Genomic DNA, 57,671 nt, shown 5'->3' on the forward strand with positions numbered 1-57,671 from the left:
TCGGGGCAGGCCTCGTGGAACGGTGTCGCCATCCTGTCGCGCGGCGAAGACCCTGTCGAGAGCCGGCGCAGCCTGCCGGGCGACGACAAAGACGTGCATAGCCGATATATCGAAGCCCTGGCCCATGGCGTGCTGGTTGGCTGCCTGTACTTGCCCAACGGAAACCCGCGACCCGGTCCCAAGTTCGACTACAAGCTGGCGTGGTTCGAGCGCTTGATCGCTTACGCGAAACCGCTTTTCGACACCGGCTACCCGATCGTGCTGGCGGGCGACTACAACGTGGTGCCAACCGACGAAGACATCTACGACCCTAAGCACTGGCGCCGCGATGCGCTGCTTCAACCCGAGTCAAGGGACGCCTATGCGCGCCTGCTCGCCCAGGGCTGGACCGACGCCTTACGCGCCATGCATCCGGACGCGCACATCTACACCTTCTGGGATTACTTTCGCCAGCACTGGCCGCGCGATCGCGGCCTGCGTATCGATCATCTCCTGCTCTCCGCGGACCTTGCGAAGCGCCTGAAGAATGCCGGTGTCGATCGATGGGTCCGCGATCTCACCAAGGCCAGCGACCATGCGCCCACCTGGATCGAACTGCGTGATCCGCCAAGGATCCGGGCCCGTAGATAGGACGGCGCCGCCCGCCGTCACAAAACGGCCAAAAAAGCGAAGCACGCGGGCGGCGGGTTTGCTAGATTCGCGATAACGCCGCCACCACCACCTCCATGCCCCAAGAGCGCCACGCACGGCTCACCCGCCTAGTCGATCGCAGCAGCAAGGCCAGCGTGGCCCTGGTGGTCCTCCTGACCCTCGCGGGCGTGGCGACCGCACTCGGCCTGATGGCCACGCAGCGCGTGGTCGGCAAGCGCTACGAGATCCTGATCGCCACCCAGACGATTGCCCAGGATGTCCACGACATGCGCGCGGCGGTCGGAGGCTGGGTCCTCCGTGACGATGCCAACGCAGGAAACAGCTGGCGCCAGGCCGTGGCATCCGCCCATGGTCACGTAGCGCTGCTCGAGGCTAGTCTCGGCACGGACGGGCGCGAGCGGACCCTCGTGGCCAGCCTCGAGCGCAGCGTGCAGGCGCGCATAGACACCGCAGCGCCGCTGCTGGCGCGTCCGGCGGCCGCCGAACGATCCCGTCGTATCGAAGAGCTGATGGGTCCCGAATACCAGTCGCGCAATGAGGCGGTCGCTCGCGATGTCGCGGCACTCGCCGCGTATGAGCGCATGCGCCTGGAGCGCGGCCAGTTCCGCCAGGACCTGGTGTTGTCCATCGCCGGCCTGGCCCTGGTCGCCCTGGTTGCTGGGGCCGTACTGACCCTGCGGCGATCCCGGCACACCGTGCGCAGTCTGCTCGATGGCTGGCGTGATTCACTGGACGCCACCCAGCGCAGCCGCGCCGAACTCCACGCCTTCACCGACGCAGCGCCGCTGGCCGTGTTCCATGTCGATGCGATGGGCATCCCACAGTGGCAGAACGCCCAGGCCAACGCGTGGGTGGGAACACGGGCGGGCGCGGATGTCGCCAGCTTCCTGCGCGAAAACATCGAAGAAGCCGACCGATCCAGGGTCATCGAGGCCTGGCGCCGGCTGGTCGGCACGGGTGAACGTTTCGAGCAGGTGTTCCGTTTTCGCGGCACCGATGGACTGATCGTCTGGGCCCACGCCCACGCGACCCGGGTGATCGTCGACGGTGTGACCACCGGCTTCGTCGCCGTGCTCCAGGACATCACCGGCGCACGCATGCTGCAGGAGGAGCTGGACCAATCGCGCAAGCGCCTGCGCCGCCTCACCGATTCGATCCCGGCGCTGATCGGCCGGCTCGACGACGCCGAGACCTACCGCTTCGTCAACGACACCTACCGCCACTGGTTCGGTGATGCGGCTCCGCGCATTGGCCTGTCGCTGCGCGAATTCGTTGGCGATGTGAACTACCAGCGCCTCGCCCCGATGCTCGCGCGCGTGCGCAACGGCCAGACCGTTCGCTTCGAAATGAACCAGATGAAGCTGCACGGCAAGTACTTCACGGGGGATGTGACTTACACCCCTGAATTCGATGACGCGGGCGTCTTCCGTGGCTTCTACGTCATGGTGACCGACATAAGCGAGCGCAAGAAGCTCGAAGAAAGCCTGTTTGCCGCGAAGGAGCTGGCCCAGGTGACCCTGGACTCGATCGGCGATGCCGTCCTGACCACCGATACCACCGGGACGATCACCTTCCTCAACCAGCGTGCGGAGGCGCTGCTGCTACGGCCGGCCATGCGTGCCCGCGGCCTGCCGATCGAGTCGGTGGTGCAACTGCGCGACACCCATGACCAGCCCAGCGACAGCTCCCTGCTCCGCGCCATCGCGGAAGAGCGCACGGTGGACATGTTGCAGCCCCGCCAGCTACTGCTCGCCGATGGCAGCCGGCTCGATATCGAAGACGTCGCCGCGCCGATCCGCGATCGTGAAGGCCACGTCGTGGGTGGCGTACTCGTCTTGCGTGACGTATCGGTGGCGCGTTCCGTTGCCGACCGGATGCGCCAGCTAGCCGAATCCGACACCTTGACCGGCCTGCCCAACCGCCTGGTCTTTGAAGAACGCCTGAAGGCGGCGCTGGCGCACCTGAAGGCAGGCGATAGCCTCGCCGTGCTCTACATGGATCTGGATGGGTTCAAAGCCGTGAACGATGTGCACGGGCATGCCGCGGGCGACGAGTTACTGCGCCAGTTCGCCGAACGCTTGCTGCGACGGACGCGCAAAGCCGATACGGTGTGCCGCCTGGGCGGCGACGAGTTCGTCGCCCTGCTGGCCCCGCCCATCTCGTTGCGCGAAGCCATGGTGCGTGCGGAGGACTTCGTGGATGCCGCCAGCCAACCGTTCTTCTGGAATGGCTTGCCCTTACACGTAACGCTTAGCGTAGGCATCGCGACAGCGCCACAGCATGGCGTCGATGCGCTGGCCCTGGTCCGCCGCGCGGACGATGCCCTCTACGAAGCCAAAGCCACCGGCAAAAACAAGGTCGCGATCCTGTAGGAGCGCGCTTGCGCGCGATGGGTGCTTGCCGCAGCCTCGGCCATTGTAGGAGCGCGCTTGCGCGCGATGGGTGCTTGCCGCACCGCCGGTCGCGCGCGAGCGCGCTCCTACAGGAGTGCTAGCGCGGCCTTCTTGCCGGCTCCAAGGATCTCTTCGGACAGGGCGTTGTCTTTCGTCGCGCGCGCCATCTGCAACGCACCGTTGATCAGCGCGTAGAGGGCGATGGCCTTGCCACGTGCCTCGTCCGCCGGCAGAGCCGGCCACTCTTCAGCCAGGCGGCTGACCAGGCTATCCATACCCTCGGCGAACGCCTCTCGCACCGGCTCCGAACGACGCGAAACATCGGCCACCAGGGTGGCGATCGGGCAACCCTGCTGGGGATTGTCACGATGCCGGGTCGACAGGTAGGACTCAATATAGGCCTGCGTGTTACCACCCGAGGCAATGCGCTCGTTGAGGAAGTCCAGCCGCTCGGCCATGGCATACGCCACGACCTCCCGCGCCAGGTCTTCCTTCGAGGTGAAGTGGTTGAAGAACGCGCCGTTGGTCAACCCGGCGCTTTGCATCACCGAGGCAATACCCTCGCCTTCAAAGCCCCGTTCGCGAAAATTCTGCGCCGCGACCTCGATGATCCGCTGGCGGGTCTTTTCCTTGTGGTCTTTCGCATATCGCATGGTTCACCTCGAAACATCAGCTACCTTATCGGCCGGTACATCCCAGCCACCACCCAGGGCACGGAACGCACCCACTGCGGCGCGCGCATCATCCGTGCGAACACGCGCGAGCAAGTCGCGCGAGGCTAGCAGTTGGCGGTCTTCATCCAGCACTTCCAGCAAGCTCACCGCACCGCCTTTGTAGGCGTCCTGCGCTGCATCGCGTGCCCGGACATGCGCCGCCACCTCTTTTTCCAGCACGCCGTGCTGCGCCTCGAGCTGGGTAAGCGAAACGATGGCGTTCTCCACGTCTTCGGTCGCCTTCAACATCGAGCCACGGTAGGTCGCCAGAGCCTCGGCATTCGCCCCACGCGCCTGCTTCACTTCCGCATCCACGCGGCCGAAATCGAACAGGCGCCAATGCAGGCCCAGCGCGCCCTGCGACTGCAACGCCGAGCCCGTGAACAACTTGCCGCTATCCAGCGTGGCGAAGCCAAGCAAGCCCGACAACGATACCTGGGGATAGTACTGCGAGAGCGCCACGCCAATCTGTGCGTTACTCGCCGCCAGTTCACGTTCAGCAGCGATCACGTCGGGGCGGCGACGCAGCAGCGAGGCCGGACCACCGGCGCCCTGCACGGTCGGGATGTGGAACGGTTGGCTGGTGGCCGCGATGTCTTTGGCGTACGTGCCCGGCGCCGCACCCATGAGCACGTCCAGGCGATTCAGCTGGGTATCGAGCTCCGCCTGCAGCGGCGGCACGGTACCCTGGGCCTGCAGCACCACGGCCTCGGCCTGGGCGACTTCGCGCTCGGTACCCAGGCCGTGTTGCAGGCGCAGCCGGACCAGATCGAGCAAGCCCTGCTGGGTCTGGATCTGTTCGTTGGCTATGGCAATCCGTGCCTGCGCGCCGCGCACGCGGAAATACGCGTCAGCGGCTTCGGCCACCAAGGTGATACGCACGCCCGCATGGGTAGCCTCGGCCGCCTGCCACGAGGCATTCGCCGCCTCGTCACCACGACGCAGGCCACCTGCCAGATCGAGCTCCCAACTGGCGCCCACACCAGCGTCTTCATAGGTCTGGTTGCGCTCATAGCCCGGCGTCGGACTGGCCAGCTTGCCCAGCGGGCTACGCTCGGACTGACGCAACCGCGCCGCACTCGCATCCAGGCTGCCTTGCGGCATGCGATCAGCGTGGGCGTGTTGCGCGGCAGCACTGGCTTGCTCGACACGTGCGGCCGACGCAGCCAGGTCAAGGTTCTGGGCCAGCACGCGCGCCACGATCGTGGTCAGTTCAGGATCGTCGAAACCGTTCCACCAACTGTCGAGCGCCGGTGCCGGCGCTTCGGCGGCGCGCTGGTCGAGCGCGGCCTGCTGGTTCCACGTCGTGGCCACCGGCAGGTTCGGTTTCACGTAGTCGGGGCCAACCGTGCATCCGGCCAGCGTCATGGAGAAAATGAGGGGGAGCAGTTTAATGCGCATCGGCGGAAGGACCTTTCGGGGGCTGCACCTTGCGCATGAGCGGCACCATGACCGTCGCAAGCACAAAGCACAACATGATGGAGAAAAATGCATCGCTGTAAGTCATCGTCTGCGCTTCGCGGAAGGTGAGCTGCCACAACTCGCGAAGCGCGACACTGGAGGTCTGTGCCGCGCCATCCACGCTCGCGAGGAAGCTGTTCATCGCTTCGTTCGCCGGCGTGAGGTGTTCGGCGAGGCGCTGGAAATGCAGGTTGGTGCGATCGTTGAGGATCGTGGCGCACGCGGCGATACCGATCGCGCCGCCCAGGTTACGCATGGTGTTGAACAGGCCCGAGGCATGCCGCAACCGTGCCGGCGCCAGCCCACCCAGGGTCAACGTCACCACCGGCGGAACCGCCAGCTGCTGGGCTGCGCCACGCAGTGCCTGCGGCAGGAGCAGTTCGGTCGCGCTCCAGTCGTGCGTGATCGGCGTGAACTCGAACATGGAGATCGCGAACAACGCCATGCCCACCATCATCAGCCAACGCAGGTCGACGCGGTTGGCGAGGAAGGTATAGACCGGGATGGTGAGGATCTGGAATATGCCCGTCGAGAACACCGCCTTGCCGATCTGGAACGCGCTATAGCCCTCGACGCGGCCGAGGAACAGCGGGGTCAGGTAAATCGTCGCGAACAGGCCGATGCCGGTAACGAACGAGAAGAACGAACCCAGCGCGAAGTTGCGATCCTTCAACGCGCGCAGATCCACCACCGGGTGTTCGGCGGTGAGTTCGCGCCAGATGAACAGGCCACCCGCGATCATCGTCGTCCACGCCGTCGTGCGGATGACGTTATCTTCCATCCAGTTCCAGCGCGGACCTTCTTCCAGCGTGTATTCCAGGCAACCCAGGAACACCGCCATGAGGACGATGCCGGCCCAGTCGCCGAGCTTCAGCAAGCCCAGGTCGGCCTCGTCGATCTTCACCAGCATGGGCACGGCGATCGTGACGAAGATGCCCGGCACCAGGTTGATGAAGAAGAGCCAGTGCCACGAGAAGTTATCGGTGATCCAGCCACCCAGGGTGGGTCCGAGCGTCGGCGCCAGCGAGGCCAGCGCACCGATGGTCGCGGCGGCGATCACGCGCTGCTTGCCTTCGAAGAAGATGAAGGCCGTGGTGAACACCATCGGGATCATCGAGCCGCCGATAAAACCCTGCGCGGCGCGGAACACGATCATGCTCTGGATATCCCACGCGATGCCACACAGCAGGCTGGTCAGCGTGAAGCCCGCGGCGGATACGGCGAACAGCCAACGCGTCGAGAACACCCGCGATAGCCAGCCGGAGAGCGGGATGACAATAATCTCGGCGATCAGGTAACTGGTCTGTACCCAGGCCGTGTCATCGGCACCAGCCGACAGGCCGCCGCCGATGTCGCGCAGCGAGGCCGAGACGATCTGGATATCGAGCAGCGCGATGAACATGCCGACGCACATGCTGGCGAAGGCAAAGATCTTCTGGCCCGGGGTCAGGTGGGCGACCGGGCTCATGGCGCTTTGGTATCGATCGTGGCGGTGACCGAGAGACCAGGCCGCAGCAAGCCGAGGTCACCGTCCGTGCCATCCAGCGCGACGCGCACGGGCACGCGCTGCACGATCTTTGTGAAGTTACCGGTCGCATTCTCCGGTGGCAGCACGCTGAACTGGGCGCCCGTCGCCGGGGCCAGGGATGCGATGTGGCCGTGGAACGGGTGGCCCGGGAGCACATCAGCGCGGACTTCGACCGCCTGCCCCACCTTCATGTTGGCAAGCTGGTCTTCCTTGAAATTTGCATCCACCCACAAGCCGTGCGCCGGCACGACCGCAAGCATCGGGCTGCCCGCGCCAACAAAGGCGCCGACGCGTGCCCGGCGGTTGCCGATGGTGCCATCCACGGGGGCGCGCACTTCGGTATAGGAGAGATCGAGGCGGGCGCTATCCGCCTGGGCACGGGCCTGGGCCAGCGCGGCATCGGCCTGATGCTTCTGGGTTTCGATCACATCGAGCTGGCGGCGTGCGGCTTCCACGGCGGCATTGGCCTTCTGTCCGTCCGCGGCAGCCGTCTGCGCAGCGGCGCGGGCCCGCTGTGCCGCTTCGACCGACACGGCGGAGCGGCTCACGAGGTCGCCGTAACGCGCGTCGTCGAGGCGGGCGCGGTTCGCTTCCGCGTCCGCGGCGGCTTTGCCGGCCTCCGCCTGGTGGATCACGCTCTGCTGAAGGGCGGCAACCGCGTCGAGGTTACGCAGGGCGGCCTCCTCCGCGGCAACGGCAGCATCGGCCTTGGCGGCAGCGGCGCGGAAATCGCGATCGTCGATGCGGATAAGCAGGTCGCCCTTGTGGACGGCCTGGTTATCACTGACCGCGACGGTCTGGATATAGCCCGGGACCTTGGAGCCAATCACCGTGACATCGCCGCCGACGTAGGCGTCATCGGTGTCCTGGATGAAGCGGCCGGCGGTCCACCAGTGGGCGCCGTAGGCGAGGACCCCCACCAGCACAACGGCACCGGCGGCGTACTTGAGCGGTTTGCTACGCCGGGCCGGGATGGCGGGCGAATCGATGACAGCGGACACGGGGCTACCCTTCAGCAGTTGAATTATGCTCATACTTCTATGAGCGACCCAAAGCGGATTCAAGGGGGCTGGTTGAAAAATAGATTTACCCGGCTGAAATAAAAAAGCGCCGTTCCGGCTGATGGACCGGACGGCGCCAGGCCTGGCGATGGGGGATTCCGGGGGACGCCAGGCAGATCCATCCTGACTTCGGAAGGCGCTGCGAAGCGTGACGGCGTTCTCGCTTTGCCAGCACTACCGTTTCTACATAGCGGTAGGCGGTGCCATGAGTCATGCCAACCATAAACCCGGCTCGCGCATCCCACCCGCTTCCAACACCAAAGTAAGGACGCTTCATGACGCACCGCTGGATCCTGCTATCGCTGATGACACTCTTGCCGTTCGGCACCACCATCGCCCAGGAGAAGCCGAAGCTGTTCTTCCTCGGCTCGGCGCATCTGGCCAACCACAACCGCGATATCGCTAACGTCCAGGTTGAAAACGTGCTGAGCCCCGAACGCCAGGCTCAGTTCGAGAGTCTCGTCGACCAGCTCGCCGCATGGAAACCCACCCATATCGCCGTCGAGGTCCTGCACACGAAGCAAGCCGAGCTGGATGCGCATTACGCGGCGTACCGCGCAGGTACGTACAAGCTCACCGCGGAAGAATACGAACAGATCGGCTTCCGGCTCGCCAAAAAACTGGGCCTGCCTCGCGTGGATGCGGTGAACTGGAACGACGATGCGCCCGGCACGGATGCGGATTACGACTGGATGGCATGGGCGAAAGCCAACGGCAAGGGCGCCATGCTCGACAAGACGATCAACGAACTGAAAGCAGACGCGGCCCGTGAAACCCTTTTCCTGAAGGACCACACGGTGCTGCAGTGGTATCAGCTCTGGAACGACCCGGAACGGATGCATAAAGACGAAGCGGGCTACTTCGATATGGCCTTCTACGGCAACGATGCGAAAAACCCCGGCGCCGCCTGGGTCGGGCAGTGGTATGCGCGCAACCTGCGGATCTTCACCCACATCCGCGAACTCGTGGCCCGACCCAGCGATCGCATCCTGGTGGTCTACGGTGCCGGTCACGGCCCGCACCTGCGCAAGGACGCCACCGAGTCGGGTGTTTTTGAACTGGTGGACACCTATGAGTCCTTGAAAGCCCTGCATCCGTGACCACCAGGCAAAGGTGCTTTTCCTCGCGGCGTATCACAACGCTCCGTGGCTGGCCCCAGTGATAGATGCAGGCGGCTCATGTCGGGCCGACCATGCCATCCAGGGAACCACCATGAGCAAGTTGAAAGACAAAGTCGCCATCGTCACGGGCGCATCCAAGGGCATCGGCGCGGGTATTGCGAGGTCGCTGGCGGCCGAAGGGGCCAGCGTCATCGTGAACTATGCCTCCAGCAAAGACGGCGCCGAGAAAGTCGTGGCGGAGATCAAGGCGGCCGGCGGCAAGGCGGTCGCGGTGGGTGCCGATGTCACCCGCGAAGCGGACGCCGGCAAGCTGGTCGCCGCGGCTATCGAGAACTTCGGCCGCCTCGACATCGTCGTGAACAACTCCGGCGTCTACGAGTTCGCGGCAGTGGAGAGCACGACCGAGGCGCTGTTCCGCCGCATGTTCGACACCAACGTCCTTGGCCCGCTGCTGGTGACCCGTGCCGCCTCACCGCACCTTGGCAAGGGTGGCAGCGTCATCAACATCGGCTCGGCCGTGACCCGCCTCGTGCCTGCAGAAAGTGCCATCTACAGCGGCACCAAGGGCGCGCTGGATTCGATCACCGGCGTGCTCTCGCGCGAACTTGGCCCGCGTGGCATTCGCGTCAACTCGGTGAACCCGGGCATGGTGGAAACGGAAGGCACCCACACGGCGGGCTTCATCGGCTCCGATTTCCAGGGCTGGGCCGAAGGCCAGACACCGCTGGGCCGGATCGGTCAGGTCACCGACATCGCGCCGGTCGTGACCTTCCTCGCATCGGATGATGCCGGTTGGGTGACGGGTGAGCTGATTCTTGCCACCGGTGGCATGCGCTAAGTTTCAGCGGTGATCGCGCGCAAGCGCGCTCCTACAAGACGGCGTTTTCTGTAGGAGCGCGCTTGCGCGCGATCCAGCCCCGCGATGCCCAACGGCTATCGCGATGGCATGCTACTCAACTCAGCTGCCGGCCTCGCACTTATCGTTCTCGCAGGCAAAATCGACCTGCAGGCCGCGGCCCACGACCACACTGATGTTTTTGCGCGTGTCGACGGTCTTGCCGTCCTTGTCGAGGGTCACGGTGTACGTGCCCATCGGTAACGGTGACAGGCTATAACGCCCCCGCCCGTTGATCTCAGCGTGGCGCTGCGCGCCCGTGCTGCTAACGGCGGTAACGGAACCGCCGGCCGGGCCGTGCCCGAAGATGCTACCCGCCGTGCCCTGGGCGCCGGCCATGGATGCTGCCATGGCAAGCAGGCTTACAAAAATAAAGCGCACTTTCACTTCAACTCCCCTTCTTGTTGGTCACTCATGCATGCTACCTAGCGGGCCCGTACCGCAGGGTTGCGTTTCGAACACCACATTGTTGCGTCAGGAACACACTACGGCGATTGCAACACCGGCGTGGTCTTTTCAAGGATCTTCATCGACTCGGCGTTCTGCCGCTCCCATGTCTTGAGTTCTTCGGGTGTACGCGGCGTGTTTCCTCGCGCTACGGGATGGCCCGCTGCATCGGTGACCGGTGCAGGTCTCGTCGGGGCACGCGTCGCGACAACGGATGCGCGCCATGGATTGGCAGGCACTTGCTGGCTCACCGGATCGGCCTGTCGCGAAGGAATCGCGGCCTTGCGAATCAGGTGCGTATAGATGACCAGGCTGCCCACCGTGGCGACGAGGGCGATGGCGAACATCGCGACATCTTTGGGTTTCGTACTGCGTAGCGCACGCTGTCGCGGTGCTTCGCCGCTGGCCGACGGCGATACGGTGACAAGGCCGGTCGATTGAAGCATGACGTCATCAATAGCACCGATCATCTCGCGGGCTGCCGCGCCATCTACCAGAGTGATGCCGGGGAAGCGCGCCGCCGAATCGATCGCCGCACGGGTGAATTCGCCCGATGTCACGAGGATGGCACCGGTCGCGCCTGCTGTGTGCATCACACCGATTAGTTCATGCACGGGATTGTGTGGTACCTGCAGCACGTTCCAGTGTTTGCACTGCACCACGATGAAGGCGTCGTCCTTGTACAACTTCAGGTCGATGCCACCATCGGTGCGGCCGGATCCACTGCCGGTACCGCTGTGCTCGACGCGAAAGCCCTGCTCCGCGTAATACGCGCCGACACGTCTTTCGAAATCATCCCAACCGACCCGGCTGAGCGCGTCGGTCCAACGCTCGCTGACGCGTTTCGCGTAGCGGCTCATGCGGCGCACCCGGCGCACGCGACATCCCTCTGGCGCCTTCCGGCACCGTGGCGACATTCCATGCTGGCTCCCCTTGCCGGGTGGCGGCCCCCTTGGCCGGCTGCCGGACGGACCGATGGTATGCGGGTCTCACGTCCTTGGAAAGGGGTGTCATATCCCAGGCGGCGGGTCAGGAAAGAGCGAGGCGCCCAGGTGGTCGATAAAGCGCCGTGGCGCACGTGCCAGCGCGAGGCTACATTCCGAGCGGCCGGCGCCCAGGTCGTAAGTGCCCAAGGGCTCGCCCGCGGCGACGTGTAGGCGATTGACTTGACGCATGTCCCACGTCTTGAACCTGTGCACGAAACTGCGAGCATCGGTGCATTCAAAACGTCTTGGAGATGGCACATGCCGGAAGGCTGGGCAGGTTGGATTTTCGGAAATATCTTACTTCCGGTTGCCGCGCCTGTTGTGCTCGTCAGCTTGGTTCGAACTTTTGCAGACGCTGCGCGACAACGCGATCTTTCGCCACTCCTTCTTGTGAAAGATGGCCAAATCTCGTGGGCTGCGCTGCTATTCGCGTCCTCCGCGGTGTACGAGCGAGAGGTCGCGCTAACACAGTTCGGAAGCCACAGCTCTGGCATCGTCCTCGCGCTTGCGGTACTCATGGTCGTCACCAACGCCATCGTGCCTTTGTGCGGTTTGATCTTTCCTGTCGACGCTCCGTCGATTGGCCTTGAGCTTCGCGCATGGATGGCGCACTACAAGTTGCTTCTGAGTTCTGTCGTTTTCGCAGCGATCAGTGCCGCCTGCTACACCGTCGTCCATTTCGGACTGTTCCAATAGGAGTTACCAAGCATGTCCAACCCTGCCACGACTGCCCCCGCTGCCCGCGAGATGCCCGGCTGGCTCTTCGGATTTTTCATGGGCATTTCGCTCACGTCCGCCGTCGTCCTCGTGGGCCTCGCCATCGGGCACGTGTAGAAGCGAGAACCGCCACTTAACAATTTGTTATCGTCACGACAGGCGCGTTTTGTGCAGGAAACCCCTCACCGGGCTTTGTAGGATCGTGGTAAGTTCATGAAAGGTTGGGCGGTGCCTACGGCCCAACCCGAAAGGAACACAAGCCAGTGCCCGCCCTCCTCACCGGGGGCGGTGGTCCAGCCAGGTTTCCTACGGAGCTCTTGCGATGGCACTTACCCGCCGCGAGTTCATAAAACTGACAGGCATGGGGCTCGCTGCATCTAGCCTCGGCATGATCGGGTTCGGGGCATCCGGCGTGGCGCAAGCCGCCGCCGTTCGCCCCTTCAAGCTCACCCACGCCAGCGAGACACGCAACACGTGCACCTATTGTTCGGTGGCGTGCGGCATCCTCATCTACAGCATGGGTGACAAGGCGAAAAACGCCCGGTCCAACATCATCCACATCGAGGGCGACCCGGATCATCCGGTGAACCGCGGCACGCTGTGCCCGAAGGGTTCCGCCCTGCTCGACATCGTCCACGCGCCCACCCGCCTCAAGGTGCCGCGTTACCGCAAGCCGGGAGGCACCGACTTCGAGGAAGTCTCCTGGGACTTCGCGCTCGACCGTATCGCGCGCCTGATGAAGGACGACCGCGACAAAAACTTCATCGCGAAGAACGCCGACGGCACCACCGTGAACCGGTGGACCAGTGTCGGCATGCTCGCCGCGTCCGCATCTTCCAGTGAAACCTCCTTCCTTACATGGAAGGTTGCCCGCTCCCTCGGCATGGTGGTGTTCGACAACCAGGCGCGCGTTTGACACGGACCGACGGTGGCCAGTCTGGCCCCATCATTCGGTCGAGGCGCGATGACCAACACCTGGGGCGACATCCGCAATGCCGATGTCGTGATCGTCATGGGTGGCAATGCCGCCGAGGCCCACCCGTGCGGATTCAAATGGGTGATCGAAGCGAAGATCGAGAACGGTGCCAAGCTCATCGTCGTCGACCCGCGCTTTACCCGAACGGCCTCCGTGGCCGATTACTACGCGCCAATCCGGCCGGGAACCGACATCGCGTTTCTCAGCGGCCTGATGCACTACCTGCTGACCCACGACAAGATCCAGCACACGTACGTCAAGAACTACACCAACGCCAGCCTGCTGGTGAAGGAGGAGTTCAGCTTCCAGGACGGCCTGTTCAGCGGGTTCAACGAAGACAACCATAGTTACGACAAGTCGAGCTGGGACTATGAGCTCGGCGAGGATGGTTTCGCGAAAGCGGATGACACGTGGCAGAACCCACGCTGCGTCATCAACCTGCTGAAGGAGCACGTCTCCCGGTACACACCTGAGATGGTCTCGCGCATCTGCGGCACACCGCAGGACAAGTTCCTGCACATCTGCGAACTGATCGCGAGCACCTGTGTGCCCGATCGCGCCATGACCAGCCTGTTCGCACTCGGCTGGACCCAGCACACCGTAGGCGTGCAGAACATCCGCGCCATGGCCATGGTGCAGTTGCTCCTCGGCAACATCGGCGTGGCCGGCGGTGGCATGAACGCCCTTCGCGGGCATTCGAACATCCAGGGCCTTACCGACGTCGGCCTGCTGTCGAACCAGCTGCCGGGCTACATGAATCTGCCTACGGATAAGGAAACCAGCTACGACGAGTACATGAAGACGCGGCTGTTCAAGCCGCTGCGCCCAGGCCAGACCAGCTTCTACCAGAATACCCGGAAGCTCTTCGTCAGCCTGCAGAAAGCCTTGTTCGGCGACGCCGCCACGGCCGAGACGAACTGGGCCTACGACCTCCTGCCCAAGCTGGACATCCCGCTCTACGACATCATCAAGGCGTTTGAGATGATGAACAACGGGCAGATGGGCGGCTACATCTGCCAGGGCTTCAACCCGCTCCAGGCGTTCCCCGACCGCGGCAAGATCCGCGCAGGCCTGAGCAAGCTGAAGTTCCTTGTCACCATGGATCCACTGGATACGGAAACGTCGCGCTTCTGGCAGGATTTCGGCCCACAAAACCCGGCTAAATCGCATGAAATCCAGACGGAAGTGTTCCAGCTGCCGGTCAGCTGCTTCGCCGAGGAAAACGGCTCGCTGGTGAACTCCGCGCGCTGGCTGCAATGGCACTGGAAGGCAGCCGATCCGCCGGGCATCGCGAAGTCCGACCTGTGGATCATGGCCGGCCTGTTCCAGCGCCTTCGCGCGCTGTACCAGAAGGAAGGCGGCGCGTTCCCCGATTCGCTCATGGCGATGACGTGGAACTACATGAATCCCTGGGAGCCGGAACCCGAAGAGTTGGCGAAGGAGATGAACGGCCGCTTCCTCGCGGACGTGACTGACCCGGTGACCAACGTGACCTCTAAGGGTGGCACCTTGCTCGATGGCTTCAGCCAGTTGCGCGATGATGGCAGCACTGCGTCGGGCTGCTGGATTTTCGCGGGTAGCTTCACCGAGAAAGGTAACCAGATGGCGCGGCGCGATGCCACCGATCCGCGTGAGCAAGGCCTCTCGCCGAACTGGGCGTGGGCATGGCCGGCCAATCGCCGCATCCTGTACAACCGCGCCAGCGCGGATCCCGATGGCAAGCCCTGGAATCCGCGCAAGCCGGTGATCGAGTGGAACGGCAGCAAGTGGGTCGGTATCGATGTGCCCGACTATCCTGTGGCGCAGAAGCCCTCGGCAAACGACGGCCCGTTCATCATGACCGTGGAAGGCCAGGCCCGCCTGTTCGGCCGTAACCTCCTCGTGGAGGGACCGTTCCCTGAGCACTACGAACCCATGGAATCACCCGTGGAAAACGTGCTCCACCCGAAGGTGCGGTCCAATCCCATGGCGCGTGTGTTCGAGCATGACCGCAATAACTTCGGCAAGCCTTCGGACTTCCCGTTCGTCGCGACGACCTACCGCCTCACCGAGCATTTCCACTTCTGGACCAAGCACGCGCTGATCAATGCCGTGCTGCAGCCGGAGGAATTCGTGGAGATCGGCGAGGTCCTCGCCAAGGAAAAGGGTATTGCCCAGGGTGGCTGGGTCAAGGTGTCGTCTAAGCGTGGCGAGGTGATCTGCAAGGCGTATGTCACCAAGCGCATCAAGCCACTGCTGGTCGATGGCAAGGCGACCCATGTCATCGGTGTGCCATTGCACTGGGGTTTCACCGGCCAGGCCAGGAAGGGGTACGGCGCCAACACGCTGACCCCGTCCGTGGGCGACGCCAATACGCAGACGCCAGAGTTTAAGGCGTTCCTGGTCAACGTCGAAACGACGTCGGCACCCACGGCCTGAGGCGGACGACATGTCGGACTTGCAATCACAAGACTACATCCGCCGTTCCGCGTCGACCATGACGCCGCCGGCGACACGCAGCCACGAAGAACAGGTGGCGAAGCTGATCGATGTCAGTCGTTGCATCGGCTGCAAGGCGTGCCAGGCCGCATGCATGGAATGGAACGACCTGCGCCCGGAAATCGGCTACTTCGAAGGTTCATACGAAAACCCGAACGACCTCGGGCCGAGCGTATGGACCCTGATGAAGTTCAACGAGTACGAAAACGAACAGGGCAACCTCGAGTGGCTGATCCGCAAGGATGGCTGCATGCACTGCGAGGACCCGGGCTGCCTGAAGGCCTGCCCTGCGCCCGGTGCGATCGTGCAGTACGCCAACGGCATCGTCGATTTCATCAGCGATAAATGCATCGGTTGCGGCTATTGCATCAAGGGTTGCCCGTTCAATATCCCGCGGGTCAGCAAGACCGATCACAAGTCGTACAAGTGCACGCTGTGCTCGGATCGCGTCACGGTGGGCCTCGAACCTGCCTGCGTAAAGGCCTGCCCGACGGGCGCGATCATGTTCGGGTCGAAGACCGACATGCAGCACCAGGCAGCCGATCGCATCGTTGACCTGAAATCGCGCGGGTTCGCTAAGGCCGGGCTGTACGATCCACCCGAAGTGGGCGGGACACACGTGATGTATGTGCTGCACCACGCCGACAAGCCGTCCCTTTATTCGGGCCTGCCGGACAAGCCGCACATCAGCTATATCGTCCAGGCCTGGAAGGGGCTGTACAAGCCACTGGCGGTCGCGGGCATCGCCCTGGCGGCGCTGGCGGGATTCTTCCATTGGATCACCGTGGGCCCCAACGACACGATGCGGGAAGACGAAGACGAGGCCGCCCGCGAAATCCGTGAAACCAAGGAGGAACAGGTGCCATGACCCGTCCCGCCAACGCGATCACGCGGTACACCACGGTGAACCGTATCAACCACTGGATCAATGCGGGGCTTTTCCTGCTGCTGGTGATCTCCGGGCTATCGATGTTCCACCCGATCCTGTTCTGGATGTCCGGCCTATTTGGCGGCGGCCAGTGGGCGCGCGCCGCGCATCCCTGGTTCGGTTGCTGCCTGGTCATCAGCTGGATCGGCATGTTCATCCAGTTCTGGCGGAATAACCTCTTCAACCGCGATGACGTGGAATGGTCGAAGTCCATCGTCGACGTGGTCACGAACGACGATGAAAAGGTTCCCCCGGTCGGCCACAACAACGCGGGCCAGAAGGCCGTTTTCTGGGCGATGGCCGCACTGATCCCGGTGCTGTTCATCACCGGCCTGCTGATCTGGGAAGTCTACTTTGGCAAGGCCACATCCATCGAGACGCAGCGGATCGCCGTACTGATCCACAGTCTCTCCGCGTTCGCGGCCATCCTTGTACTGGTCGCACACATCTACGCCGGTATCTGGATCCGCCATTCGGTACGCAGCATGACCCAGGGCTGGGTTACACCCGGCTGGGCATGGCACCATCACCGCAAGTGGTTCCACCAGATCATTGGCTACCGCCGCCGTGGCGATGCACCCGGGAAGCACCTGTGAAGCAAGCTGAGCTACCGCCCAATGCAAAATGGACTGGCCCATCGCACGCCGGCGTCAAGGCTCCCGATCCTATCCTCCTCCCGGATCGCCTGCGCCGCTTCGGGGTGACGGCCGGCCGCCTGGAAAACCTGGCCGGCGGACACCCACTGGAAGCGTGGCTGCGCTTTCTCGCCTCGCTGTCATGGTCCCAGCACGCCGTGGCCACCACGCTTGCGCCCTCAGGCACGCCCGGGGCCGAGGTCGTAGCCCGCGCGGTCGGGGCCCGCCTGCCTCCGCTCGCCGCGGATGGCCATCCCCGTGACCCGGCATGGCGCGAAGGCTTGCGCCTGATGCTCGCCGAGATCGAGTCTGCCGAGTTGCCGCCGCCCGCGGTCGAGGCGATCGAGCAGTTACGGGACATGGACGACGATGCCATTGAGCGGCTGGCCGACCAGTTCCTGCGGGGCGCCGTGCCGGCCACGGAAGCTGCCGCGGCCGTTTATATCGCCGCGGCCCTGCAGGTCTACTTCACCGTCTCCGCGTCACGGCTGGTGGTCACGGAACTCCGCCTGCTGGAGGAACGCTCGCTTTGCCCGTGCTGTGGTTCCCCCAGCGTCGTGGGCCTGATCACCGCCAGCGGCATCACGCCCGGTACGCGCTTCTTGCAGTGCTCGCTATGCTCATCGGCCTGGAACCATGTACGCGCGTCGTGCATCACCTGCGGCGGCACCGGCAAACTCCAGGTTCAGGCGATCGAAGGCGATAACGGGCTGGTCAAGGTCGAGACCTGTGGCGATTGCCACACCTACAGCAAGCTGCTGTACCAGGTGAAGGATATGCAGGTGGACCCGGTGGCCGATGACCTCGCCTCGCTGGGCCTCGACCTGTTGGTGGCCGAAGCCGGGTTTTCCCGACACGCGCCGAACCCTTTCCTGCTGATGGGCGATACCGCCGAGACCGACTAGAAAATCGCCGCGTGTTGGGGCTACGCTGCCCCGCATGGATATCGCTGAGTCCGAACGCGGCGCCCTGCGCCGCCTGCCCGCCGTCGCCACGGTCCTGGCCACGGTCGAGGCGACGCCGCTGCTTGAGGCGCACGGGCGTGCCGCCACGACCGAAGCTATCCGCCGGGCGCTCGATGACGCGCGCACACGGGTACTCGCCGGTGGCACGGCGCCAGCCGATATCAGCATGATCATCAGCGCTGCACGCGAGCGGCTCGAGGCACGACGGCCCCGCCTGCGCCCACTGTTCAACCTGACCGGCACCGTCTTGCATACCAACCTGGGCCGCGCCCTGCTGGCCGAAGCCGCCATTGAGGCGGCAACCGAAGCGATGCGCCACCCGGTCGCCCTGGAGTATGACCTCGACGAAGGCAGCCGTGGCGAGCGCGATGACCACGTCCGCGCCCTGCTCTGCGAACTCACCGGTGCCGAAGATGCGACGCTGGTGAACAACAACGCGGCGGCCGTCTTGCTCTGCCTGAACACACTGGCCCTGGGCCAGGGGGCCATCGTCTCGCGCGGCGAACTCATCGAGATCGGCGGCGCGTTCCGCATGCCCGACATCATGGCGCGCGCCGGGGCCGTGATGGTGGAGGTGGGTACCACCAACCGCACCCACGTCGCGGACTACCGTAACGCGATCGACGAACGCACCGGCGTCATCCTCAAGGTGCACACCTCGAACTACCGCATCCAGGGTTTCACGGCGGAGGTGGATGCGCGCGAGTTGGCGGCCATAGCGCATGCCGCCGGTGTACCGCTGCTCAATGACCTGGGCTCGGGCAGCCTGGTGGACCTCTCGGCCTATGGCGTGGCCCGCGAAGCCACCGTGCGCGAGGCGGTCATGGAAGGCGCGCACCTCGTTACCTTCTCCGGTGACAAGCTACTCGGTGGACCGCAAGCCGGGTTCATCGTAGGAAGCCGCGAACTGATCGCCGCGATCAACCGCAATCCGCTGAAGCGCGCCTTACGCGTCGACAAGATCCGGCTGGCCGCCATCGAGGCGACGCTGCATCTGTATCGTGACTCGGATCGCCTCGCCGAGCGTTTGCCCACCCTGCGCTTCCTCGCCCGCTCCCGCGACGACATCGCCATGCAAGCCGAACGGCTACGCGCGGTTGTGGCGGCACAGATCGGCGACGGCTTCCATGTCGAGGTCGGCGATTGCACCAGCCAGGTCGGCTCGGGCGCCCTGCCCCTCGATACCTTGCCCAGCGCCGCGCTACGCATCCGCTCCGTAGGGAGCCAGCGCGCCCTCGATACACTTGCAACGGCCTGGCGCGCACTGCCGCGCCCCGTCATCGGCCGCATCACCGAGGGCGCGCTCCAGCTCGACCTCCGTTGCCTGGATGAAGCCGACGAAGCGTCCTTCCTCGCGAACCTCGCCGCGCGCGCATGATCGTTGGCACCGCGGGCCACATCGACCACGGCAAGACATCGCTGGTCCGCGCGCTGACCGGTATCGCCGGTGACCGGCTCAAGGAAGAGAAAGCCCGCGGCATCACCATCGACCTCGGGTTTGCATACCTGCCGCTCACCGATGGCCTCACGATCGGCTTCATCGACGTTCCCGGCCACGAGAAGTTCGTTCGCACCATGGTCGCCGGAGCGAGCGGCATCGATATGGCCTTGCTGGTCGTGGCCGCCGACGATGGGGTCATGCCGCAGACGCGCGAACACCTGGCTATCCTCGACCTGCTGGGAATCCGCCACGGCATCATCGCCCTGACCAAGGCCGATGTCGCGTCACCCGAACGGCTGTTCGCCGTAGAAGCCGAAGTACGCGAGGCGCTCGCCGGGACGACGCTGGCGACCGCGGAAGTACTTCCCGTCTCGGTTCTGACCGGTGAAGGGCTCGATGCACTACGGGCACGGCTTGCGGCAGAGGCATGGTCGCGCCAGGCGCATAGTGACGACGCCCGTTTCCGCCTGGCCATCGATCGCGTATTCACCCTTCCTGGCATCGGCGTCGTCGTGACGGGTACCGTGCTTTCCGGCACCGTGCAGATGAAGGACCCCGTGATGATCAGCCCGTTGGGCCTGGCTGCGCGCGTACGTTCCATCCACGCACAGAACCAGGAGGCCGAAAAAGGTCACGCAGGCGACCGCGTCGCGCTGAATCTCGCGGGCACAGGCGTGACCAAGGACGCGATCCGCCGCGGTGACATGGTCCTCGACCCCCTGCTCCACGCGCCAACCGACCGCATCGATGCGCGCCTGCACCTCCTTGCGGGCGAGCCCCGCGCGATCGCCTCATGGTTTCCGGCACGCCTGCACCACGCTTCGGTCGAAACCGGCGTACGCGTCGTGTTGCTTGAAGGCGAACAGTTACGACCGGGCGAGACCGCCGACGTCCAACTGGTACTCGATCGCCCGATCGCCGCCAGCTCCCTGGATCGCTTCGTGCTGCGCGATACCACGGCCCAGCGAACGGTCGGTGGCGGCTTCTTCATGGATCTGCGCGCACCGGCGCGGCAACGGCGCACACCCGCACGCGCGACCGAACGCGCCGCGTGGTCCGAGGCGGATCCACGGGTGAGCTTCGCAGGCCTGCTCGATACTCCGCCTTATGCACGCGACGTGGTGGCATTCGCCCGTGACCGTGCACTTTCTCCAGCCGCCGTGGCGCGCGTGATCGATGGGCTGTCGCCCTTGGTCTTCGACGCGGGTGGCACGCAGGTCGCGCTAAGCCCTACGCACTGGCGACGTGGGATCGACGCCATGGCGAAGCATCTGGCGGTGTTCCACGCAGAACACCCTGACTTGCAAGGTATGCCGCGCGAAACCTTGCGCCGTGCGGTCCAGCCACGCCTGCCGGCCACCGCCTTCGCCCAGGCGTTGCTGCACCCTGAGCTGGCCGCACGGATGGTCCGCGACGGCGCGTTCGTCCGCCTTATCGATCACGTGCCACAGGCCAGCCCCGAGGATGCAGCGGCATGGATGACGATCGCGCCACTGCTAGGTGGTACCGAGCGCTTCCGGCCGCCACGTGTGCGCGACATCGCCAGCTCACTCCGCCGCCCGGAAGGCGACATTCGCCAGCGGCTGAAGTCAGCGGCACGGCGTGGACTGGTCGACGAGGTCGCGCATGATCATTTCTTCCTACGCGAGGTGGTCGACGAGATGCTGCGTATCGCCGCCGATATCGCGGCGCACGCACCCGATGGCCGTTTCACCGCCGCGCAGTTCCGCGACCGGCTCGATAACGGTCGCAAGGTGGCGATTCAGATCCTGGAGTTCTTCGACAGACAGGGTGTTATGCTCAATCGCGGCACGCTCCGCAGTATCCGCGCCGATTACCTCGATTTGTTCGCAGCACCTTCGCCGTAACGCCGTTCCATGGAAGAGCAACGTCCCCGGTGGGGCGTCCGGACTTCAAATCCGGGTGAGGCAGCCAGACTGTTTCGGGTGGGTTCGACTCCCATGCTCTTCCGCCACCCCGTAGGAGCACGCTCGCGCGCGATGGGTGCTTGCGGCGGACCCGGTCGCGCGCAAGCGCGCTCCTACAGAAAGTGCCGTGTTAACCGAGCTCGATGCCGGGTGCGCCTGCGATGGACTCGCCCACGATGCTCGCCCGCGGATAGCCTGCCGCCTCGATCATCGCGCGGATCGATTCCGCTCGTTCGGGCGCGCATGCGACGAGCAAGCCGCCCGAGGTTTGCGGATCGGTAAGCAGGTCGCGGCGCCAGTCGGGTAAGCCATCCGGCAACGCGACCCCATCGCCGTAGCTGGCCCAGTTGCGTTTGGAAGCGCCGGTGACAAAGCCCGCCTGGACCAGTGCCTGGGCCTCGGCAAGGAATGGCACGCGCGCTTCGTCAATGCGCAAGCGAGCGCCGCTGGCCCGTGCCATTTCCATGCTGTGGCCGAGCAAGCCAAAGCCGGTCACATCGGTGATCGCATGGACGTCGCTATCCTGGGCAAGGTCGTGGCCGATACGGTTGAGTAGCGTGGTCGAGGCGATCATTTCGTTATATGCCGCGGGTGATAGCGCTTCTTTCTTGAACGCCGCCGAATAGATGCCGACGCCGATACCCTTCGTGAGAATCAGCACATCGCCCAGCCGGGCGCCCGCGTTCCGCCGTACCTCGGAGGGTTGGCAAAGGCCGACCGCAGCAAGGCCGTAGATTGGCTCCGCCGAATCGATGGAGTGGCCGCCCGCGACAGGAATGCCAGCCTCGGCGCAGATCGATTCACCGCCGGCCAGGATCGCGCGCACCGCTTCGATATCCAGCTTGCCGAGCGGCATGCCAAGGATAGCCAGGGCCATGATCGGCTTGCCGCCCATGGCGTACACATCGGAAAGGGCGTTGGCCGCGGCGATCCGGCCGAACTGGTAAGGATCATCCACGATGGGCATGAAGAAATCGGTGGTGGCGATCACGCAGGTGCGGTCGTCGACCTGCCACACCGCGGCGTCATCGCTGGATTCGTTGCCCACGAGCAGCTGCGCAAATGGCATGCCCGGGGCCTTGTTGGCCAGCAGCTCCTGCAGCACCGAAGGCGCCAGCTTGCAGCCGCAACCACCGCCATGGGCAAGTTCCGTCAAACGAATGGAATTCATGGGCAGATCCATACAAATACGCGATAGCGCGGCCGGTGCCTGTGGGTGCAGCATAGCGACGGTCGAGGCAGAGGGGAAAGCCATGCACGCGATATCGCAAAAAGGCAACGGCATTCGCTGGGCGGTCTTCGCCCTGCTCGTGATCGCTGGCCTGTTTTACGTGAAGTGGTATCCCTATTACGGCCGCGCTTTTGACGCCGCGGCGAGCCATTCCATCGGTCACTCGATTCTGATGGGCGATGCCGCTTCGGCACCCTCGCCATCGTGGAGCGCCGCCGTCGACTACGCGCTGGCGTACGGAAAGGCGATCTGGAAGGCCATGCTGCTGGGCCTGCTGCTCGGCTCCGCCATCCAGGCGCTGATCCCGGCCCATGCGATCCAGCGCATGCTCGGCAGCAACGGCTTCGGCAGTACGGTCGCCGGCGGCCTGCTTGGCGTGCCAGGCATGATGTGCACCTGCTGCGCGGCACCGGTGGTCGCCGGACTGCGCAAGCAGCAAGCCGCGCCAGGTGCCTCGGTGGCCTTCTGGCTCAGCAACACCATGCTCAATCCGGCTACGCTGATCTTCACCGGCTTTGTCCTGGGCTGGCAGTGGGTGGGCCTGCGCATCGCGCTCGCCATTCCGATGGTGTTTGGCCTTGGCTGGCTCGCTAACCGCATGGGGGGTCCGGCCACCCCGGTTCCCATGGATAAGCCATTTGAAGCGGAATCCCGTGCAGCTGGCGATATCGCACGGCGCTGGGCAGAGATCTTCGTGCGCATGACCGTGCGCCTGATTCCCGAATATGTCGTGATCGTGCTCGCCCTGGGCGCCGCTCGTGCCTGGCTGTTTCCGCATATCGGTGCCGACATCGGTAACGAGTGGTACTGGATCGCCGGCCTCGCGATCGCCGGCACATTGTTCGTTATTCCCACAGCGGGCGAAGTACCCATCGTGCAGGCCATGCTGTCGCTGGGCCTGGGCGTTGGTCCGGCGGCGGCGTTGCTGCTGACGCTACCGCCGGTGAGCTTGCCGTCACTAGCCATGCTCGGACGCTCGCTGCCTTGGCGCCTGCTCGTCATGCTGGCGCTGGCGGTCGTGGCCTTCGGCATCGCCGCAGGGTACATCGCGGCAGCCTTGTCACTGTAGGAGAGCGCTTGCGCGCGATCGCGCGCAAGCGCTCTCCTACAACGGCTGGGATGTGATTTGACAATCCGTTGGCGGGGGAGCCTGCTAAACAACGCGCTTTCCCACCGCTGTAGCCACGGAGAGACACCATGTCAGACACCGAACTCGACCCCGCCTTCATCGCACGCCAGAAAGAGCGGCTCCTCGAGCTTCGCCGCCAGCTCATCGCCGTAGGTAACGCGGCCGGCCGGGATGAGCAAGCCTGGCAGGGCGCAGCTGGCGGTGAGCCGCAGGATGAAGGCGACGATGGCGACCGCCTCGCCCAGCAGGCCAACGACGAAGCTGTCCTCGCGCATAGCGAAGGCCGGCTGCCTGCGATCGACCGCGCGCTGGAAAAGATCGCCGAGGGCACTTATGGCCTCTCCGATGAGAGCGATGAGCCGATCCCCCGCGCCCGCCTTGAAGCGGTTCCCGAGACGATTTACACGATTGACGAATCCGAAGCCCGCGAGCGCAATGCTCGCCGCGGCCTCTAAGGCTTTGCCGGGTTAACTCCCCACCATAGGCCGAAATACGGCCTATGGGAACCCCTTTTTCGCGTTCAGTGTTCGCCACGGGAAACGCTATGTTTCCTTCGTGACGAACACTTCACGTATGTACGTCTAGACATATAGACGTCTATTCGATATTCCTTGGTGGCGCCTCCCGCATTGCAACATGTGCATTGCCCGCCACCGCGCCTCATTCCGGATATCAAGGGGAAGTTGTTTTGAAGCAGAACGCCGTTCTTTCCGCCCGTAGCCGCCTGTTCGTCGCGGTGGTGGCCATTCTTGGCGCGGCCCATGCGAACGCGCAGTCCACCACGGGCTCGATCACAGGCCAGGCCCCGGTCGATGCCGGTGAAACCGTGCTGGTCCAGGGGGATTCCGGCCTCAGCCGTGAAGTGTCCGTCGATGAAAAAGGCCGTTATGTGGCGGGCCAGCTCCCGCTCGGCACCTACACGGTGACGTTGAAGAAAGCGGGCACCGACATTCAGAAACGCGGCGGGGTGACGCTTCGCGTCGGCGCCTCGGTCGACGTATCCTTCGTTACGCGGGCCACCCAGAACCTCGATTCGGTCACAGTGACCGACAACGTGCTGCCGCGGATCGACGTGGCGGCGGTTGATTCACGCAGTGTGATCACCGCGGACCAGCTGGCCAAGCTGCCGTTGGCCCGCAATGCCGACGAAGTGGCGCGCCTTGCACCCGGTGTGGTGGGTAACGGCGGGGGTTACACCGGTCCGACAGGCCAGCGCCTCAACAGCTTTGGCGGTTCCGCGGCCAGTGAAAACGCCTACTACATCAACGGCTACAACGTCACCGATCCCCAGCGCGGCCTCGGCGGCATATCCCTGCCCTACGGCGCGATCGACCAGCAGGAAGTCTATACAGGCGGCTACAGTGCGCAGTACGGGCGTTCCGACGGCGGCGTGATCAACCAGGTGGGCAAGCGCGGCACCAACGACTGGCACTACGGCGCACAGATCCTCTGGGAGCCGGACTTCGCCCGCGCCGACACCGTCAACACCTTCTACACCAATGGCCTGCCCGCTTCACCGGTGGCCGGCTCGCTATACAAGCCCAACCGGCAGAACCGCGACTGGGTCACCACCGTGAGCAGCTACGTGGGCGGCCCGCTCATCAAGGACAAGCTGTTCTTCTTCATCGCGGGCGAATTCGAGCGCGAGCAGGCCGACACGCATAACGCCGTGGATAGCGTGAGTCCCGACAACCACTACCGATACGATTCGCCGCGCTGGTACGGCAAGGTCGACTGGAACATCACCGATAACAACATCCTTGAACTGACCGGCGCCTCCAGCAAGCGCGAGACCCAGGGCACGATCTACGATTACGACTACACCGCGCTCCAGCGCGGTGAGCGCATCGGCAGCGCGGACAATATCAAGACCGGCGGTGACCTGTGGAGCGCGAAGTACACGGGATACATCACCGATAACCTCACGATTTCCGCCCTGTACGGCAAGATGAAGCTGGACCAGTACGATCAACCCGGCGCCTATGATGGCTCGCTCACGTATGCGGATGGACTGATCAACCAGAATCCCGCCCTTAACGGTGGTTCGCCCATCGGCAACAACCAGACCGTGCAAACGGTGATCGCCCCCGGTCGAAGCACGCGCAGCAACAACACGCGCTTCGATATCACGTATACGCTGGGCGACCACACGCTGAGCGCGGGCATCGACAACCAGGTGACCCGGGCGATCGACCAGGGCTCGACCGCCTCGGCCGATGGTTACTACTGGTCCTACGGCAAGGCTGATCCCAACGTGCCGATCTCCACCGGCCTGGGTGTGCCGGCGACCGGCGGTATTCCCAACGGCCAGCAGGGCTACTACGTGGTACGCCATGTCGTGAGTTCACTGGCCAGCGTGCGCGCCACGCAGCGCGCCCAGTATGTCGAGGACAAGTGGCAGGTCAGTGACCAATGGCTCGTGTCGCTCGGCCTGCGCAACGACCAGTTCGAGAACTTTAATCGCGACGGCGATTCCTATGTCAGCCAGCATCGACCGCAATGGGCTCCCCGCCTGGGCTTCAGTTGGGATGTGAACGGCGATGCCAGCTTCAAGGTCTACGGCAATGCCGGACGTTACTACCTGGGCCTGCCGCTCAATCCCGGCCTGAACGCCGCCGGTGCGGCACTCAGTACCTCGCAGTACTTCACCTACGGTGGCATCGATGGTCAGGGCCTGCCCACCAACCTGACGGCGTTCTCCGCACCGGTGTCGTCGAATAACTACTACGGCGTCCTGCCCGATGCGCGTACCGTCACCGCGAACCAGCTGAAATCGGAGTACCAGGACGAGTTCATCCTTGGCTTCCAGAAGACCGCGGGCGCTAACTGGGTTTACGGTGCCAAGGCCACGCAGCGCATCCTGCGCAGCGCCATCGACGATTATTGCGATGTGGACCGGATCACCGCGAAGGCCGCCGCGCTCGGCTACGATGTCGCATCCACGAACAGCTGCTACCTGTTCAATCCCGGCCGGGCGAATACCTTCAACCTGATCGATACCGACGGCAACGTGGTAAACGTGCCGCTCAGCAACAAGGAGCTGGGCTTCCAGGGTCTCAAGCGCCGTTACTATTCGCTTGAGGGATTCTTCGAGCATCCGTTCGATGGCACCTGGTACGGCAAGCTCGACTACGTGTTTTCGCGTAGCTACGGCAATACCGAAGGGCAGCTCCGTTCGGACCTTCAGCAGACAGCGGCCTCCACCAGTGAAGACTGGGACAACAGCTACATCATGGAGAACGCCAACGGGCCCACCAACAACGACCATCGCCACCAGCTCAAGCTGTATGGGTATTACCAGATCACACCGGAATGGCTGGTCTCCGCAAACTTCAGCCTGGTCTCCGGCGCACCGAAGACCTGCCTCGGCTTCTACGGTCCCGACCTGACCGATCCCTCCGGTTACGGCAACGCGTATCGCTACTGCGACGGTAAGCCTTCGCCGCCCGGATCGCACGGACGCCTGCCGTGGGTTCGCCAGCTGGATGTCGGGACGACCTACCGTCCGGCCTTCGCAGACGGCAAGCTGGCCTTCACCGCGAGCATCTTCAATCTCGCCAATGAGCAGCGGCCGCTCAACATCTATCCGTATTCACAGACCGACCCGGGCGTGGCTGATCCACAGTACGGCCAGGCACAGGTCCGGCAGCTGCCGCGTTATGCGCGATTCGGCGTGAGCTACGACTTCTGAGTCAAAGGTCATGGTTGACTACATCTGTCGTCAGTCGTTAGATTGACGACACGTGTAGTCAATCATGCAGGGTCGCCGATGCCAAGCCGTATGGTCGTGTTTATCGTTTCCGCGTTCGCGGCGTTATCGGCCCAGGCGGGGGAATCCTGGATCATTCGCACCGACCTATGGGGCTCTCCCGCGTTCTCCACGCTTAACGCAAACGTGGCCGGCAGCACGATCACCGGCGATATCGATGGCGACCGCATGGAAGGCACACAGACGTCCGGAGCCTGGCAGGTGACGACCACCGACGCGGAAGGTCATGCATCGCACTACACGCTGCGCGTGTCTGGCACGCGGCTCACGGGCAACGCCGATCTGCCTGATACGAATGATCCCTCCGCACGCGCTGCACACGAGGTAACGGGATGGCGCGTTCCCGAACGGCCGCGCGGTCCACGCGTCGTCGACTTCGTGCCCTCCGACTACTCCAACACGTGGAATGCCGATCGCGCATCGGTGTTGGTGGTCTGGCCGGGTGACACGATCCACACCACCACGATCGACTCCGGCGGCGTCGACGAACATGGCAAAACGCGTGCCTTGTTCGGCAACCCGCAGACAGGGCCGTTCTTCATCGCCGGGGCAACACCAGGCGATACGCTGGTCGTGCATATCCGTCGCCTCGCGCTGAACCGCGACTATGCCGACAGCCTCGACACGATCGTGGGTCGCGCGCTCGCCACCCCGCTCGTCGCCAAGGCGGGCGATCTCGGCAAACCCGTACGCTGGATCCTCGATCGCCAGGCCAACCGCGCCCGACCCGACGGCGCGACGGGCGCCCTTGCCCACTACAGCGTTCCGCTAAAGCCGATGTTGGGCGGCCTGGCCGTCGCGCCCGGCTTCGGCATGCCGGCGTTATCGACCGGTGACACGGGTCGTAACGGAGGCAACATGGATTTCAACGAGGTGGTCGCAGGCAACACCGTCTATCTTCCGGTGCAGCAACCTGGCGCCCTGCTCTACTTCGGCGATGCGCATGCCCTGCAAGGCGACGGGGAAACCTCGCAGTACGCGCTGGAAACATCGATGGATGTCACGGTAACCGTGGACCTCATCAAGGGACGAAGCGTATCGATGCCGCGCGTCGAGTCACCGGACGAGATCATGGTGCTTGGCCAGGCGGGCTCGCTCGATGAAGCGTTGAAAGCCGCCAGTGGCGGCATGGTCCAGTGGCTGCAACAGGACTACGGCCTCACGCTCTCTCAAGCCGCGCAAGTCCTGGGCACGGCGATGCGCTACAGCGTGCCGAACCTGGCCGGCCGTAGCGTCGGCGTAGCAGCTCGCATCAGCAAGTCCGTGTTACCTGCTCACAAAGACGAACGCGCCGCACCGCAATGAAAGCGGCTATCACCCCTTCGGCTTGTCGCGAATCATCAGCCATGCAATGAGCGCTGACAGCGCCGCCAGCGCGGTGGACAGCAGCATGACCTGGCGGAAGCCGGTCACAAAGGCTTCATCCACCAGGCGCCTCGCCACTTCCGCACCGGCGGGGAGTTCGATGCCAGCCAGTCTCGCGCGCTGGGCGAGGATGGTCGCCACCGTCTCGCGGGGTAGATGCATCCTGGCAAGACCGCCTTGCAAGGTCGCGTCGAACCCATGCGTAAGCACCACGCCGAACACGGCGATCGCGATAAGGCCTGCCACGCGCGACACCGCGTTGTTGACGCCCGAGGCGGTGCCGGCGAGCGAGGGATCCAGCGCATTCATCACTGTCGTGGTGAGCGGCGCGATGGTGATGCTCATGCCAAGGCCAAGCACAACCGACGCTGGGAAGAAGGTGGTCCAATAGGAATCGCCGACGCCAGGCAAGGCATACAGCGCGAATCCCACCGCCGCCACGCTGGGCCCTACCACCAGCGGCAGGCGCGCGCCGACCACGTCGACCAGCCGCCCCGAGATACGCGACAGGGCAAACATGATGGCGATGAACGGCAACAGCGACGCGCCCGCCGCCGTGGCGCCATAGCCCTGTACCTGGATGAGGTTGAGCGGCACGAAGAACATGCTCCCGCCCAGCGAGGCGTACAACAGCAGGGTTAGCAGGTTCGCGCCTGAAAAATTGCGGTCACGGAAATGCGCAAGGGGGAGCATGGGCGAAGAAGACCGCCGCTCGACCACCACAAACGCGATGAGGGCGATCGCGCCCACGGCGCCCGCCACCACGACCGCGGTGGCTGACCACCCTAGCATAGGCGCCTCGATCAGCGCATAGATGACACCGGCAAGGCCCAGCGTGGCGAGCCCGGCGCCCGCGATGTCGATACGCCCGGCGTCCGCACCGCGACTCTCGGGCACGCGCCACTGGCAAATGGCCACCAGCGCAACGCCCAGCGGCAGGTTGATAAGGAACGCCCAGTGCCATGAGAGGTGTTCGACGAGGAAGCCGCCGAGTACTGGCCCGATGGCCGCGGTCACCGCGCTGAACGCTGACCATGTACCGATCGCGCGACCGCGCCGCTCTTTGGGGTATGCCGACGTGATCAGCGCGAGACTCCCCGGCACGAGCAAAGCGGCGCCGAGGCCTTGCGCCCCACGTGCGACGACCAGGGCCGTGACGTCCGATGCGGCGGCGCACGCCAGCGACGCTAGCGTGAATACGATCGTGCCGATGACAAAGACCCGGCGACGTCCAAAGCGGTCGCCGAGCACGCCGCCCACCAGCAGGAGTGCCGATAGCAGCAGCGCGTAGGATTCCATGACCCATTGGGCATCAGCGGTCGTCCCCTGCATGGCGCGCTGGATCGCCGGCAAGGCCACATTGACGATGGTGCCGTCGACGAAAGCCATGCCCGATCCGAGGATCGCCGCGACGAGAGTCCAGCGCCGCTCGCTTTCGGTACAGGCCACCGCGGTGGCCTGGGGGGTGTCGGCAGATGCGCTCTCGGTCATGCTCGGAGCTTAGTGCCTCCCGGCCCGGACGCCTTGTACAGTACGAACGCTCACGTGCAGGGATTGAAGGAGTTAAGTCGGTGACCCATATACATATCAGTCACCGTTTGCCCTTCAACCCGTCCTCAGGTATAGGTGGGAGATGAATTACGCTCCAGTTCCCGATACACCGTCGCCAGGCATTCGCGACCAGATTATCGATGCGGCCGATGCCCATTTCAGCCGCTACGGTTATGCCAAGACGACGATGGCCGACCTGGCGGGCGCGATCGGCTTCTCCAAAGCGTATATCTACAAGTTTTTCGATTCAAAACAAGCGATTGGCGAAGCTATTTGCAGTAAAACCCTGGCTATCCAGTTCGCTGCGATCAGCGCGGCGGTGGCGGCGGCGTCGGGCCCTCACGAGAAGGTCCGTGCGCTGCTCCGCACGGCCGTGGAGCAATGCCTGACGCAGTTCTTCAACGACCGGAAGCTCTACGATATCGCCGCACATTCGCGCGCCGAAGGTTGGGCAAGTTCCGAGACGCATGTTGCGCAAATAAATGATCTTCTTGCAAATATTGTCCAGGAAGGCCGCGCGATCGGCGCCTTTGAACGGAAGACGCCCCTCGATGAAGTCTGCCGGGGCATCATGCTGGCCGCGCTGCCGCTCGCCGATCCCCTGCTCCTGCAACACAACCTCGATCAGGTCGAGGAAGGCTTGCCGGCCATTACCGGCCTGATCCTGCGCAGCCTCGCCCCGTAAACCCCCTGTAGGAGCGCGCTTGCGCGCGATGCGTGCTCGCGGCAAGACCCATCGCGCGCACGCGCGCTCCTACAGGTCGAAAAATAATTCTTGGTGACCACTTGCCATTTTGGTCACTCGACACCAAGAAGTGGTTTTCCCCGTCCCGGAAAGCCACCATGCACGCCCGCTACCTCAACCTCAGCCTTACCTTCCTGGGCAGCACGGCACTCGCCCTCGCTCTCAGTGCCTGCTCCCGCACCGAAGCGGATCCCCGCCTGGCCGCGCCTCTGGTCCGCACCGCCACCCTGGAAGCGACTCGTGCGAACGAGGCAGCCTTCTCCGGCGTAGTCTCGGCCCGCGTCCAGAGCAACCTGGGCTTCCGCGTTCCGGGCAAGATCATCGAGCGGCTGGTCGATGCAGGGCAAAGCGTTACGAAGGGCCAGCCGCTCATGCGGATCGATCGCACTGACCTCGCACTGGCCGACACCGCGTCGACCAGCCAGCTCGAGGCCGCCCGCGCACAAGCGATCCAGACCGCCGCGGATGAAAAGCGCTTCCGCGGCCTGGTCGGTCGTGGCGCGGTATCCGCATCCTCGTATGACCAGGCCAAGGCCGCCGCCGATGCTGCGGCGGCACGGTTGCGGGCGGCGCAAGCACAGGCCGCGGTCACGGCAAACGAAGCCGGTTATTCGGTACTGCTCGCAGACGCCGATGGCACCGTGGTCGAAACCCTGGCGGAACCCGGCCAGGTCGTCACCGCAGGCCAGGTCGTGGTGCGCCTCGCCCACGCGGGCCCACGCGAGGCGCTGGTTTCGCTCCCAGAGACGATGCGCCCTGCGATCGGGTCGCCGGCACGCGGCACGCTCTACGGCGGCGAGGGTGCAAGTGTCGGCGCTCACCTCCGCCTGCTGTCCGATGCGGCTGATCCGCTCACGCGTACCTTCGAAGCGCGCTACGTGCTAGACGGCACCGCCGCCGATGCGCCGCTCGGCGCCACCATCGTGATCCACCTTTCTACGCCAGGCGCCGCGTCCTCGGCCATTCCCCTCGCGGCGGTCTTCGATCGTGGCAACGGCCCAGGTGTGTGGGTGCTACAGGAGAAGACGTCCACCGTGGCATGGCGCGCAGTGACGCTCGGGGCTGTCGGTGACGAGACGGTTGCCGTGACGGCCGGCCTCCAGCCGGGCGAGCGGTTTATCGCGCTAGGCGCACACCAGCTGCACGACGGTGAGCAAGTGCGCACGAACCTCAGCGCGGGTACGCAGCCATGAGTGGTTTCAACCTTTCGGCGCTCGCCGTACGCGAACGTGCGGTGACCCTGTTCCTGATCATCGCCGTCTCGGTCGCGGGTCTGTTTGCCTTTGTCCACCTGGGCCGGGCCGAAGATCCCGCGTTCACCGTCAAGGTGATGACCATCGTCAGTGTATGGCCAGGCGCCACCGCACAGGAAATGCAGGACCAGGTCGCCGAGCCACTGGAGAAGCGGCTGCAGGAACTGAAATGGTACGACCGTAGCGAGACGTTTACCCGACCCGGCGTGGCCTGGACCACGCTGACGCTGCGCGACGACACGCCGCCCGCTGACGTACCCGATGAGTTTTACCAGGCACGCAAGAAACTCGGCGACGAAACGGCGAAGCTCCCGCCGGGGGTGATCGGCCCGTTGATCAACGATGAATATGCCGACGTTACGTTCGCCCTGTACGCGCTGAAGGCCCGTGGCGAGCCGCAACGGCTGCTCGTTCGCGAGGCGGAAACACTCCGCCAGCAGTTGCTGCACGTGCCTGGGGTGAAGAAAGTGAACATCATCGGCGAGCGCCCGGAGAAGGTCTTCGTCGAATTCTCGCACGAGCGCCTCGCCACGCTGGGCATCGCGCCCACCGCGATCTTCGATGCGTTGAACAAGCAGAACGTGCTTACCGCTGCCGGATCGATCGATACCGCCGGACCGCAGGTGATGATCCGTCTCGATGGCGCGTTCGATGACCTGAAGGCGATTGAGCAGACCCCCGTGGTCGCGAACGGCAAGACGTTGCGGCTCGCCGACATCGCCACCGTACGCCGCGGCTACGAAGACCCCGCCAGTTTCCTTGTCCGCAACGATGGCGAGCCGTCACTCATCCTCGGCGTCGTGATGCGCGAGCGTTATAACGGCCTCGCGTTGGGTAAGGCGTTGGAGAAGGAAGCTGCCACAATCTCGCAGAACCTGCCGCTAGGCCTTTCCTTCAGCAAGGTCACCGACCAGGCGGTGAACATCGCCGAGGCCTACGACGAGTTCATGCTGAAGTTCTTCGTGGCCCTGGCCGTGGTGATCGCCGTGAGCTTGATCAGCCTCGGCTTCCGCGTCGGCCTGGTGGTCGCGGCCGCCGTGCCGCTCACGCTCGCCGGTGTCTTCATCATCATGCTGGTGACCGGCCGTGACTTCGACCGCATCACTCTCGGCGCCCTGATCCTCTCACTGGGTCTGCTCGTCGATGACGCGATCATCGTGATCGAAACCATCGTGGTGAAGATGGAAGAAGGCAAGGATCGCGTCGCTGCAGCCACTTATTCCTGGGGCCATACGGCGGCGCCCATGCTGGCCGGCACCCTGGTGACCGCGATCGGCCTTATGCCGGTCGGCTTTGCCCAATCCACCGCGGGCGAGTACGCCGGCAATATTTTCTGGGTGGTGATGTTCTCACTGCTGACATCGTGGCTCGTGGCCGTGGTCTTCACGCCGTACCTTGGCGTGAAAATGCTGCCGAACATCGCGCCGGTACCGGGTGGGCATGCAGCCATTTACGGCACACCGCGCTATCGAGCTTTCCGCCGGCTTATCGCCTTTGTCGTGCGCCGCAAGGTGATCGTGGCGCTGGGCGTGGTCGGCCTGTTCGTCGTCGCCGTCTTCGGCATGGGCTTCGTACGCCAGCAGTTCTTCCCGATCTCGGATCGCCCCGAGGTCCTGGTAGAGGTCCAGATGCCGGAAGGCAGCAGCATTGACGCCACCACCCGTGCAACCACCCAGGTCGAGGACTGGCTGCGTAAGCAGCCCGAAGCGAAGATCGTCACCAGCTATATCGGCCAGGGCGCGCCGCGCTTCTTCCTTGGCATGTCGCCGGAACTCCCGGATCCTTCGTTTGCGAAGATCGTCGTGCTTACCCCGGATGAAAAAGCTCGTGAAGCGCTGAAGCTGCGCGTGCGTGATGCCGTACAGCAAGGTCTCGCACCAGAAGCGCGCGTGCGTGCCACGCAGATCGTGTTCGGGCCGCCGTCGCCGTTCCCGGTCGCCTTCCGCGTCTCCGGCCCGGACGAGGGCAAGGTGCGCGCCATCGCCGCGCAGGTGCGCGATGTCATGCAGAAGAACCCGTCGATGCGCACGGTCAATACCGACTGGGACGAGCGCGTGCCAACGGTGCATTTCGTGCTGGACCAGGATCGCCTGCAGGCGATTGGCCTGAGCACGCACGATGCCGCGCAGCAGATGCAGTTCCTCCTCACTGGTATTCCGGTGACCAGCGTGCGCGAGGATATCCGTTCGGTAGATGTGGTGGCACGTAGCGCGGGGCCGACCCGACTCGACCCCGCGCAACTGGGTGCCTTCAGCCTGGTCGGCAGCGCGGGCCAGCGCGTGTCGCTCGCCCAGCTGGGCCACGAAGAAACCCGCATGGAAGATCCGATCCTGCGTCGGCGTGACCGCGTGACGACGATCACCGTGCGCGGCGACATCGATGAGAAGGTCCAGCCGCCTGACGTATCGACGCAACTTATCGGTCAGCTGAAGCCGGTGATAGATGCACTACCGCCCGGCTATGCGATCGACACCGCGGGTGCACTCGAAGAGGCCGGCAAGGCTAACAAGGCACTCGCCGCGGTCTTCCCGCTGATGATCCTGTTGATGATGATCGTGATCGTCTTCGAGGTACGCTCGATCTCGGGGATGTTGATGATCCTGGCCACCGCGCCGCTCGCGCTCGTTGGCGTGGTGCCCACCCTGCTTCTCTTCCACCAGCCGTTCGGCTTCAACGCCATCCTGGGCCTGATCGGCCTGGCAGGGATCATCATGCGCAACACGTTGATCCTCATCGGCCAGATCCGCACCAATCAGGAGCAAGGACTGGATACTTACCACGCGGTGGTCGAGGCTACCGTCCAGCGCTCACGGCCGGTCATCCTCACGGCACTCGCGGCCGTACTGGCCTTCATCCCACTGACGTTCTCGGTGTTCTGGGGCTCGCTGGCCTTCACACTGATCGGCGGCACGATCGGCGGCACGGTGCTTACGCTGCTGTTCCTGCCGGCGTTGTACGCCATCTGGTACCGGATCAAGCCGTTGTAGGGGCGTGCTTGCGTGCGATGGGGCTTGCCCCGAGCACCCATCGCGCGCAAGCGCGCTCCTACAAACAGCCGGGGATAGCGTGCGTGGTAGTGGTAAGCCGGGGATACGGCGGGCGTGAAAGCAATCAGCCCGCGAGCAGGTCGACGGATGCTTCGCTGGTGAGTGCGAGGAAGGTGAAGGTCTCCTGCAGGTACAAGGTCACGGTTTTCGCATCGTGCGAGTCGTAGCCGATGGATACATCCTGGCCGAGGTGCAGCTCGTAATCACCACCACGGCCGGTCAGGAGCAAGCCACCCTCGATGGCCGGCGCCCAGACGATCGCGCCGTTGAGCATGCCGTGCAGCTCGCGATAGACCGGGTAGCCTTCATCCGTGGCGCCGTTCATCGCCGCATACGCCTTGGCACCCAGCGCGAGACGGTAGGGTCCGTTCACGCCGGAAAGACGCAGTTCGCTCAAGGCCTTTGCCACCGCGCGCGGATAGGCGGCGATATCGGCAGGTAACGCGACCTTTTTGTTGTTGGTGACCTGGCGGATACCGGTGATACCCGCGGCGTCGTAACCATCGAACACGGCACGGTCCTCGGCAAACGCCAGCGTGCGCGCTGCGTCCTTCAATGGCTGCAGGTCCGGATCGTTCGAACCGCGCGCCACGCCATCGATCTCATCGCGCGAAAGCACGAAGGGCACACGCAGTTCGACGAGGGGCGCCATCTGGCGCTGTAAAGCACGGATACCCGGTTCCGGTGCCTTGATCTCGCGGACATGGCCGGTGGCCACACCGCCGACATCGTAGCCCCGGGGCCCGACCACATCGACAAGGCGCCGCGCCGCCATGTGTTCCTTCAGCGTGCGCGTCGCCTCTTCCTCAATCTGCTTCCATGCGCCGCCGCTGACGGGGGCCAGTTCACGAAACAGGTTACCCATGGGTGTTCTCCATCTTGATCGAGCCGATACCCAGTGAGCCGTCACTCGAAGGCGCACCGTCATCGGATTCAGAAACAGGCCTTGCGCCGGTGGCACCGGGCGCATCGGGAATGGCGCCGAGAAAACTGGCCGCCGGTACGAAGAACAGACCACCGGTCGTGGCCACGCTGAAATCGAGCAGGCGATCGTAGTTGCCAGGCGGCAGGCCGACGAACATGTTATTCAACATGCGCTCCGTGCGAGCCGGCGAACGCGCGTAGCCGATGAAGTAAGTACCAAATTCGCCCTTGCCCACGTCGCCAAAGGGCATGTTATCGCGGACGATATCCAGCTCCTGTCCATCCTCCTCGATGCTGGTCAGCACGTTGTGCGCATACGAGGGCTTTTCCGAATCCTCGAGCTCGATGTCGGAGAGCTTGTGCCGGCCAATGATTTTCTCCTGCGCCTCGACCGGAACCTGGTTCCAGCGCTTCAGGTCATGCAGGTACTTCTGCACGATGACATAACTGCCACCGGTGAAGTCAGGATCCTCATCAGCGATGACCGCCGCTTCGATCGCTTCGAAGCCGGTGGGGTTTTCGGTGCCGTCGACGAAGCCGATCAGGTCGCGGTCGTCGAAGTACTTGAAGCCGTGCACCTCGTCAACCACCTCGACCGCGCCGTCCAGCCTTGCCAGGACCTGGGTCGCGAACTCGAAGCAGAGATCCATGCGCTTCGCGCGGATATGCAGCAGCACGTCGCCTGGCGTCGAGGGTGCACGGTGCACACCGTTGATCTCCTTGAACGGATGCAGTTCGGCCGGGCGTGGGCCAGCGAAGAGGCGATCCCACACGGTCGAGCCAAAACCCATGACGCAGGACAGTTGGCCATCCAGGTCGCGGAAACCGACAGCGCGCAACAGCCCTGCCAGGTCACCGCACAGGCGGCGCACGGCATCGGCCGGGGCCGTCCCGGGATTCACCGTCAGCACCAGGAACATGGCCGAGCGCGATAGCGTGGCGACCACTGGCTGCGGGACAACATTCACCACGATCTTGCTCCTTCATCTCGCCAGGAAGGAGGATCCGTCACGGCCCCGGTGCGTGGCAAGTGCTCTGCGGCTATTCGTCGCCGACGAAGCTCACGAAACGGTGTTCGGCACCGGCGATGTCGACCGCCTGCATCGCACGGGCACCCGCGGATTCCAGCAACCACATGGTCCGCAGGCGATGCGACACCAGCACCCAGTCGTGCTCCTCACCCGGCGAGTTGGATGTTTCTGCCACGGCTTGGAGAACTTGCTGCAGGTGGGCTCGGGCCGGCGCATAGACGAGCACGCCCTCGTTGGACAGGCCGGCTTCGTGCATGCCTAGCAAGGCGCACAAGCGTGCCCTGGCTTCGGCTTCGGCGTAATCATCCTCGCGACGCTTGATCACCGCGCCGGCGACCACAGGATCAGCCCAACGTCCTTCGTCATCCTGGAGCACCTCGGGGGCGTGCCAGGCCTCCGGCGGACAGAGCTTCATGGCCGGGTCGACCGAGATAAACGGATTCACCTCGGCGGGGTACACGCGGCACGCTGTCGGCCTGCGTTCGTAAATGCCACAGCCCATGTCCGCGCGCAGGTTCGGGCACGCACCGGCGAAGCTCGCGACCAGGGTCACGATCACCCGCACCGGCAAATGTCCGCTGCGTGCGAGGAATGAGCGCTTGCGTTTATGCCATGCAGGGCCGTTATCCGCCGGCGGTTCTTCAGGCCAGGGAATGGCCTCGCAGAAGACTTCGACGTCACCGCCATTCTCGAGCCAGGCCTGTGCCTCAGCCATGCTAAGTGGGAGGCGAAGGCCGTGGCAGCAACGGCCACACATCGTGCAGGAAAAATGGAGCGTCATGGTGGCTCTTGCGGCGGTAGCTGCTTAGGCTACCACGCAGCCGGCGGCCCGCTACGTCGCAGGCCGCCGGCTGATCCGGCGGTTATCGCAATTACTTGTTGCCCTTTACCGTAAATGCCGCATCGGCCTTCTGGCTGAGCGTGCCCCAATCGAAACGCTTGCGGATCTCGGTGGCCCAGATCTGCGCGATCACCTTGTAGACCTCTTCGGTTGGATGGGCTTCATCGCTGGTGGTAGTGAGGAAGGCAGCCGCCTGGTTCTTCGGCGGCGCGCCATAACGCACTTCGATGCCGCTCGGTTGCGCGCCCTTGGTGAACCCGTACGACGACAGGTTCTTGCACACGTGGTACATCGGCGTGAACAGGTCGACGATGGCGGTTTCGTTGATCTTCGGCAGTTCCTTGATCTTGTTGGCCAGCTCATGGCCAAACTCGAAAGAGCCGGTGGAGAAGTCGATGATCTTGGCAGTCTCCTCTTTACCCATGAAACGCACGGCATCCTGGGGGTCCGGCAGGTTCCCGAACAGGAAGTTGGCGTGAGAGTCCAGCCGGATGATCTCATGGCAGATATCGACCATCTGGTCAGCCACTTTCTTCATGTCTGAGGATTCACGCTCGTTCGTCACCAGGTCGTTCAGGCCGAACCAGATCAGGTAGAGGCTATTGCCTGGTGCCGCACCGTATGTCTTCAGGTCGTTCTTGTAACGCTCGAACTGCTCCCTGAATGTACCCAGGCCCGTACTGGGGCGGTCGGAACCACCCATCGCGCCGCCCTCCGCGTAGTTCACGTAATACAGCGGGCCACCGGTCGGCGAACCGTTCTTGCTGTTCGCGCTCCAGGTAAGGTGCGGGTTGGCTGCGGCTTCAGAGGTCGCCTTGTTGGTGACGATCAGCGGCTGGCCACCCGCCCACTCCCAGATGAAGTCGGTCCAGTTGCGGTTATCGCTGTAGCGGTTGACCTGGTTGGTCCGCATCAGGTGGAACATCGCGGCGAAGGCGCCCGTCCACGTTTTCCGCTTCACACCGATATCCGAAAGGCTATCGCCGAAAATAATGAGTCGATCGATCTTGGTCGTCATGCATGTCTCTCCCGATGCGGGTACGCGGCGCGTCCCTTGGAAGGCAATATCGCGAGCGCACGCGCATGGCCGTATCGGGAAAATCCCGATTTCCGGGTCGTGTTCGCCTGACTGAAGCGGTTATCCCCCGGCTATTACCTCACACGTCATTGCGGGGCCACCGGGATCCACTTACGCTTTATCCATGACAACCCACACGGGCGGCACCACCAGCGAACTCGGCCGGCTCTTGAAGGCATGGCGCGGCACTCGTGGCATGAGCCAGATCGAGCTATCCCTGGAAACGGGGGTCTCGCAGCGTCATCTCAGCTTTATCGAGAGCGGGCGGAGTTCACCCAGCCGGCAAACGCTAATGCTGGTGGCCGAGGGCCTGGACATGCCGTTCCGTGAACGCAACCAGCTTCTGCTCGCCGCGGGCTACGCGCCCCAGTACATGGAAGAGCCTTGGGATGCGGCTTCGTTTGCCATCGTCCGGCATGCCCTGGAGCGCATGCTGCTGCAGCACGAACCGTACCCCGCCGTGGTCATGGATCGGTACTGGAACGTCGTCATGGCCAACGACGCATTTCGCGCCATGCTCGGCTCGTTCATCGATCTCGAGCGCTATCCCAAGCCACGAAACATCCTGCAGATGGTGTTCGATCCGCAAGGCCTGCGTCCGTTCGTCGTGGACTGGGAGCGATCCTCCGCCTCCCTGCTCCAGCGCGTGCGTCGCGAGGCCGTGGGCGGCACGATCGACGACCCGATGCACGCGTTGCTGGCGTCGCTGCATGCCGTGGGCGACGTGCGTGACCTCGCCACTGACGACAAGTCCGCGGATCTCCCCGTCATTCCCCTGACCCTCGCCGATGCCACGCATCGGCTCAGCTACTTTTCACTGGTGACCACCGTCGGCACGCCACGCGCGCCCGGGCCCCAGGAGCTACGCCTTGAATGCATGGCCCCTGTCGATACGGAAACCGAGGCCTGGCACCGCGTCTAGTTCTCCTGGAGTACTGCTCGACCAAACCGTGTTTGAAACTCGGACGTAGCCTCCGTTTCACCTGCCAATCAAGGCGTTATGAGATTTTCGCCCGTCATCGGCACCCCTTCCGTTACGACGACGTCGGATAGGGGGCAATGTCACGTATCGTGACAACTTGTCACGATACGTGACATTGACTAGCATCTACCTCGGAGGCGCCCTCGGGACCCTCCTACAGGTACCTCGAGCCGGTGATAAGAGGCCCTGCCGCCTTCGTTGAAGGTCCTCACCCAGAGTGGGATGTCCAAGAGCTTCCGGCGCAAGAAGGGCCCCATTGGGGCCCTTTTTTTCACGACGATCGGCGCGGTCGGCAGCCCAGACGCACGTTGCGAAGGATGGCGCTGAGGCTGATCTTCTGCACACCGCGCTGCCTTTGCGGCGCATCGAATCGCACATAAGCGCTCTCCACGAAGAATAGCGCCTTACCCGCACCAAGCATTCGGATGTTGAAGTAGACAATGTAGTCGCCCGGCTGGTGGCCGGCATTGACGGTGAAGAAGTTGTCGCGGCCGGTGAGATAGCAACGGCGCGCCTGAAGTCCGCGAATGACGCCTGCCAACTCTTTGGACAAAGCCCAGCGAGCCGGACAGAATTTTCGCGTCTCGCCACGGCGCGTATCCGTGTATGCCGATCGCGCATCGATGAACTCACCGTTCTCATACGCCGTGGTGAAGCAGTGATGCGAGAAGTGCACGGGCATCGCGATCGAGAATGCTGACCGGCCAGGTCGACCAGGCTTCCCGTCAACGTGAGATACGTCGACCCTGAATTCGAAGGGGTCAAGATGATCGATGCCGTAGGTCGTTCCATCCATCGCGTGTGCGCGCCACGCAGGTCCATAACATCTCGTCACGATCGTCCCTCTGTGAAGGCCGGATTGGACCAGTGAGGACATGCAAGGGCAAGAGCGTTGGTTCGCGCAATCCGCAGCGTGCGGACTGTATGTACTATTTGTGCTTCGCGACCCGACGCCGTTCGCGCCATCCCAGGAACCCACGCATGAAACGCATAGGATTTCTCTCATTCGGACACTGGACAGACTCGCCGCACTCGGCGACGCGCTCGGCTCAGGACGTGCTCCTGCAGTCGATCGACCTGGCTGTGGCGGCAGAGGAAGTGGGTGCGGACGGCGCGTACTTTCGCGTTCACCACTTCGCCAACCAGCTGGCATCGCCGTTTTCGTTGTTATCTGCGATCGGCGCGAAAACCCGACGTATTGAAATCGGGACGGGCGTGATCGATATGCGCTATGAGAACCCGTACTACATGCTGGAGACCGCCGGTGCCGCCGACCTGATCAGTGGCGGCCGTCTTCAGCTCGGTATCAGCCGTGGTTCGCCCGAGCAGGTGATCGATGGCTGGCGGCATTTCGGTTATGCCCCCGCGGACGGTGAAACGGATGCCGACATGGGCCGCCGGCACGCGGAGACTTTCCTCCAACTGCTCGGCGGTAAAGGTTTCGCCCAGCCAAATCCGAATCCGATGTTCCCCAACCCACCAGGCCTGCTCCGGCTGGAGCCGCATGCCCCGGGCCTGCGTGAGCGCATCTTGTGGGGTTCGGCATCCAATGCCACCGCGGTGTGGGCGGCGAAGATGGGCATGAACCTGCAAAGCTCGACACTCAAGGCCAACGAAACCAACGAGCCGCTACATATCCAGCAAGCGAAGCAAATGCGCGCGTATCGAGAGGCATGGGCCGAATTTGGCCATGCGCGCGAGCCTCGTGTCTCCGTGTTGCGCTCCATCTTCCCACTGATGAACGACACCGACCGCGCTTACTTCGGGCGCAGCAAGAGCAGCGACCAGATCGGTTTCATTGACAAGATGGAGGCGGTATTCGGGAGGACCTACGCCGCAGAACCTGAGGTCCTCGTTTCCGAGCTGGCCAGCGACCAGGCCATCGCCGAGGCCGATACGTTGCTGCTCGCCGTGCCCAACCAGCTTGGCGTCGAGTACAACGTGCATCTGCTCGAGTCAATCCTGAAGCAGGTTGCACCCGCACTAGGCTGGCGTTAGCTCTGTTTGACCCCATACGTGACATCGCGCCCTGTAGGAGCGCGCTTGCGCGCGATGAGTACTTGCGCACACTTTGATCGCGCGCAAGCGCGCTCCTACAAGGAGCTGCGGGTCTCATATCGCATTGCGACACAGATGAACGCGTTGTCGCGCGCGGAGAGGCCATACGCCGATGTGCACTGCAACGATTCGAACGCCCCGACGCATCGTTCGTTAGGTGAGTGTCGTTGATACCAACATGCACACTCACTGAATCATCACGAAATACCCTTATATCCGACAACGGATATGTATTTTATTGATGCGTGTCGCAGAACACATCTACATGACTTTCGGTCGCGCGCGTCACGCGTCTAAGCTCCGAAGGCGAAACGCCGCGTGTCGATGGATCGCGACGGTATTTGTCCGACAACATCGGCACCTTGTCCCCAGGTGTTCGCGTTTTTGATTTCCCCATTGCGGTGCATTCGATGCATTGCACGCTTGTTATTGCGATTTTGTGTCGAACTCACACGTGAGATTCGTCCGCTTAGTGAGTCATTCATCAAAGCCTCGTTATAACCGTTCGGACGGCCATTTCACTTTGGGACCACCTGCCCACGCATGATGAATTCAACAGATCAGGCGCGTGACGACGATACCCTGGACCTAAACGCGCTGTTCGGCACGCTTTTAGACCATAAGTGGGTGATAGCATCCGTCACCAGCGCATTCCTTCTCATCGGCGTGCTCTATACGGTGTTCGCCACACCGATCTACCAGGCCACATCGGTGGTCCAGGTGGAGCAAAAGACGCCTTCCCTGCCCGGCTTGAGCGATCTCACGCAATCACTGGGCACCACCGCATCGCAGGCGACCACCGAGATTGCGCTGATCACCTCGCGCCTCGTCATCGGGCAAGCCGTTGACGAGCTTCACCTGAATGTACAGGTGGATGCGCAGCGCATGCCCCTCTTCGGCGACTACTTATCGCGCGGGCGAAAGCCCGGCAACCTGGGGCCGGTGCGCTTTGGCCTCAGTCGTTACGGCTGGGGTGGCGAGATCGTCGATATCTATAAGCTCGACCTTCCCGATACCCTGCTGAACCACAAGCTGGAACTGCGTGCGGGTGAAAACCACCAGTTCACCCTGCTCGACGATAACGGCAAGACGATTGCCCAGGGCACGGTGGGGCAACGGGTCAAGGCCGGCGACGTGACCATACAGATTCGCCAGCTGCTGGCGAACCCAGGCACGCGCTTTGACCTGGTAGAACAGCCAGCGCTCACGACCATCAACAAGCTGCAGACCGACATCGTCGCACTGGAGCAAGGTGCTGATTCGGGCATCATCGATCTCACCTACAACAACGCCGATCCGGTGCTCGCGCAGCAACTCATGGAGCACATCACCAAGGCTTATGTGCGGCAGAATGTCGAACGTAATTCGGCGGAAGCGGCGAGCCAGCTGCAGTTCGTGAAAGACCAGCTGCCGAAGGTGCGCAATGAGCTCGATCGCGCCCAGTCCGCCATGAACGCGTTCCAGACCAAGTCGCATGCGGTGGATATCAGCATGCAGACCAAGGGTCTTCTCGATCAGATCGTGGGGGTCGAGAACAGTATCCAGCAGTTGCACATGCAGCAGGCGGACATCGATCGGCGCTTCACCCACGATCACCCTGCCTACCAGGCGCTGGAGCAGCAGATGGGTACGCTGCAGGCGCAGAAGGCGGCCATGGAAAAGCAGGTCGGCGACCTGCCGGATACCCAGCAGGAGCTGTTGAAGCTCAGCCGCGATGTACAGGTCAGCTCAAACACCTACACCAGCCTGCTCAACCAGGCCCAACAGCTCGATATCGCCCGTGCGGGTACCGTCGGCAATGTGCGTATCGTCGATAGCTCGCTGGTCGATGTGAACCAGCCGGTGCAGCCGCGCAAGGCGCTGGTCGTCGTCATCGCCACGTTCCTCGGCGGCTTCCTCGCCCTCGCCTTCGTCTTCCTGAAACAGATCCTCAACCGTGGTGTCGAAGACCCTACGGTCATCGAGGACCTTGGCTTGCCGGTGTACGCGTCCGTTCCCCTGAGCCGCGGGCAGACCGCGACCACGCGGGGCAAGAAGAGAACGCTACTCGCCATCGCCGATCCCGCGGACCTCGCCGTCGAAGCGTTCCGCAGCCTGCGTACCAGCTTGCATTTCGCACGGCTCGAGGCCAAGAACAACATCCTGATGATCTCGGGCGCAAGCCCATTCGCGGGCAAGACCTTCGTTTCCGCGAACCTGGCCGCGGTCATCGCCCAGGCGGGCCAGCGCGTGCTGCTGATCGATGGCGACATGCGCCGTGGCACGCTGCACCAGCACCTGGGCATTCGTGCGGGCGAAGGTCTTTCCGATGTACTTGTCGGTACGCACGCGGTCGACGCGGTGATGCTGAAGAACATCGTGCCTAACGTGGATTTCATCACCCGTGGCCGTGTCCCGCCAAATCCCTCCGAACTGCTGATGCATGAGCATTTCACCCAGTTCATTAACAGCGTCGTGCCGAACTACGACCTGATCATCGTCGATACACCGCCGATCCTCGCGGTGACCGACGCCGCCGTGATCGGCCACCACGCCGGTACGAGCCTGCTCGTGGCGCGTTTCGGCCTGAACAAGGCTCGCGAGCTGGCCCTGGCCCAGCAACGCTTTGAGCAGAACGGTGTGGAACTCAAGGGTGCCATCTTCAACGCGGTAGAACGGCGTACCGCCGGGTATTCCGCTTACGCCTATTACAAGTACCAGACCGAGCCGACGTAACCATGACGCGCATTCTTATCGTCGGAAACCACACCTGCGGCAACCGCGGCGACGGCGCGATCCTGCGCGGCTTGCTCGAGTGCCTGGAAGATGCAATCCCGGGTTGCAAGATCGACATCCTCAGCCGCTTCCCAACCAGCTCCGCGTGGTTGCTGGGGCGTCGTCTCGAGCGGGATACGCTCAACGCGTACTACAACGAAGCGAGCAAGCAGCACCTCGGCTCGATCCGGGCGAAGGTGTTGCGCCGTTTCATCCCGTGGTTGTTGCATGGCCATGTGACCGGCACCTGGTGGTCGCGCCTGATCAGCCTGCCCCAGCGGCACAAGGACTATATCGTCGCCCTCGGGGCTTACGACCTCGTGATCCAGGTCGGCGGCTCGTTCTTCGTCGACCTGTACGGCCCAACCCAGTACGACCACGCCCAGTGCGCGCTGCTGGCCAGGCGCCCGATCTTCTTCATCGGCCACAGCGTGGGTCCGTTCGAACACCCCCTGTTCCGCAAGATTTCCCAGGATGTCATGGCACGCGTGGATGCGCTGGCCTTGCGGGAAGAGGTAAGCCTGAAGCACATGGCCGATGGCCAGATCCCGCAGACCCGGGTGCGCGCCGCGGCGGATACCGCGTGGCTCGTTTCCAGTGGCGATCCCGCCTACACCGCCTCACGTCCGACCGTCGCGGTGACATTCCGCGAACTGGCCCCGTTCGACAAACGCCTGGGGATCAGCCAGGACACCTATGAGACGGCCTTCGCCGAGTTGCTTGATGCGGTGGCGGATGCAGGCTACCAGGTCCAGGCGCTGTCGACCTGCACCGCGATCGATGGCTACCCGAAGGATGACCGGATGATCGCGCTGCGCGTGCGCAACCGCATGCGCCGGGCCGATGCGATGGCGGTGGAGATGGACGAGCTTAACGATGTCGAACTCGGCCACCGGTTCGCGCAGTGCGTGCTGACCATTGGCACGCGCCTGCATAGCGCCATCATGTCGATGAATTTCGGCACCCCCGCGGTGGCGCTTGCCTACGAACACAAGAGCGAAGGCGTCATGCAGCGCCTCGGTACCTCCGAGCTGTCCATGCCGGTCAAGTCACTGCTGGATGGCACCCTGAAGAGCAAGGTGCTGGGGCTGCTCCAGGATGAGTCGTTACGGTCGCGCGTTGCCGCTGCCGTGGCGCGCGAGAAGGCCTTCGCGCGCGAGTCCGTCCTCGCCACGCTAGGCGTTGGGGCCTGACCATGCAGGTGCTATTCGTCCTCCCCGAATTTCCGAAGTATTCGGAAACCTTCGTGATCGACCAGATTGTCGGCCTGCTCGATCGAGGCTTCGATGTGCGCATCCTCGCGGTCAGCCGGGGCGGTACGCCATCGCCTGGCGATATCGTGGAGCGGCGCGGGCTGATGGAACGGGCGACCTTTATCTTCAACCACTCCGCCGCCACCGTGCCGGGCTGGCAGCGCCTGCTCGACCGGGTGAAGCAGGTGGCACCCGCCCTGGGCCAGGCGCATGTCCGTCGCGCGCTTTCCATACGCCGCTACGGCCATGTGGCGCGCAGCCTTACCCTGGCTGGCGCGGCACGCAAACTCACCCAGCCCGTCAAGGCCGGCGCGATCATCGCCCATTTCGGGCCCACTGGCGTGCTCGCGGTCCATCTGCGGGCGCTAGGTTTGATCGAAGGTCCGCTCTATACGATTTTCCATGGTTACGACCTGTCCCAGTACAGCGTGCTGACTCGCCACGCAACGGATTACCCCAAACTGTTTGCGGCGGGCGAGCGCATGTTACCGATCAGCACGCGCTGGCAACACAAGCTGGAAGCCATGGGCTGCGCGCCGGAGAAGATCCAGGTTCACCGCATGGGTGTCGACCTGGATAGCTTCCCTTTCAGGCAACGCACCCAGGACACGTTATCGCCCGAACGGACCCTGCGCGTGCTTTGCGTAGCACGGCTGGTCGAAAAGAAAGGCGTGCGCTATCTGTGCGAGGCCGTGGCACACGCCACGGAACGCGGGGTTCCCATCGATCTGGAGATCATTGGCGATGGCCCCCTGCAGGGTGACCTCGCGGCCTTCGTCGACCAGCGCGGGATGTCCGCGCATATCCACCTGCGTGGCCGCCGTGACAAGCCGTTCGTCCAGGCCGCCCTGCGGTCCGCCGATGTCTTTGCCCTGCCCAGTGTCACGGCCGCCGACGGCGACCAGGAAGGTATCCCCGTCTCGCTGATGGAGGCGATGGCCGCCGGCGTGCCATGCCTGTCGACCCTGCACAGCGGCATCCCTGAGCTCATCGATGACGGTCGCACCGGCTGGTTGGTGCCCGAACGCGACGCCGACGCGCTGGCCGAAAAGCTCGGCGCCATTCAGCGCGGCGATTACGACCTGGCCCACGTGGCCCGCAGCGCCCGTGACACGATCGAAGCCCGTTTCAACCAGCACCGGCTGTACGACCAGCTGGCGGCGCAGCTTGCCTGACGGAGGCGAATGATGGCTTCCGTACGCCGCGACGCACTCTGGACCGCAGGCTCAACCGTCGTCAGCGCCCTGAGCCAGCTGCTGCAGATCGCGCTGCTCGCGCATCACGTGGATGCGCACCTGCTCGGCGCACTGGCGATCGTCAATGTCGTTAACGCGATCGCCACGCTGCTGCAGGACATGGGCTTGTCGAGCTACCTGATTCATCGCCAGGACATCAGTAAGCCCGAGCGCACCTCGCTGTTCTTTATCAGCGTAGGTCTCGGCGTGGTTTCGGCATTCGTCTTGTTCGCTTCCTCGTACGCCGTGGCGGACTTCTACCACTCCGATGTCCTGGGCTACCTGCTGCGCCTGTCGACCCTGAACTTCCTGATGCTTGGCATGGCGGCCCAGTACCAGGCCAGCATGATCAAGGCCTTCCAGATCCCGCGCCTGGCGCGTATCGAGGTGATCGGCCGCCTTTCGGGTCTGGCGACGCTGGTGGTGATGGTGCTGGGCTTCCAGGCCTCGATCGAAGCCGCCGTGTACGCCATGGTCGTCAACAGCTTCGTACGCCTGGCCTTGTTCGTCATGGCTGCCGATCGCGACTGGCATCCAGGACGCGCGTTCGACCGGCCGATCATCGGCGAAGCCTTGCGCTATGGCGCGTTCCAGCTCGGCTCGCAGGTGATCAACCAGCTACGCAGCCAGGCCGATCAGATCGTACTGGGCAAGTTCCTTGGCCTGGCTTCGCTCGGCGTGTACTCGCTGGCGAAGGAGCTGGTCTTGCAGCCGACCAAGCTGATCATGCCGGTGGCACAGCGCCTTGCACTGCCACGCCTTGCCACGCTACAGGGCGACCCGGCCGCGCTCCGCCGTATCTATCTCGTCGGGTTGCGCGGCGTTGCGCTGTTCAGCGCCACGGTGTTCATCATGCTCGGCGTGGCCGCGCCCCTGGCGGTCACGATCCTCTATGGTCACCGTTACGATGGTGTCGCCGCGCTCATACCGCTGATGCTGCTGTTCGGCATGCTGCGTCCGCTCGGCTCGCTGATCGGCGCGCTGAGCCAGAGCCTGGGCCGATCGGACATCGAGTTCGCCTGGAACCTGAAGATCTGCGGGATCACCCTGGCGGTGAGCATCGCCGGCGCCATGTCTCGCTCGCTTGAGATCATGGCGGTGGCGCTGGCCTTCAGCCAGGTGCTTTCCACGGTACTCTCCTACTACTTCTTTTCGTCGAAGATCATTGCGATCACCCCGCGCGACTTCTTCAGCGCATGGACGCTGGAGAGCTTCGTACCCTACGCCATGCTGATGCTCGCCGTCGCGATTGATCCGTTCGACGATTGGAAAGCCTGCGCCATCCGCTTCGCCTTTGCCATGCCGCCGCTCGTCTGGCTGGCCTGGCGCAGCCGTGCCGTGTTGCTCTCGCGCCATGTGGCGCCAGTGGGAGCCTGAGATGAGGAGCGAACACGCCATGTCACTCGTGAGTGTCTACATCCCCACACGTAACCGTTCGGCGCTGCTACGCCGGGCGATCGATTCCGTGTTAACCCAGAGCTATCCGCGTATCGAGATCCTGGTCTGTGATGAGGCCTCTGACGACGATACGCCGGAGGTGATGGCCGACTACATCGCCCGCTTCCCGGGCAAGTTCACCTACCTGCGCAACGACACGCCACAGGGTGCCTGCCGCGCACGCAATCGCTGCATCGAGAACGCCACGGGCACCTACGTCACTGGCCTGGACGATGACGACTTTTTTCACCCGCAACGTGTCGCGTGCCTGGTCGACCTGTATGTGACCCATTCGCCCTCGTTCGCCTGCACACGGTTCCGCTACTTCCAGGACCTGCAACAGGTGTCCATGCTGCGCGATCGCGTGTACTCATCTGTCGAACTGGGCAAGGCCGATGCCCTGACCTTGCCCGGCCTGCTTTATGCCAATCACGCCGGTAACCAGGTGCTGACCGAGCTTTCGCGCATGCGCGCGCTGGGTGGTTTCGATGAGGCCATGCCGAGCTGGCAGGATTACGACATGTGGATTCGCCTGGCCGAACGCTATGGCCCCGCGGTGCGTTCGCGCCACTTTCTCTCCTTTGTGGACGACGACCGCAGCCGCGCCCGCATCCGCAACTCCAACAAGCGCGCCGAGGGCAGCCAGCGCTTCATCGCCAAGCACGCCGGCCTGATGAGCGCGGACCAGCAACGCAATCACCGAAACATCCAGTACGTGATGAACCGCGAACGGCCGCCGCTAGGCGATATCGCCCGCAATCTCTCGCTAGGCGGCTACAAATCGACCCTGAAGGTACTCATCCACAAGTTCTTCGGCGTGGCCCTCGGCTGATGGTGATCAACCGGACCCGGGCGATGGCGATCACCTTGATGGCGATGATTTTCGTCCAGATCCCGCTTGGGCACAGTTCGGCCAGCAAAACGCACGTGAACGTGTACCACCTGCTGCTCCTGATGATGCCGGTGCTCTACCTGCCCGCCGCGCGTTACCTCAAGCTCAACCCTGCGACCGCGTTCATCGCCGTGCTCACGGCGACCTCGCTGGCCGCCGCGGCGACTTACGGCGGCGGCCTGCGTTCCACGCTGATCGTATTCGTTGCGAGCTCGTACTTCCTGGGCATGGTCTTCGGACACAAGCTGGCCGAGATAGAGCTTCGGCGGATCTTCATCTGGATGCTGGGCTGCTGCCTGACCTTCCTGATCCTGCGCGATATCGCCTACGCCAACGCGCTCGGCTCGATCTACACACGCAGCGAAACCGCCTCAAGCGTCCTGTATATGTCCACCGGCGGCCGCAACATCGAGGCCAGCCTGCTGGCGTTGCTCTCCATCCTGCTGATCGGCACCCGGGCCTATCCGATCGCCGCCGGCATCGCCTTCCTCACCAGCGCCACCATGCTTTCCCGCGCGGGGTTGATCGGCGCCGCCGTCTCCATCTTCATCGCCGCCTGGCGCATGCGGAAGACGCGGCATTACTACTTCTACACGTTCTTCTGCGTGGCCATGGTCGTGCTCGTCGTCGGCCTGATCCTTTCGCAGGTGATCGACGTACCGGTGCTGGATCGCTTCAACCTGCAGGCTGAAACCCAGCTGGAGCACAAGAACGTCGGGCGTCTCGCCTTGTGGAGCAATGCCGGCATCGCTCTGAAACAGAACCTGCTGGGCTATGGCGTGGGCAATGGGGTGCCGATCATGGAGCAGATCTCAGGGCTGAAGTTCGTCGAGAACAACGTCCATAACATCTACCTACAATTCCTTCTCGAAGGCGGCCTGCAGTCCGCGCTGCTGTTCATCGTGATGTGCGCGCACATCCTGTTCTCGAAGACCGAAGGCCAGAACACTAACGTCAAGGCGTTCCTGCTCCTCTACCTCATGCTGGCCGTGATCGAGTTCAGCGGTTACGAGGCCTACTTCTGGTTTTTCGTCGGCATGTTTTACGCGCGGCAACAGGTGCGCCACAAGCGGCTCGCCGCCGAGGCGCGAGAGCATGAAAAGACCCGCAGGGCCTGGCTACGCGGCAAAGCCCCCTTATCCGGACCGGAGACCGCCCATGCTTAGTGACTTCCGTGCCGATGCGCGCCGCCTGAAGTCGCTGCCTGGCTGGCGCGGCATGCCCTGGTGGATGCTCGACCAGTCCTTCTGGGTGATCCTCACCTACCGGATGATCGCCAGCACCCGCGGCACGATCTTTCACACGCCACTGCGTGTGTTCGAGAAGATGGCGGAGTTCGTCTTCAAGAGCTACCTGCCGACCACCGCCATGATCGGGCCCGGCCTGGTGATCTTCCATGCCTTTGGCGTGATCATCAATGGCAAGACCACGATCGGCCGCAACTGCACGCTGTATGCGCGTGTATGCATCGGTAACCGCTTCCCGGGCGACGGCACGCCGACCATCGGCGACAACGTCACCATCGGCACCGGCGCCTGCATTTTTGGCCCTGTGGTCATCCCGGATAACTACGTGGTGAAGGCCAATGCGGTCATCACCCCGGCATCCTTGCGCGATAGCGCTACCGCTTCTTCCCTCAAAAACCACGACCCCTTAGGAGCATCGTCATGAGCGAGGCCGAGAAGCGTTTATCAATCATCATCATCACGTGGAATGAGCTGGCCAACCTGGAGCGCTGCCTGCTGTCGCTCGTGGACAAGATCGACTTCAGCCAGGATGAAGTGATCGTCGTGGACAACGGTTCAAAGGATGGCAGCGCCGAGTTCGTGGCCACGCTGCCGCAGGTGCGCTATTTCCCCCTCGAGAGCAACCTGGGCGTCGGCCCGGCACGTAACCGCGGCCTGTTCCTGGCCCGCGGCAGGTACTGCATGACCCTGGACAATGACACGATCTTCCTGACCAGCGACCCAGGCAGCATCGTCGAGGGCTTTTTTGCCGCGCACCCGGAGGCAGGTGTGGTGGGTTTCGAGCTGCTTAACGTGGATCGAAGCCGGCAAGACTCCACCCGCCGATTCCCACGCTTCTACCAGCCGATCGCCGCGCGCGTCTCGGCTACGCGCAAGCTGGGCTTCGTGCAACGGGAGCTGGATCGCCACCTGATGACCGACACGGTCTTCGAGAACGAAGCCGACCCGATGGAAGTCGACTACGTACTGGGCGCGAACCAGACCTTCACCAAGAAGACCGCGGCGCTGCTCATGGGCTATGACGACCGGATCTTCTTCGGTCCGGAGGATGCGGAGTTCTGCGTACGTACCCTGAAAATGGGGCTCCGCAACTATTACTCGCGGCGCATATCCATCGTTCATGACTACAAGCGGCGTACGCGTAAGTTTTCGAAGCTGACGATTAAACACCTTGCGGGGTTTGCTTACATGCTGAAGAAGCATGGCGGGGTGTTTCGCTATTCGTTGAGTGAGCGGCGTTGAGGTTTAATGGTTGATGCGGTGGTGGATCGCGCGCAAGCGCGCTCCTACAAGTGCTGAGTGGAGGTGATGTGTGCTTCGGCGGACTTTTTTGCGCCATACGGCGCTAGCTCTTGGGATGCTTGCCGCGCTTCCGTTCGCGCGAGTGCGGGCTGCCGCTGGCGGGAAGACGTGGTATGTGGACAGTCACGGCGGGGATGACGCTCACGCCGGCGGCAGTGAGGCGCAGGCGTTTCGCAGTCTTGATCGGCTGAACAGGCAAACCTTCGGGCCTGGTGACCGCATTCTGTTCAAGCGCGGTGGCGACTATCCGGGTGCCTTCCTTCCCAAGGGTTCCGGCAGCGCCGGTGCGCCGATCGTCGTGGATGCCTATGGCCAGGGTGCGTTGCCGCACCTGCATGCCGACGGCGAGGCCCCTTCCACCATACGTCTGCAAAACATCGAGTACTGGACGCTCCGTAACCTCGAGGTATCGAACCAGGGGCCCCAGCCTGCGGCGAAGCGTACGGGCGTGCATCTGTTCCACCAGGACTACGGCGTCGCCCACGGCATCACCGTGCAAGGCCTTCACGTGCGCGACGTGAACGGCGTACCGGTGAAGAAGAACGGGGGCGGCAGCGGTATCCTGGTCGAGGCGCAGGGGAAGAGCCGACCGACACGCTACGACGGCCTCGTCATCACCGATAACGTACTGACGAACACCCAGCGCGACGGCATCCTCTTCCTCGGCGCAGGCAATCGGCAGGGTGGCCTGGCCAGGGGCGTGATCGTGCGCGGTAATCACCTTACCGGCGTGCCAGGTGACGGTATCCTGGTCCGCGGTTGTGATGGCGCCATCGTCGAGCACAACACGATCAGCAAGTGCGGCCCCCTGCCCCGTGGCGAAGCGGCAGCGGGCATCTGGCCGTTCGATTGCGATAACACGACGGTCCAGTACAACGAGGTCAGCGACCACAAGGCGTACACCGATGGCCAGGCCTACGATTCCGATTTCCGCTGCCGGAATACGCTGATCCAGTACAACTACAGCCACGATAACGTGGGCGGGATGGCCCTGGTCTGCAACGATGGCCGAAGTGGCGGTGACATCGGCAACACCGGCACCGTGGTGCGCTTCAACGTGAGCATCAACGATGCCCTGCGCAAGACGGATAGTGCGAGCCTGCGCATCTCGGGCCCGGTCAGCGGCAGCCAGATCTATAACAACATCATCATTATCCCGGAAAAGCCGATCCCCGGCGCCGAGGTCACCGTCTTCAAGGCCACAAGCTGGAAAGGCGTACCGAGTAGCACGGCGATCCATGACAACATCGTGGTTTCGCCGCAATCACCGGGGATCGATATGCAGGTGGCGACGGCCACCCGGTTAGGGGAAAACCGGATGTTCGCGACCGCCGCCGGCGCCGCGAAAGCCCAGGGCATACAGCCCGGCTCGAGTGCCGACCACGTCATGCTTGATCGCTTCCGCAGCGAGCGGCCGACGCTAGCCCAGGTGAACGCCCTGGTGAAGGCATGCTTCGCCGACGGTAAGCCGGTGCCGAACGCCATGCAGCTGATCGGCCAGCTCACCGCCAGCTAGGCGGGTAGCTTCAGAACTTCGGCTGGAGGTGCCACTGCCACGCCGAAGCGAGGATGTCTTCCATCCGCGCCATCTCCGGCCGCCAGCCGAGCTCGGTGTGCGCCTGCTGGCTGGAAGCGACAAGCACTGCAGGATCGCCCTCACGGCGTTCGGCGAACTCATGCGGCACGGGACGCCCGGTCACCTTTTCCGCTGCCGCGATGACTTCGCGCACGGTGAATCCTTCACCGTTACCCAGGTTGAAGGTGAAGGCGCCCTCGTTGCGCGCCATGTAGTCGATCGCGAGCAAATGAGCAGACGCCAGGTCGTTGACATGGACGTAATCGCGTACGCAGGTGCCATCGCGCGTGTCGTAGTCGCTTCCGAACACTTTCAGCCCCTTGCCATGCCCTAGCACGGCTTTCAGCACATTGGGGATCAAGTGGGTTTCCGGATCGTGCGCTTCACCGATCGAACCGCATGCGGACGCACCGGCGGCATTGAAGTAACGCAAGGCGACGGAGCGCAAGCCATAGGCCTTCGCGGCATCGGCGAGCACCTGCTCAATCATCAGCTTGCTCTGGCCATAGGGATTGATCGGCGTTGTCGGGTGGCTTTCATCGATGGTCGCCGAGACCGGATGGCCAAAGACGGCCGCCGTGGACGAGAACACCAGGCGATCCACGCCCGCGTGGCGCATGGCATCGAGAAGCGCGATGGTGTTGCCCACGTTGTTCTCATAGTACGCATACGGATCGATCACGGATTCGCCGACCAGCGAACGCGCACAGAAGTGCATCACTGCGCCAAACGTGTGATCGGCGAAGACGCGGGCGAGCTTGCCCGCATCGCCGATGTCGCCATGCACGAACGGCGTCCCCGCTGGCACCGACTCACGATGCCCCGTCGAGAGGTTGTCGTAAACGACCACCTCGTGCCCTTTTTCGAGCAGATAGCGCACCATATGCGAGCCCACATAGCCCGCCCCACCACATACCAATATGTTCAAGCAAAAGCCCTTTCTGTAGGAGCGCGCTTGCGCGCGACAGCGCCCACCAGGACGCCCGCCCCGCACAAGCGTTACCGTGATTCCTCAACCGCCGGTTCAATCACCGTCCCTGCCGCAGCAGACGCCGCTGTGACACCGGTCCGCGATGACGACTGGTTCTCGCTATGCACGAAACCCTTGAAGATCGTCAGGAAGATGATCCGCAGGTCGAATGCGAGCGACCAGTGGTTGATGTAGTAGAGATCGTGCTCGATACGCCGTGTCAGGTCCGTATCGCCGCGCCACCCATTCACCTGCGCCCAGCCGGTGATGCCGGCCTTCACAAGGTGCTTGTGCATATACCCATCGATCTCGCCCTTGAACTGCTCCACGAACATGGGACGTTCAGGGCGGGGACCGACAATCGACATGTCTCCCCGCAATACATTCAGGAACTGCGGAAGCTCATCGAGACTGGTCTGGCGGATGAATTTGCCGAATCGGGTAGTGGTCTTGTTCTGTGCACCGCCCCATGCGACCGTCCCGCTCTTTTCCATATCCACGGGCATCGAGCGGAACTTGAGCATCTCGAAGTCCTTGCCATCCAGGCCAATGCGGCGCTGGCGATAAAGCACCGGCCCCGGGCTGGAGAGCTTCACGCCGAGCGCGAGTGCCAGCATGATCGGCGAAATCATCAGCAGGATCGCGCCTGCCAACAGACGATCCTCGATATTCTTCACAAGCCAGGCCTGGCCCTCGAGCGGGCTTGAACGCAAGGTCACGATAGGCACACCACCGCAATCTTCCATCTGGTGATTGATGAGCTGGCGACCCAGGAGGTCGGGCACGAACTTCACGGTCACCACGTGCTGCTCCATGCGGTCCATCGCGTATGTAATCGCGCGATTCGCACTCACGGGCAAGGCGATGAGCACTTCATCCCACTCGCCGCGGAGCAGGATGTCCTCCAGCTCCAGCAGCGAGCCTGCCTTTGGCACGCCATCAGGCACCGCGTGGTCGTAGCTCGTTTTCACATAGGCGGTGATATCCATGCCCAGGGCCGGATTCGCACGGACCTGCTCGAGCATGTGCAATCCTGAATCGGTCGCCCCGACAAGCAGGCAACGCGCGATGCCTTCGCCACGCGTACGCAACCGACGCAACGCAACAAGCGCGATGAGTCTCACCAACGCAAAGCCGATGAGACCCAGCGGAAGTGTCAGCAACACCCAGCCACGCGAGAATGCGTCGCCGATCTTCAGTAGGTAGCCCATCACCATAAGTCCCGCGAACGCGATGGTCCACGATGATGCGATGCGCAAGAATTGACTGATCGGACGCTCACCAAGTGGCTGTTCGTAGACGCGGAACACCATCGAAGCGACTAATGTGAACAACACAAGAATGACCATGGCGGCGGCATAGGTACTGTCCATCGCCTCGCCCTGAAAGCGAGCCAGATAGGCCAGGTGAGCCGCCGTGACCGCACTCATCAGGTCACCTACACGTAGCTCCAGATCAACTAAAGCGTTGATTTTTTTCAGTTGCATGACAAGTACCTTCTGCCAAAAGACACTGCCGGCCACGCCGACGCGCCAAGGTACGTGCCCCCTGTAGAACCAGCGAGTCTCCATCCAGGAGCTCGAATCGGTTCAACACGCTATTACCCGAATCCGCGGAGCACCGGATTCAGTTAGCTCACCACTCTCGCAGCACAGCGATATGAGTAGATGCTGCATCGCCACGAAATTCACGGCAACGAGGCATGCGCTAAAACCTGACACGTTTCACAGAAACACTTGCTGAACTTTGACGTTCAGCGGAATGACTTGCTTGTTGCCATGTTGATAGCAGTGAATGTACGTGCGTAGTCGACTGCACACATGCATACATGAACGCACTTGCGTTCCAAATGACGCGCATACTTTCATTCAGTCATTCATACATCGCAGGAGATCAGACATGAAACGTCTGCTAATCGCATGCGCCATCTTCGCCGTTGCAGCACCGCTGTGGGCCCAGACCCAGCGCGAAGCCACGCAACCCACCGCACAGCCAGCAAACACCGAAAACGCGCCTGCGCAGGGCGCACGCATCGCTACGCCCGCACAAGCACGCCAGGCATCGCAAGGCGCCGTCGCTCCCGCACGCGTGGGCGCAGGCACCGCGGCCATGGCGGCCGCTACCGGCGCAACCGCTAATTCCGCCACCGGCACCGGTAATGACGGCACGGGTGGAACAGGCGGTACGGGTGGTACCGGCGGCACGGGTGGCACCGGCGGAACGGGTGGCACGCACTAAAATGGTGCTGTGTTCATAAATGGACGTCCAGACGTCCGATGCGTTCCCGATCAGTTAATGCTGGGTCGGTTTAAGTAGTGGGCCGTCCGATTCCGGGCCGTCGCTTTCCAAGGAATCCGCGCACGATGAAGTTCCTGCCGACCCTCGGTCTGGCCGGATGCTGCATGTTCTTGCATGCATGCGTCCTGGCCCCCGGCCAGCACATGAACACGTTCGAGCTGAACGACAAGAAGACCGCCACGGGCGCGCGTTATCAGCTCGTCCCCATCACCCCGAAGCTCATCGCGATGGACAAGGCCTCGGCCACACCCGCCAGCCTTGATCCCGCCCTTACCGCGTACAAGCCGGACGACTACCACATCGGCGCCGGTGACTCGCTCTACATCACCGTGTGGGAGCACCCGGAACTGACGTCCCCCGCAGGCTCGCAACAGCAGAC

47 protein-coding genes and 1 tRNA gene (2 of these 48 only partly in view) are annotated in these 57,671 nt (G+C 63.5%); 33 read left to right on the forward strand and 15 right to left on the reverse strand.

Annotated features, from left to right (window positions below):
- Together xth and VGN46_RS00295 are read left to right on the forward strand one after the other, a co-directional pair.
- Positions 1–630: the 3' portion of an exodeoxyribonuclease III gene (gene xth / locus VGN46_RS00290; RefSeq protein ID WP_331639396.1), read on the forward strand. Its footprint begins 168 nt before the window's first position; 630 of the gene's 798 nt are visible here — the last part of the coding sequence; the start codon falls outside the window, past its left edge; its stop codon occupies positions 628–630.
- Positions 631–725: 95 nt separating this feature from the next.
- The gene (locus VGN46_RS00295; RefSeq protein WP_331639398.1) at positions 726–3,023 is read left to right on the forward strand and encodes a sensor domain-containing diguanylate cyclase; all 2,298 of its coding nucleotides are present in this window, start codon (positions 726–728) and stop codon (positions 3,021–3,023) included.
- 107 nt (positions 3,024–3,130) lie between these two features.
- On the opposite strand, the gene VGN46_RS00300 is transcribed toward VGN46_RS00295, so the two are convergent.
- From VGN46_RS00300 to VGN46_RS00315, 4 genes are read right to left on the reverse strand one after another with little or no spacing between them, the layout of a single operon-like run.
- Positions 3,131–3,697: a TetR/AcrR family transcriptional regulator gene (locus tag VGN46_RS00300; protein ID WP_331639401.1), complete on the reverse strand. Its 567-nt coding sequence runs from the start codon at positions 3,695–3,697 to the stop codon at positions 3,131–3,133.
- Positions 3,698–3,700: 3 nt separating this feature from the next.
- Positions 3,701–5,158: an efflux transporter outer membrane subunit gene (locus VGN46_RS00305; protein WP_331639403.1), complete on the reverse strand. Its 1,458-nt coding sequence runs from the start codon at positions 5,156–5,158 to the stop codon at positions 3,701–3,703.
- On the reverse strand, positions 5,148–6,686 hold the full coding sequence (locus VGN46_RS00310; RefSeq protein WP_331639405.1) for a DHA2 family efflux MFS transporter permease subunit: 1,539 nt from the start codon (positions 6,684–6,686) through the stop codon (positions 5,148–5,150). Before VGN46_RS00310 ends, VGN46_RS00305 begins: the two co-directional genes overlap by 11 nt.
- Entirely contained in the window at positions 6,683–7,747 is a 1,065-nt protein-coding gene (locus tag VGN46_RS00315) for an HlyD family secretion protein (protein WP_331639408.1), read from the reverse strand. The genes VGN46_RS00310 and VGN46_RS00315 overlap by 4 nt, the downstream gene beginning before the upstream one ends.
- Positions 7,748–8,082: 335 nt before the next feature.
- Here VGN46_RS00315 and VGN46_RS00320 point away from each other — a divergent pair, with 335 nt between their 5' ends.
- Both VGN46_RS00320 and VGN46_RS00325 read left to right on the forward strand, forming a co-directional pair.
- Positions 8,083–8,907: a DUF5694 domain-containing protein gene (locus VGN46_RS00320; protein ID WP_331639410.1), complete on the forward strand. Its 825-nt coding sequence runs from the start codon at positions 8,083–8,085 to the stop codon at positions 8,905–8,907.
- A 112-nt stretch (positions 8,908–9,019) separates the two neighbouring features.
- Positions 9,020–9,766: a glucose 1-dehydrogenase gene (locus VGN46_RS00325; protein WP_331639412.1), complete on the forward strand. Its 747-nt coding sequence runs from the start codon at positions 9,020–9,022 to the stop codon at positions 9,764–9,766.
- A 120-nt stretch (positions 9,767–9,886) separates the two neighbouring features.
- Here VGN46_RS00325 and VGN46_RS00330 read toward each other — a convergent pair whose 3' ends face one another.
- Positions 9,887–10,210, reverse strand: a complete 324-nt coding sequence (locus VGN46_RS00330; protein WP_331639415.1) for a carboxypeptidase-like regulatory domain-containing protein — start codon at positions 10,208–10,210, stop codon at positions 9,887–9,889.
- Between the two features lie 98 nt (positions 10,211–10,308).
- Positions 10,309–11,130 carry a restriction endonuclease gene (locus VGN46_RS00335; protein ID WP_331639417.1) on the reverse strand — a complete coding sequence of 274 codons (822 nt, stop codon included), beginning with the start codon at positions 11,128–11,130 and terminating at the stop codon, positions 10,309–10,311.
- 384 nt (positions 11,131–11,514) lie between these two features.
- On the opposite strand from VGN46_RS00335, the gene VGN46_RS00340 reads away from it, so the two are divergent.
- The 9 genes from VGN46_RS00340 (at position 11,515) to VGN46_RS00380 (ending at position 21,371) form a co-directional block, all read left to right on the forward strand.
- Positions 11,515–11,952 (forward strand): hypothetical protein, encoded by a 438-nt coding sequence (locus VGN46_RS00340; protein ID WP_331639419.1) that lies wholly within the window; start codon positions 11,515–11,517, stop codon positions 11,950–11,952.
- Positions 11,953–11,964: 12 nt separating this feature from the next.
- On the forward strand, positions 11,965–12,090 hold the full coding sequence (locus VGN46_RS00345; protein ID WP_331639421.1) for a hypothetical protein: 126 nt from the start codon (positions 11,965–11,967) through the stop codon (positions 12,088–12,090).
- Positions 12,091–12,295: 205 nt separating this feature from the next.
- Positions 12,296–15,367 carry a formate dehydrogenase-N subunit alpha gene (fdnG, locus tag VGN46_RS00350; protein ID WP_331639423.1) on the forward strand — a complete coding sequence of 1,024 codons (3,072 nt, stop codon included), beginning with the start codon at positions 12,296–12,298 and terminating at the stop codon, positions 15,365–15,367.
- 10 nt (positions 15,368–15,377) lie between these two features.
- A complete protein-coding gene (gene fdxH / locus VGN46_RS00355) occupies positions 15,378–16,295 on the forward strand; it encodes a formate dehydrogenase subunit beta (protein WP_331639425.1) in 918 nt (305 codons plus the stop codon).
- Positions 16,292–16,951 (forward strand): formate dehydrogenase subunit gamma, encoded by a 660-nt coding sequence (locus tag VGN46_RS00360; protein ID WP_331639428.1) that lies wholly within the window; start codon positions 16,292–16,294, stop codon positions 16,949–16,951. The genes fdxH and VGN46_RS00360 overlap by 4 nt, the downstream gene beginning before the upstream one ends.
- Entirely contained in the window at positions 16,948–17,895 is a 948-nt protein-coding gene (fdhE, locus tag VGN46_RS00365) for a formate dehydrogenase accessory protein FdhE (protein ID WP_331639430.1), read from the forward strand. The genes VGN46_RS00360 and fdhE overlap by 4 nt, the downstream gene beginning before the upstream one ends.
- A gap of 34 nt (positions 17,896–17,929) precedes the next feature.
- Positions 17,930–19,333, forward strand: coding sequence for an L-seryl-tRNA(Sec) selenium transferase (gene selA, locus VGN46_RS00370; protein WP_331639432.1), 1,404 nt, complete (start codon positions 17,930–17,932; stop codon positions 19,331–19,333).
- On the forward strand, positions 19,330–21,264 hold the full coding sequence (gene selB, locus VGN46_RS00375) for a selenocysteine-specific translation elongation factor (RefSeq protein WP_331639434.1): 1,935 nt from the start codon (positions 19,330–19,332) through the stop codon (positions 21,262–21,264). The genes selA and selB overlap by 4 nt, the downstream gene beginning before the upstream one ends.
- Positions 21,265–21,275: 11 nt before the next feature.
- A tRNA-Sec gene (locus tag VGN46_RS00380) sits at positions 21,276–21,371 on the forward strand.
- An 83-nt stretch (positions 21,372–21,454) separates the two neighbouring features.
- Here the strand turns inward: VGN46_RS00380 and selD are convergent.
- Positions 21,455–22,495, reverse strand: a complete 1,041-nt coding sequence (selD, locus tag VGN46_RS00385) for a selenide, water dikinase SelD (protein ID WP_331639437.1) — start codon at positions 22,493–22,495, stop codon at positions 21,455–21,457.
- An 82-nt stretch (positions 22,496–22,577) separates the two neighbouring features.
- Between selD and VGN46_RS00390 the strand changes: the two genes are divergently transcribed.
- The 4 genes from VGN46_RS00390 (at position 22,578) to VGN46_RS00405 (ending at position 28,758) form a co-directional block, all read left to right on the forward strand.
- On the forward strand, positions 22,578–23,624 hold the full coding sequence (locus VGN46_RS00390; protein ID WP_331639439.1) for a permease: 1,047 nt from the start codon (positions 22,578–22,580) through the stop codon (positions 23,622–23,624).
- Positions 23,625–23,752: 128 nt separating this feature from the next.
- A complete protein-coding gene (locus VGN46_RS00395; RefSeq protein ID WP_331639441.1) occupies positions 23,753–24,139 on the forward strand; it encodes a TraR/DksA family transcriptional regulator in 387 nt (128 codons plus the stop codon).
- Positions 24,140–24,372: 233 nt separating this feature from the next.
- Complete coding sequence (locus VGN46_RS00400) at positions 24,373–27,375, forward strand: TonB-dependent receptor (RefSeq protein ID WP_414675187.1); 3,003 nt, start codon at positions 24,373–24,375, stop codon at positions 27,373–27,375.
- A gap of 78 nt (positions 27,376–27,453) precedes the next feature.
- A complete protein-coding gene (locus VGN46_RS00405) occupies positions 27,454–28,758 on the forward strand; it encodes an acetamidase/formamidase family protein (RefSeq protein WP_331639443.1) in 1,305 nt (434 codons plus the stop codon).
- A 9-nt stretch (positions 28,759–28,767) separates the two neighbouring features.
- On the opposite strand, the gene VGN46_RS00410 is transcribed toward VGN46_RS00405, so the two are convergent.
- Entirely contained in the window at positions 28,768–30,309 is a 1,542-nt protein-coding gene (locus VGN46_RS00410) for an MFS transporter (RefSeq protein WP_331639445.1), read from the reverse strand.
- Positions 30,310–30,451: 142 nt separating this feature from the next.
- Here VGN46_RS00410 and VGN46_RS00415 point away from each other — a divergent pair, with 142 nt between their 5' ends.
- The 3 genes from VGN46_RS00415 (at position 30,452) to VGN46_RS00425 (ending at position 35,354) form a co-directional block, all read left to right on the forward strand.
- Complete coding sequence (locus tag VGN46_RS00415; RefSeq protein WP_331639447.1) at positions 30,452–31,054, forward strand: TetR/AcrR family transcriptional regulator; 603 nt, start codon at positions 30,452–30,454, stop codon at positions 31,052–31,054.
- Positions 31,055–31,212: 158 nt separating this feature from the next.
- Positions 31,213–32,307 carry an efflux RND transporter periplasmic adaptor subunit gene (locus VGN46_RS00420; protein WP_331639449.1) on the forward strand — a complete coding sequence of 365 codons (1,095 nt, stop codon included), beginning with the start codon at positions 31,213–31,215 and terminating at the stop codon, positions 32,305–32,307.
- Positions 32,304–35,354 carry an efflux RND transporter permease subunit gene (locus tag VGN46_RS00425; RefSeq protein ID WP_331639451.1) on the forward strand — a complete coding sequence of 1,017 codons (3,051 nt, stop codon included), beginning with the start codon at positions 32,304–32,306 and terminating at the stop codon, positions 35,352–35,354. The genes VGN46_RS00420 and VGN46_RS00425 overlap by 4 nt, the downstream gene beginning before the upstream one ends.
- A gap of 124 nt (positions 35,355–35,478) precedes the next feature.
- On the opposite strand, the gene VGN46_RS00430 is transcribed toward VGN46_RS00425, so the two are convergent.
- The 4 genes from VGN46_RS00430 to VGN46_RS00445 all read right to left on the reverse strand — a co-directional run bounded on the left by VGN46_RS00430 (position 35,479) and on the right by VGN46_RS00445 (position 39,228).
- Positions 35,479–36,279, reverse strand: coding sequence for a family 1 encapsulin nanocompartment shell protein (locus VGN46_RS00430; RefSeq protein ID WP_331639453.1), 801 nt, complete (start codon positions 36,277–36,279; stop codon positions 35,479–35,481).
- The gene (locus tag VGN46_RS00435) at positions 36,272–37,309 is read right to left on the reverse strand and encodes a Dyp-type peroxidase (protein ID WP_331639455.1); all 1,038 of its coding nucleotides are present in this window, start codon (positions 37,307–37,309) and stop codon (positions 36,272–36,274) included. The genes VGN46_RS00430 and VGN46_RS00435 overlap by 8 nt, the downstream gene beginning before the upstream one ends.
- A gap of 70 nt (positions 37,310–37,379) precedes the next feature.
- Entirely contained in the window at positions 37,380–38,150 is a 771-nt protein-coding gene (locus VGN46_RS00440) for a YkgJ family cysteine cluster protein (RefSeq protein WP_331639457.1), read from the reverse strand.
- Between the two features lie 91 nt (positions 38,151–38,241).
- The gene (locus VGN46_RS00445; protein ID WP_331639459.1) at positions 38,242–39,228 is read right to left on the reverse strand and encodes an SGNH/GDSL hydrolase family protein; all 987 of its coding nucleotides are present in this window, start codon (positions 39,226–39,228) and stop codon (positions 38,242–38,244) included.
- Positions 39,229–39,412: 184 nt separating this feature from the next.
- Here VGN46_RS00445 and VGN46_RS00450 point away from each other — a divergent pair, with 184 nt between their 5' ends.
- Entirely contained in the window at positions 39,413–40,210 is a 798-nt protein-coding gene (locus VGN46_RS00450; RefSeq protein ID WP_331639461.1) for a helix-turn-helix transcriptional regulator, read from the forward strand.
- A gap of 331 nt (positions 40,211–40,541) precedes the next feature.
- On the opposite strand, the gene VGN46_RS00455 is transcribed toward VGN46_RS00450, so the two are convergent.
- The gene (locus VGN46_RS00455; protein ID WP_331639463.1) at positions 40,542–41,066 is read right to left on the reverse strand and encodes a hypothetical protein; all 525 of its coding nucleotides are present in this window, start codon (positions 41,064–41,066) and stop codon (positions 40,542–40,544) included.
- 185 nt (positions 41,067–41,251) lie between these two features.
- On the opposite strand from VGN46_RS00455, the gene VGN46_RS00460 reads away from it, so the two are divergent.
- From VGN46_RS00460 to VGN46_RS00505, 10 genes are all read left to right on the forward strand, one after another.
- Positions 41,252–42,268, forward strand: coding sequence for an LLM class flavin-dependent oxidoreductase (locus VGN46_RS00460; protein ID WP_331639465.1), 1,017 nt, complete (start codon positions 41,252–41,254; stop codon positions 42,266–42,268).
- Positions 42,269–42,871: 603 nt separating this feature from the next.
- Positions 42,872–45,043: a polysaccharide biosynthesis tyrosine autokinase gene (locus VGN46_RS00465; RefSeq protein WP_331639467.1), complete on the forward strand. Its 2,172-nt coding sequence runs from the start codon at positions 42,872–42,874 to the stop codon at positions 45,041–45,043.
- A 2-nt stretch (positions 45,044–45,045) separates the two neighbouring features.
- Positions 45,046–46,275 (forward strand): colanic acid biosynthesis pyruvyl transferase WcaK, encoded by a 1,230-nt coding sequence (gene wcaK, locus VGN46_RS00470; protein WP_331639469.1) that lies wholly within the window; start codon positions 45,046–45,048, stop codon positions 46,273–46,275.
- 2 nt (positions 46,276–46,277) lie between these two features.
- Entirely contained in the window at positions 46,278–47,510 is a 1,233-nt protein-coding gene (locus VGN46_RS00475) for a glycosyltransferase (protein ID WP_331639471.1), read from the forward strand.
- Positions 47,511–47,522: 12 nt separating this feature from the next.
- Entirely contained in the window at positions 47,523–48,947 is a 1,425-nt protein-coding gene (locus VGN46_RS00480; RefSeq protein WP_331639473.1) for an MOP flippase family protein, read from the forward strand.
- Between the two features lie 19 nt (positions 48,948–48,966).
- The gene (locus VGN46_RS00485) at positions 48,967–49,839 is read left to right on the forward strand and encodes a glycosyltransferase family 2 protein (RefSeq protein WP_331639475.1); all 873 of its coding nucleotides are present in this window, start codon (positions 48,967–48,969) and stop codon (positions 49,837–49,839) included.
- A 23-nt stretch (positions 49,840–49,862) separates the two neighbouring features.
- Positions 49,863–51,065: an O-antigen ligase family protein gene (locus tag VGN46_RS00490; RefSeq protein ID WP_331639477.1), complete on the forward strand. Its 1,203-nt coding sequence runs from the start codon at positions 49,863–49,865 to the stop codon at positions 51,063–51,065.
- On the forward strand, positions 51,058–51,570 hold the full coding sequence (locus tag VGN46_RS00495) for a DapH/DapD/GlmU-related protein (RefSeq protein WP_331639479.1): 513 nt from the start codon (positions 51,058–51,060) through the stop codon (positions 51,568–51,570). Before VGN46_RS00490 ends, VGN46_RS00495 begins: the two co-directional genes overlap by 8 nt.
- Entirely contained in the window at positions 51,567–52,388 is an 822-nt protein-coding gene (locus tag VGN46_RS00500; protein ID WP_331639481.1) for a glycosyltransferase family 2 protein, read from the forward strand. Before VGN46_RS00495 ends, VGN46_RS00500 begins: the two co-directional genes overlap by 4 nt.
- Before the next feature lie 175 nt (positions 52,389–52,563).
- A complete protein-coding gene (locus VGN46_RS00505) occupies positions 52,564–53,964 on the forward strand; it encodes a right-handed parallel beta-helix repeat-containing protein (protein ID WP_331639483.1) in 1,401 nt (466 codons plus the stop codon).
- 10 nt (positions 53,965–53,974) lie between these two features.
- On the opposite strand, the gene galE is transcribed toward VGN46_RS00505, so the two are convergent.
- Together galE and VGN46_RS00515 are read right to left on the reverse strand one after the other, a co-directional pair.
- Positions 53,975–54,952, reverse strand: a complete 978-nt coding sequence (galE, locus tag VGN46_RS00510) for a UDP-glucose 4-epimerase GalE (RefSeq protein WP_331639485.1) — start codon at positions 54,950–54,952, stop codon at positions 53,975–53,977.
- Between the two features lie 71 nt (positions 54,953–55,023).
- Positions 55,024–56,481, reverse strand: a complete 1,458-nt coding sequence (locus VGN46_RS00515) for an undecaprenyl-phosphate glucose phosphotransferase (protein ID WP_331639487.1) — start codon at positions 56,479–56,481, stop codon at positions 55,024–55,026.
- A gap of 412 nt (positions 56,482–56,893) precedes the next feature.
- On the opposite strand from VGN46_RS00515, the gene VGN46_RS00520 reads away from it, so the two are divergent.
- Entirely contained in the window at positions 56,894–57,232 is a 339-nt protein-coding gene (locus VGN46_RS00520; RefSeq protein ID WP_331639489.1) for a hypothetical protein, read from the forward strand.
- Between the two features lie 125 nt (positions 57,233–57,357).
- Positions 57,358–57,671: the start of a polysaccharide biosynthesis/export family protein gene (locus VGN46_RS00525; RefSeq protein ID WP_331639490.1), read on the forward strand. Its footprint extends 802 nt past the window's final position; 314 of the gene's 1,116 nt are visible here — the first part of the coding sequence; its start codon is at positions 57,358–57,360; its stop codon lies beyond the right edge, outside the window.

This window comes from Luteibacter sp. (assembly GCF_036500425.1).
Classification (GTDB): domain Bacteria; phylum Pseudomonadota; class Gammaproteobacteria; order Xanthomonadales; family Rhodanobacteraceae; genus Luteibacter.

Excerpts from the sequence above, each read along its gene's own strand:
- VGN46_RS00295 (WP_331639398.1), top strand. The coding sequence starts at position 726 with ATGCCCCAAGAGCGCCACGCACGGCTCACCCGCCTAGTCGATCGCAGC.
- VGN46_RS00300 (WP_331639401.1), bottom strand. The coding sequence starts at position 3,697 with ATGCGATATGCGAAAGACCACAAGGAAAAGACCCGCCAGCGGATCATC.
- VGN46_RS00305 (WP_331639403.1), bottom strand. The coding sequence starts at position 5,158 with ATGCGCATTAAACTGCTCCCCCTCATTTTCTCCATGACGCTGGCCGGA.
- VGN46_RS00310 (WP_331639405.1), bottom strand. The coding sequence starts at position 6,686 with ATGAGCCCGGTCGCCCACCTGACCCCGGGCCAGAAGATCTTTGCCTTC.
- VGN46_RS00320 (WP_331639410.1), top strand. The coding sequence starts at position 8,083 with ATGACGCACCGCTGGATCCTGCTATCGCTGATGACACTCTTGCCGTTC.
- VGN46_RS00325 (WP_331639412.1), top strand. The coding sequence starts at position 9,020 with ATGAGCAAGTTGAAAGACAAAGTCGCCATCGTCACGGGCGCATCCAAG.
- VGN46_RS00335 (WP_331639417.1), bottom strand. The coding sequence starts at position 11,130 with ATGAGCCGCTACGCGAAACGCGTCAGCGAGCGTTGGACCGACGCGCTC.
- VGN46_RS00340 (WP_331639419.1), top strand. The coding sequence starts at position 11,515 with ATGCCGGAAGGCTGGGCAGGTTGGATTTTCGGAAATATCTTACTTCCG.
- VGN46_RS00345 (WP_331639421.1), top strand. The coding sequence starts at position 11,965 with ATGTCCAACCCTGCCACGACTGCCCCCGCTGCCCGCGAGATGCCCGGC.
- fdxH (WP_331639425.1), top strand. The coding sequence starts at position 15,378 with ATGTCGGACTTGCAATCACAAGACTACATCCGCCGTTCCGCGTCGACC.
- VGN46_RS00360 (WP_331639428.1), top strand. The coding sequence starts at position 16,292 with ATGACCCGTCCCGCCAACGCGATCACGCGGTACACCACGGTGAACCGT.
- selA (WP_331639432.1), top strand. The coding sequence starts at position 17,930 with ATGGATATCGCTGAGTCCGAACGCGGCGCCCTGCGCCGCCTGCCCGCC.
- selB (WP_331639434.1), top strand. The coding sequence starts at position 19,330 with ATGATCGTTGGCACCGCGGGCCACATCGACCACGGCAAGACATCGCTG.
- selD (WP_331639437.1), bottom strand. The coding sequence starts at position 22,495 with ATGAATTCCATTCGTTTGACGGAACTTGCCCATGGCGGTGGTTGCGGC.
- VGN46_RS00390 (WP_331639439.1), top strand. The coding sequence starts at position 22,578 with ATGCACGCGATATCGCAAAAAGGCAACGGCATTCGCTGGGCGGTCTTC.
- VGN46_RS00395 (WP_331639441.1), top strand. The coding sequence starts at position 23,753 with ATGTCAGACACCGAACTCGACCCCGCCTTCATCGCACGCCAGAAAGAG.
- VGN46_RS00405 (WP_331639443.1), top strand. The coding sequence starts at position 27,454 with ATGCCAAGCCGTATGGTCGTGTTTATCGTTTCCGCGTTCGCGGCGTTA.
- VGN46_RS00410 (WP_331639445.1), bottom strand. The coding sequence starts at position 30,309 with ATGACCGAGAGCGCATCTGCCGACACCCCCCAGGCCACCGCGGTGGCC.
- VGN46_RS00415 (WP_331639447.1), top strand. The coding sequence starts at position 30,452 with ATGAATTACGCTCCAGTTCCCGATACACCGTCGCCAGGCATTCGCGAC.
- VGN46_RS00420 (WP_331639449.1), top strand. The coding sequence starts at position 31,213 with ATGCACGCCCGCTACCTCAACCTCAGCCTTACCTTCCTGGGCAGCACG.
- VGN46_RS00425 (WP_331639451.1), top strand. The coding sequence starts at position 32,304 with ATGAGTGGTTTCAACCTTTCGGCGCTCGCCGTACGCGAACGTGCGGTG.
- VGN46_RS00430 (WP_331639453.1), bottom strand. The coding sequence starts at position 36,279 with ATGGGTAACCTGTTTCGTGAACTGGCCCCCGTCAGCGGCGGCGCATGG.
- VGN46_RS00440 (WP_331639457.1), bottom strand. The coding sequence starts at position 38,150 with ATGACGCTCCATTTTTCCTGCACGATGTGTGGCCGTTGCTGCCACGGC.
- VGN46_RS00445 (WP_331639459.1), bottom strand. The coding sequence starts at position 39,228 with ATGACGACCAAGATCGATCGACTCATTATTTTCGGCGATAGCCTTTCG.
- VGN46_RS00450 (WP_331639461.1), top strand. The coding sequence starts at position 39,413 with ATGACAACCCACACGGGCGGCACCACCAGCGAACTCGGCCGGCTCTTG.
- VGN46_RS00455 (WP_331639463.1), bottom strand. The coding sequence starts at position 41,066 with ATGGATGGAACGACCTACGGCATCGATCATCTTGACCCCTTCGAATTC.
- VGN46_RS00460 (WP_331639465.1), top strand. The coding sequence starts at position 41,252 with ATGAAACGCATAGGATTTCTCTCATTCGGACACTGGACAGACTCGCCG.
- VGN46_RS00465 (WP_331639467.1), top strand. The coding sequence starts at position 42,872 with ATGATGAATTCAACAGATCAGGCGCGTGACGACGATACCCTGGACCTA.
- wcaK (WP_331639469.1), top strand. The coding sequence starts at position 45,046 with ATGACGCGCATTCTTATCGTCGGAAACCACACCTGCGGCAACCGCGGC.
- VGN46_RS00475 (WP_331639471.1), top strand. The coding sequence starts at position 46,278 with ATGCAGGTGCTATTCGTCCTCCCCGAATTTCCGAAGTATTCGGAAACC.
- VGN46_RS00480 (WP_331639473.1), top strand. The coding sequence starts at position 47,523 with ATGGCTTCCGTACGCCGCGACGCACTCTGGACCGCAGGCTCAACCGTC.
- VGN46_RS00485 (WP_331639475.1), top strand. The coding sequence starts at position 48,967 with ATGTCACTCGTGAGTGTCTACATCCCCACACGTAACCGTTCGGCGCTG.
- VGN46_RS00490 (WP_331639477.1), top strand. The coding sequence starts at position 49,863 with ATGGCGATCACCTTGATGGCGATGATTTTCGTCCAGATCCCGCTTGGG.
- VGN46_RS00495 (WP_331639479.1), top strand. The coding sequence starts at position 51,058 with ATGCTTAGTGACTTCCGTGCCGATGCGCGCCGCCTGAAGTCGCTGCCT.
- VGN46_RS00500 (WP_331639481.1), top strand. The coding sequence starts at position 51,567 with ATGAGCGAGGCCGAGAAGCGTTTATCAATCATCATCATCACGTGGAAT.
- VGN46_RS00515 (WP_331639487.1), bottom strand. The coding sequence starts at position 56,481 with ATGCAACTGAAAAAAATCAACGCTTTAGTTGATCTGGAGCTACGTGTA.
- VGN46_RS00520 (WP_331639489.1), top strand. The coding sequence starts at position 56,894 with ATGAAACGTCTGCTAATCGCATGCGCCATCTTCGCCGTTGCAGCACCG.